The organism is Paenibacillus sp. FSL R5-0473 (assembly GCF_038004565.1).
Lineage (GTDB): Bacteria > Bacillota > Bacilli > Paenibacillales > Paenibacillaceae > Paenibacillus > Paenibacillus amylolyticus.
Map to the genome: position 1 here is coordinate 6632211 of NZ_JBBORL010000001.1, position 57671 is coordinate 6689881.

The 57671-nt window shown below is 46.4% G+C and carries 48 protein-coding genes (2 of these 48 cut by a window edge); 44 read left to right on the forward strand and 4 right to left on the reverse strand.

Annotation, left to right across the window (positions count from 1 at the left end; genetic code table 11):
* The 27 genes from MKY28_RS29035 to MKY28_RS29165 all read left to right on the forward strand — a co-directional run.
* A protein-coding gene (locus tag MKY28_RS29035; RefSeq protein WP_340937702.1) for an S-layer homology domain-containing protein crosses the window boundary here: on the forward strand, positions 1 to 49 show its final stretch. 3773 nt of this gene lie to the left of the window's left edge; 49 of the gene's 3822 nt are visible here — the last part of the coding sequence; its start codon lies off the left edge, out of view; its stop codon occupies positions 47 to 49.
* Between the two features lie 104 nt (positions 50 to 153).
* On the forward strand, positions 154 to 864 hold the full coding sequence (locus MKY28_RS29040; RefSeq protein ID WP_076254041.1) for a hypothetical protein: 711 nt from the start codon (positions 154 to 156) through the stop codon (positions 862 to 864).
* A gap of 272 nt (positions 865 to 1136) precedes the next feature.
* On the forward strand, positions 1137 to 3860 hold the full coding sequence (locus tag MKY28_RS29045) for a stalk domain-containing protein (protein ID WP_340937703.1): 2724 nt from the start codon (positions 1137 to 1139) through the stop codon (positions 3858 to 3860).
* A 47-nt stretch (positions 3861 to 3907) separates the two neighbouring features.
* Positions 3908 to 5068: a sensor histidine kinase gene (locus MKY28_RS29050; RefSeq protein ID WP_307541774.1), complete on the forward strand. Its 1161-nt coding sequence runs from the start codon at positions 3908 to 3910 to the stop codon at positions 5066 to 5068.
* Between the two features lie 7 nt (positions 5069 to 5075).
* Complete coding sequence (locus MKY28_RS29055) at positions 5076 to 5798, forward strand: response regulator transcription factor (protein ID WP_026081439.1); 723 nt, start codon at positions 5076 to 5078, stop codon at positions 5796 to 5798.
* A gap of 330 nt (positions 5799 to 6128) precedes the next feature.
* Positions 6129 to 6533, forward strand: a complete 405-nt coding sequence (locus MKY28_RS29060) for a hypothetical protein (protein ID WP_340937706.1) — start codon at positions 6129 to 6131, stop codon at positions 6531 to 6533.
* A gap of 454 nt (positions 6534 to 6987) precedes the next feature.
* Positions 6988 to 8871: a helicase-related protein gene (locus tag MKY28_RS29065; RefSeq protein WP_445670914.1), complete on the forward strand. Its 1884-nt coding sequence runs from the start codon at positions 6988 to 6990 to the stop codon at positions 8869 to 8871.
* Positions 8872 to 9176: 305 nt separating this feature from the next.
* Complete coding sequence (locus tag MKY28_RS29070; protein ID WP_340937708.1) at positions 9177 to 9839, forward strand: ComF family protein; 663 nt, start codon at positions 9177 to 9179, stop codon at positions 9837 to 9839.
* 168 nt (positions 9840 to 10007) lie between these two features.
* Positions 10008 to 15068: a fibronectin type III domain-containing protein gene (locus MKY28_RS29075; protein ID WP_340937709.1), complete on the forward strand. Its 5061-nt coding sequence runs from the start codon at positions 10008 to 10010 to the stop codon at positions 15066 to 15068.
* Between the two features lie 150 nt (positions 15069 to 15218).
* Positions 15219 to 15626 (forward strand): TIGR03826 family flagellar region protein, encoded by a 408-nt coding sequence (locus MKY28_RS29080; protein ID WP_076328744.1) that lies wholly within the window; start codon positions 15219 to 15221, stop codon positions 15624 to 15626.
* A 174-nt stretch (positions 15627 to 15800) separates the two neighbouring features.
* Positions 15801 to 16085 (forward strand): flagellar biosynthesis anti-sigma factor FlgM, encoded by a 285-nt coding sequence (gene flgM, locus MKY28_RS29085; RefSeq protein ID WP_047840678.1) that lies wholly within the window; start codon positions 15801 to 15803, stop codon positions 16083 to 16085.
* An 11-nt stretch (positions 16086 to 16096) separates the two neighbouring features.
* Entirely contained in the window at positions 16097 to 16600 is a 504-nt protein-coding gene (locus tag MKY28_RS29090) for a flagellar protein FlgN (protein ID WP_340937710.1), read from the forward strand.
* Between the two features lie 19 nt (positions 16601 to 16619).
* Positions 16620 to 18173 (forward strand): flagellar hook-associated protein FlgK, encoded by a 1554-nt coding sequence (gene flgK / locus MKY28_RS29095; protein ID WP_338707165.1) that lies wholly within the window; start codon positions 16620 to 16622, stop codon positions 18171 to 18173.
* Positions 18174 to 18196: 23 nt separating this feature from the next.
* Positions 18197 to 19117: a flagellar hook-associated protein FlgL gene (gene flgL / locus MKY28_RS29100; protein ID WP_340028259.1), complete on the forward strand. Its 921-nt coding sequence runs from the start codon at positions 18197 to 18199 to the stop codon at positions 19115 to 19117.
* A gap of 19 nt (positions 19118 to 19136) precedes the next feature.
* On the forward strand, positions 19137 to 19706 hold the full coding sequence (locus MKY28_RS29105) for a DUF6470 family protein (RefSeq protein ID WP_340937711.1): 570 nt from the start codon (positions 19137 to 19139) through the stop codon (positions 19704 to 19706).
* 102 nt (positions 19707 to 19808) lie between these two features.
* The gene (gene fliW, locus MKY28_RS29110; RefSeq protein WP_340937712.1) at positions 19809 to 20240 is read left to right on the forward strand and encodes a flagellar assembly protein FliW; all 432 of its coding nucleotides are present in this window, start codon (positions 19809 to 19811) and stop codon (positions 20238 to 20240) included.
* Position 20241: 1 nt separating this feature from the next.
* Complete coding sequence (gene csrA, locus MKY28_RS29115) at positions 20242 to 20487, forward strand: carbon storage regulator CsrA (RefSeq protein ID WP_340937714.1); 246 nt, start codon at positions 20242 to 20244, stop codon at positions 20485 to 20487.
* A 146-nt stretch (positions 20488 to 20633) separates the two neighbouring features.
* Positions 20634 to 22304: a flagellin N-terminal helical domain-containing protein gene (locus MKY28_RS29120; RefSeq protein WP_340937715.1), complete on the forward strand. Its 1671-nt coding sequence runs from the start codon at positions 20634 to 20636 to the stop codon at positions 22302 to 22304.
* Positions 22305 to 22439: 135 nt separating this feature from the next.
* Positions 22440 to 22826 carry a flagellar protein FlaG gene (locus tag MKY28_RS29125; RefSeq protein ID WP_340028261.1) on the forward strand — a complete coding sequence of 129 codons (387 nt, stop codon included), beginning with the start codon at positions 22440 to 22442 and terminating at the stop codon, positions 22824 to 22826.
* 36 nt (positions 22827 to 22862) lie between these two features.
* The gene (fliD, locus tag MKY28_RS29130) at positions 22863 to 24419 is read left to right on the forward strand and encodes a flagellar filament capping protein FliD (RefSeq protein ID WP_340028262.1); all 1557 of its coding nucleotides are present in this window, start codon (positions 22863 to 22865) and stop codon (positions 24417 to 24419) included.
* Positions 24420 to 24448: 29 nt separating this feature from the next.
* Positions 24449 to 24844, forward strand: a complete 396-nt coding sequence (fliS, locus tag MKY28_RS29135) for a flagellar export chaperone FliS (RefSeq protein ID WP_091036383.1) — start codon at positions 24449 to 24451, stop codon at positions 24842 to 24844.
* The gene (locus MKY28_RS29140) at positions 24837 to 25172 is read left to right on the forward strand and encodes a hypothetical protein (RefSeq protein ID WP_340028263.1); all 336 of its coding nucleotides are present in this window, start codon (positions 24837 to 24839) and stop codon (positions 25170 to 25172) included. Before fliS ends, MKY28_RS29140 begins: the two co-directional genes overlap by 8 nt.
* A 400-nt stretch (positions 25173 to 25572) precedes the next feature.
* Complete coding sequence (locus MKY28_RS29145; protein WP_024631599.1) at positions 25573 to 25770, forward strand: cold shock domain-containing protein; 198 nt, start codon at positions 25573 to 25575, stop codon at positions 25768 to 25770.
* 421 nt (positions 25771 to 26191) lie between these two features.
* Positions 26192 to 26755 (forward strand): ribosome hibernation-promoting factor, HPF/YfiA family, encoded by a 564-nt coding sequence (gene hpf / locus MKY28_RS29150; RefSeq protein WP_036667734.1) that lies wholly within the window; start codon positions 26192 to 26194, stop codon positions 26753 to 26755.
* Positions 26756 to 27778: 1023 nt separating this feature from the next.
* Entirely contained in the window at positions 27779 to 30283 is a 2505-nt protein-coding gene (gene secA, locus MKY28_RS29155) for a preprotein translocase subunit SecA (protein WP_036667733.1), read from the forward strand.
* Positions 30284 to 30526: 243 nt separating this feature from the next.
* A protein-coding gene (gene prfB, locus MKY28_RS29160) for a peptide chain release factor 2 (protein WP_101313559.1) occupies positions 30527 to 31640 on the forward strand; the annotation gives its coding sequence in 2 pieces (ribosomal slippage) (positions 30527 to 30598 and positions 30600 to 31640; 1113 coding nt in all).
* A gap of 132 nt (positions 31641 to 31772) precedes the next feature.
* Positions 31773 to 32681, forward strand: coding sequence for a YitT family protein (locus MKY28_RS29165; protein ID WP_036612451.1), 909 nt, complete (start codon positions 31773 to 31775; stop codon positions 32679 to 32681).
* Positions 32682 to 32815: 134 nt separating this feature from the next.
* Here the strand turns inward: MKY28_RS29165 and cls are convergent, their stop codons facing one another.
* Complete coding sequence (gene cls / locus MKY28_RS29170; RefSeq protein WP_339284418.1) at positions 32816 to 34264, reverse strand: cardiolipin synthase; 1449 nt, start codon at positions 34262 to 34264, stop codon at positions 32816 to 32818.
* A gap of 330 nt (positions 34265 to 34594) precedes the next feature.
* Here cls and argC point away from each other — a divergent pair, with 330 nt between their 5' ends.
* From argC to argH, 8 genes are all read left to right on the forward strand, one after another.
* The gene (argC, locus tag MKY28_RS29175) at positions 34595 to 35644 is read left to right on the forward strand and encodes an N-acetyl-gamma-glutamyl-phosphate reductase (protein WP_340937716.1); all 1050 of its coding nucleotides are present in this window, start codon (positions 34595 to 34597) and stop codon (positions 35642 to 35644) included.
* A gap of 130 nt (positions 35645 to 35774) precedes the next feature.
* Positions 35775 to 37013, forward strand: coding sequence for a bifunctional glutamate N-acetyltransferase/amino-acid acetyltransferase ArgJ (gene argJ, locus MKY28_RS29180; RefSeq protein ID WP_340937717.1), 1239 nt, complete (start codon positions 35775 to 35777; stop codon positions 37011 to 37013).
* Positions 37014 to 37093: 80 nt separating this feature from the next.
* Entirely contained in the window at positions 37094 to 37297 is a 204-nt protein-coding gene (locus MKY28_RS29185; protein WP_340937718.1) for a hypothetical protein, read from the forward strand.
* 52 nt (positions 37298 to 37349) lie between these two features.
* Complete coding sequence (gene argB, locus MKY28_RS29190; RefSeq protein WP_340937719.1) at positions 37350 to 38189, forward strand: acetylglutamate kinase; 840 nt, start codon at positions 37350 to 37352, stop codon at positions 38187 to 38189.
* A 407-nt stretch (positions 38190 to 38596) separates the two neighbouring features.
* Complete coding sequence (locus tag MKY28_RS29195) at positions 38597 to 39850, forward strand: aspartate aminotransferase family protein (RefSeq protein WP_340937720.1); 1254 nt, start codon at positions 38597 to 38599, stop codon at positions 39848 to 39850.
* Positions 39851 to 40049: 199 nt separating this feature from the next.
* Complete coding sequence (gene argF / locus MKY28_RS29200; protein ID WP_340031270.1) at positions 40050 to 41015, forward strand: ornithine carbamoyltransferase; 966 nt, start codon at positions 40050 to 40052, stop codon at positions 41013 to 41015.
* A 287-nt stretch (positions 41016 to 41302) separates the two neighbouring features.
* On the forward strand, positions 41303 to 42538 hold the full coding sequence (locus MKY28_RS29205; RefSeq protein ID WP_017692004.1) for an argininosuccinate synthase: 1236 nt from the start codon (positions 41303 to 41305) through the stop codon (positions 42536 to 42538).
* Positions 42539 to 42645: 107 nt separating this feature from the next.
* On the forward strand, positions 42646 to 44049 hold the full coding sequence (gene argH / locus MKY28_RS29210) for an argininosuccinate lyase (RefSeq protein WP_036612430.1): 1404 nt from the start codon (positions 42646 to 42648) through the stop codon (positions 44047 to 44049).
* Positions 44050 to 44255: 206 nt separating this feature from the next.
* On the opposite strand, the gene MKY28_RS29215 is transcribed toward argH, so the two are convergent.
* On the reverse strand, positions 44256 to 45044 hold the full coding sequence (locus tag MKY28_RS29215; RefSeq protein WP_340937722.1) for an alpha/beta hydrolase: 789 nt from the start codon (positions 45042 to 45044) through the stop codon (positions 44256 to 44258).
* Positions 45045 to 45318: 274 nt separating this feature from the next.
* On the opposite strand from MKY28_RS29215, the gene MKY28_RS29220 reads away from it, so the two are divergent.
* The 4 genes from MKY28_RS29220 to MKY28_RS29235 all read left to right on the forward strand — a co-directional run bounded on the left by MKY28_RS29220 (position 45319) and on the right by MKY28_RS29235 (position 49029).
* Positions 45319 to 45942, forward strand: coding sequence for a YhbD family protein (locus tag MKY28_RS29220; RefSeq protein WP_340937723.1), 624 nt, complete (start codon positions 45319 to 45321; stop codon positions 45940 to 45942).
* Positions 45943 to 45956: 14 nt separating this feature from the next.
* Positions 45957 to 46685, forward strand: coding sequence for a polymer-forming cytoskeletal protein (locus MKY28_RS29225; RefSeq protein ID WP_127551501.1), 729 nt, complete (start codon positions 45957 to 45959; stop codon positions 46683 to 46685).
* Between the two features lie 34 nt (positions 46686 to 46719).
* Positions 46720 to 47403 (forward strand): hypothetical protein, encoded by a 684-nt coding sequence (locus MKY28_RS29230; RefSeq protein WP_340937724.1) that lies wholly within the window; start codon positions 46720 to 46722, stop codon positions 47401 to 47403.
* 72 nt (positions 47404 to 47475) lie between these two features.
* Positions 47476 to 49029, forward strand: coding sequence for an MDR family MFS transporter (locus tag MKY28_RS29235; protein WP_340937725.1), 1554 nt, complete (start codon positions 47476 to 47478; stop codon positions 49027 to 49029).
* Positions 49030 to 49242: 213 nt separating this feature from the next.
* Here the strand turns inward: MKY28_RS29235 and MKY28_RS29240 are convergent, their stop codons facing one another.
* Positions 49243 to 50676 carry a VanW family protein gene (locus MKY28_RS29240; protein WP_340937726.1) on the reverse strand — a complete coding sequence of 478 codons (1434 nt, stop codon included), beginning with the start codon at positions 50674 to 50676 and terminating at the stop codon, positions 49243 to 49245.
* A 254-nt stretch (positions 50677 to 50930) separates the two neighbouring features.
* Here MKY28_RS29240 and ftsE point away from each other — a divergent pair, with 254 nt between their 5' ends.
* The 5 genes from ftsE (at position 50931) to MKY28_RS29265 (ending at position 56993) form a co-directional block, all read left to right on the forward strand.
* Positions 50931 to 51617, forward strand: a complete 687-nt coding sequence (gene ftsE / locus MKY28_RS29245; protein WP_024631580.1) for a cell division ATP-binding protein FtsE — start codon at positions 50931 to 50933, stop codon at positions 51615 to 51617.
* Entirely contained in the window at positions 51607 to 52524 is a 918-nt protein-coding gene (ftsX, locus tag MKY28_RS29250) for a permease-like cell division protein FtsX (RefSeq protein ID WP_036612410.1), read from the forward strand. The genes ftsE and ftsX overlap by 11 nt, the downstream gene beginning before the upstream one ends.
* A 187-nt stretch (positions 52525 to 52711) precedes the next feature.
* Positions 52712 to 53992, forward strand: coding sequence for a murein hydrolase activator EnvC family protein (locus MKY28_RS29255; protein WP_036612408.1), 1281 nt, complete (start codon positions 52712 to 52714; stop codon positions 53990 to 53992).
* A 135-nt stretch (positions 53993 to 54127) separates the two neighbouring features.
* A complete protein-coding gene (locus MKY28_RS29260) occupies positions 54128 to 55600 on the forward strand; it encodes a S41 family peptidase (protein WP_237177463.1) in 1473 nt (490 codons plus the stop codon).
* A gap of 64 nt (positions 55601 to 55664) precedes the next feature.
* Positions 55665 to 56993 carry a PDZ domain-containing protein gene (locus tag MKY28_RS29265; protein ID WP_340937727.1) on the forward strand — a complete coding sequence of 443 codons (1329 nt, stop codon included), beginning with the start codon at positions 55665 to 55667 and terminating at the stop codon, positions 56991 to 56993.
* 95 nt (positions 56994 to 57088) lie between these two features.
* Here the strand turns inward: MKY28_RS29265 and MKY28_RS29270 are convergent, their stop codons facing one another.
* A protein-coding gene (locus MKY28_RS29270) for a response regulator transcription factor (protein WP_340937729.1) crosses the window boundary here: on the reverse strand, positions 57089 to 57671 show its 3' portion. The gene runs 107 nt beyond the window's last position; only the last 583 of its 690 coding nucleotides appear in the window; its start codon lies beyond the right edge, outside the window; its stop codon occupies positions 57089 to 57091.

Consider the following 57671-nt stretch of genomic DNA (forward strand, 5'->3'; position numbering starts at 1 on the left):
GGCAGCAGTCATGTTGAAGCGGGTTTTGGACAAATTAGGATATCTATAATTTAATAGGGACACTTCAAGGAAGCTCATTTCTTGAGGTGTTCTTTTTATATAATTAGATAAAGGACTAAAGAGAGTTGAAGTTTTATAGAAAGGGTGACTTTTTTGAACATTACTAAGATACTCAAAAAAGTATTATATGAACGAATTCGAGAATTATCATTTGTTTATCAAGAATCTTCGTCTAATCCTTGGGTTTTTGTTAGATCTAGAAATGGTTATTCTAAAGAAATTATAGAAATTGATAGAAGTGATTGGGAATCATGTGCCATTCGTTGCACTTTCCAAACGGATTCTAAGTCAATAAGTAGTACAAAGCTTGCTGAAGGAAAGGTTCATGAGTGGTATGTATATCGTAATAATGAAGAACTGCATCAAATTCTTAACTATTTTGGTGAACTCATAGAGAAATACGCTTTGCAATGGTTTGCAGAGCATGCAGTGGCTCTTTCGCCCGCACCACCCAATTACCTAGGCACTGAGTGGATTGACTTTATGCATGATTTCGTCGAGACAAATCATATTAAGTTAGAGGTTCCAAGTTCGATTGTTATATTAGATGAGTTGATAGTACAGGGAATAGATCAAAATGAGATATATTCGGTAGGCTTTTGTTTTGGGGAAATTATTATAAAACGTTTTGGTGCAGAATGGGAGTATACTAAAGAACAAGGTCCGATGATAAAAAATATAGCTGGTAATCCTAAATTTAGACGATCACCGCATGAATTGGTGAAAAATGTATTAGAGAGTCGAAACCAATTATCATTACAGAGGTACTATAATGATATTGAATTTGTGGTAGAAGACTTGTAAGTTAATAGGAAATATATGAATCATAAATGGACTTCTGTTGTGCTTACTCGTGCACAGACGAAGTCTATTTTTTGATTAGTTTAACTACATAGCAGAAACGTGTGGAATTGATTAACCAATATATACCTCAATCTTGGCTGGGGGCGTAACTTTTTTCACAAAAAGTAGTCTATTAATAGAAGAGTATACTAGAGATCTCGCTATCGGCTGCCTACTTGGCAGTGTTCGTGATGTCTAAGATTGATATACAAGATGGGAGAGACGTTTCAGACATGCTGGGGAAACATGAGAAACAGCTGGAAGACGTTAAGGGCAGTAAGGTGAAGAAATGGGCGATTGTGACGCTGGCGGGTGTGATCTGGATTGCACCGGTGATGAGCGCAGGCGGGCAGATGTGGTCAGGCACTTCGTGGCAATCGGTGGCCGCTGCAGCATCTACAAATACAAGCAAGTTGAGTGAAGAAATTCTGACTTCGGGTGCGAAGCTCATGAAATACAGATATACAACAACACGTTCCGGTTCCAAGGTCAACGTACTGGCGGATGTAATCCAGGTGGATTTGCAGAACCCGTATGTGAAGCTGGATGTGATGACAGGCAAGGGCGGTAATCTGAACAGTAAACAGAGCACGGGTGCCATGGCTAAGGAAAATGGTGCAGTAGCTGCTGTGAATGGCGATTACTTCAATGTATCCGGCGAGCTCGCACCAATTGGTGGACAGGTCTCAGATGGCGTACTGGTCTCCACACCTTCCGAACTGTCGGGCATGTATGCCCTCACGGTGACCAAGGATGGCAAACCGATGATCGACGAGTATTCCTTTGACGGAACTGTGAAGGCACAGGATGGTTCAACCTTTGCTTTGCGTGGGATAAATAAAGAGGATTATACGGTAGAGTCGGGCGCGGTGAAATATAGTCATGCCAACTCAATGTATATTTATACACCGGCATGGACCTCCTCCAAACGTCCAAATGATCCTTCCACAACCCCAACAGAGGTTCTCGTGCAGAACGGAGTAATCACCCAAATCTCGGATAAAAAAGCGCTAAACATGACGGTGCCGAAGGATGGGTACATTTTGCGTGCGCATGGAACAGCGGCGACATGGATCATGAGCCATCTATCCGTTGGGCAAACCTTGGATGCGGATTACAAGTTAAAAGCCAAAACAACCGGACAATCGGTTGATCCGAGTAATCTGGAGATGATGATTGGCGGTCATACGATTCTTGTGAACGGTGGAAAGGCAGCATCCTTTTCCCGTGATATCGCATCTTCCGGCATTGGTGGCATTCGTGCAAGAACGGCAGTAGGATACTCCCAGGATGGTCGGTATGTCTATATCATTGCAGCGGAGAAAAACAGTAACAGCAGCGGGATGTCGCTGACGGAACTGCAATCCTTTATGACCAGTGTGGGTGTCTGGAAAGGCATGAACCTGGACGGAGGCGGCTCCACAACCATGGTAACCCGTCCGTTAGGTGAGCAGACCGCCGGTCTGACGTTCAACACAGAGTATGGCACCGAGCAACGTCAGGTTGTAAACACGCTAGGTGTGTTCTCTACGGCTCCTGTAGGTAAACTGAAGGGCTTTGCCGTGAGTGGTAGCCAAACGTTGCTGGTGGGTCAAGAGGGCAAGTACACAGCCAAAGGATATGACACCTACTACAACCCGATCGCAACAGGCGATATCAGCATGTCCTGGAAGTCCAGCAACAACAGCATCGTGAGTGTCAGTAACGGTACAATCAAAGGCGTGAAGCCAGGCACAGCAACGCTGACGGCAACGAGCAATGGAGCTTCATCCTCGATTAAAGTATCGGTATTGGGTGGAAGTGAATTGGCTTCCCTGACAGCAGGATCGGGTCTCGGTTCGCTCCAAGCAGGCACAACGATGTCCATTCCTGTAACGGCAACAACGAAGAGCGGACAAAGTGTGACGGTTCCGGCAGACTCGCTGACATGGGAATTTATCGGGTTCAAAGGTAAAGTCACTGCTGACCAATTAACGGTATCTTCCGTTAATTCTGGTGCACAAGTAGGATATGCGATTGGTCGTTATGATGGTTACAGCACAGTCGTAGTACTCTCGGCTTCTGCAAGTGAAACGATCTGGGAGAACTTCGAAAACGTGAATTATCCGATTAACTTCACCACGAACGCAGCGGGTGTAACTGGTACGGCAACAGTCACAGCAGGAACTGGTGAAAAAGCCGGCTCCAATGTACTGCAACTCGGTTATGATATGACTGCTGGAACAGGCAAAATGTACGCTTATGCACAACTGAATGGCTCTACCGGTAGAGAGGTATCTGCTGCAGCTACATCGATGTCAATGGATGTTATGGGAGATAAAAGCCTGAACTGGTTGCGTGCCGAATTCACGGATGCCAATGGCAAAACGGTATATGCCGATCTCGCCAAAGCGATTGACTGGAACGGGTGGAAGAAGCTGAGCGTGGACCTGAATGGACTGAACATCGCCTATCCGGCGAAGCTGAAGCGGGTCTATGTGGTGAACGTGGAGGAAGGTCAGGATGAGCGTGCGAAATCAGGTACGGTTGCTTTTGACAATATCGCATTCACGATGCCTTCCAAGTCCAGTGAAGTCGGATTGCCTACGGGTACAGCTTCGCTTGTGCTTGGACAGAAATCGATGACGGTGAACGGAACGAAAAAAGTGATTGATGCAGCACCGGTCCTGAAAAATGGTACAACGTATGTGCCAATCAAACATGTTTTGGACGCTTTTGGTGGTCAGGCAAGCTGGGATAGCAAAAATCAGCGGATCACGGTATTACGTGGTGGCAAGCTGATTGATCTGGTTGTAGGGCAGAAAGAATTCATTCTGAATGGTAAAAGACAGAGCGCAACTGTTGCACCATACGTAACGGGTGGTAGGACTTTAGTCCCGCTTAGACTCGTTTCCGAGCAACTTGGTCTGACTGTAAAATGGGAACAGAAAACGAAGACCGTTACCATCTCATCGTGATATGGTATGATATATACCGGAAACGATAGAAATGGAGTCGAACAAACGTGGATTTACAAGCCGATGCCATAGACCGCGTCATTAAAAACGCCATACAAGTCATGGAAAACAGCAAATATCAAATGTTCGAAATCATGGACTCGACTCGCGATGAGCTGAAAACGCTCAACGAGGAGTTGAAGTCGGTGTTGAAGGAGACGGCGGAAACGATCGAGAAAGTAGATCAGTTGGAGCTGAACTACCGCCGTTCCCGGATCCGGCTGACTGAGGTTAGCCGCGACTTTGTCCGTTATTCCGAGCATGATATCAAGCAGGCATATGAGAAAGCAACACAGCTGCAGCTGGATCTGATGATTTATCGTGAGAAGGAAATGTATCTGAAGGCCCGTCGGGATGATCTGCAGAAGCGTGCCAAAAATGTGGAAGCTTCTGTGGAGCGTGCCGAGACCATCGGTTCGCAGATGGGTGTTGTACTCGAGTACCTGTCAGGTGAACTGGGTCAAGTGACCCGGATCATCGAATCTGCCAAAAATCGACAAATGATTGGTTTGAAAATAATTTTGGCCCAGGAAGAAGAGCGGAAACGTATTGCTCGTGAGATTCATGACGGGCCTGCGCAGATGCTCGCCAATCTAGTGCTTAGGACGGAAATTGTAGAAAGAATGCTCATTAAGCAGGATTTTAAGATGGTCCAGGCCGAAATAGTAGATTTGAAAGGCCAGGTTCGTTCCAGTCTTGAAGAAATGAGAAAAGTTATTTTCAATCTGCGTCCTATGGCACTGGATGATCTGGGACTGATTCCAACGCTTCGGAAGTATGTGCAGGATTTTGAGGTAAAAACGAAAATCCGGTCGCTTTTTGAAACAAGAGGTAAGGAACATCGTTTATCTTCAGCCATGGAGGCTGCAATCTACCGCCTCGTGCAGGAAGGTCTGTCGAATGCTGCAAAGCATGCTTATCCCACTTATGTTGTAGTGGAAATTACATACCAGGCTCAGCTCGTCAAAATTGTCGTTCAGGACAATGGGCTTGGGTTCAAACCGGAGCTTCTTGCGAAGAAAAGCAAGGATCATACCCACTTCGGTCTGATTGGGATGAGAGAACGGGTTGAACTGTTAGAAGGAAGAATAGAGATTGAATCCGGAGAAAATCAAGGAACCAAAATAGTGATTCATATCCCGACAAACGTGGATAAGGGAAAGGAGTAGCAGGATGATGGAAAACCGTGATACTGGTAAAGCATCGATTAAAGTTCTTTTGGCTGATGATCATCAGCTGTTCCGTGAGGGACTGAAACGCATTTTAAATATGGAGGACGACATTGAGGTCATCGGCGAATGCGGCGATGGAATTCAAGTGCTCGAATTCTGCAATCAGGATAAACCTGATATCGTATTGATGGATATCAACATGCCAATCGAAAACGGGGTTGAAGCAACGGAGAAATTGCGTGAGCTGTTCCCTGATGTCAAAGTAATTATCTTGTCCATTCATGATGATGAAAGTTATGTATTTGAGACGCTTCGTAAAGGGGCTAACGGATACTTGCTGAAGGATATGGAGGCCGAGTCTCTGATCAATGCGATTCGTTCCGTGCATGAAGGACATGCGTTCATACACCCGAAAGTAACAGGCAAACTGATCATGCAGCTGCGTCGTATGACGTATCTTAATGAAACAGGGGCAATGAGTGAAGGAGCTTCGAAGGAAGCAGGTGTTAAATTTGTCGCTGGCGACAATAACCCGCTTACACGTCGTGAGGCTGAAGTGCTTCGCTTGATGGCAGAAGGTAAGAGCAACAAAATGATTGGTGAATTCCTGTTCATCAGTGAAAAAACAGTAAAAAACCATGTCAGCAGCATTCTGCAGAAGATGGAAGTGGACGACCGTACTCAAGCTGTTATCAATTCGATCAAATATGGTTGGGTTACGCTCTAATACCTTATGTTTTTTGTAAAGCAGTATTCTTACGGTAAGTCAGTCCATTGGTTGATTCAACCTAGATGAAGTATAGATTGGTGTTCACTCGCGCCCTTTCCAGAATGTTGGATTGGTCTGCGGGTTAATGGACTTTATCACTGCAAATGAGCAAAGTGTAAGGTTGTGCGGAACATATGTTCAAGCTTAGGCGTGAATGAATGACCTGGCCTGTCTTTCTTCGTCCGGTGTCGATCAGCGTGGAATATGAGTGATAGGAAATGCAAGTGTAACCCTTCAGGAAGTACAGCATATACTTGTTGTATACAGGGATGTTCGCCATGGGTGAGCATGACCTTCCGAGGAGGTGCAGTTGCCATGGTTGCTCATCTGACTATGATTCTGCTCATATACTTCCTGGCGGCAATGGCCGTTCATGCCATGCACCAGCGCCATCTTTCCCGTCCGGAATCTGAAGGTTTCGAGCAGATTCTGCTCATCCCTTCCAATCAGGCAGGGCGGATCGAAGGCATTGTAAGAGAACTTTGTCGGGAATTATTATACCGTGGTAAGAGCTTCAGATTAACAGTTGTCGCTGATCGTACAGAAGCGGAAACGATTACGATTATTGAAAAGCTTATGCAAAGGCAAGGCATGGAGACATCCTATCTGCCTGCTGTCCCTGCTGATATTGAACGGGTAGCACAGACCGATCACACGTTTCGACTGATTGATTTGCGTGAGTCAGAGCACTAAATCATCATGTGAACGGAAATGGGATTAACATTTCGCAGATCTACAGTGAAAAGATTACAGCAGAAGCTGTAGTCTTTTTTTGTAATTGTAGCCAAGTCTGCTTTTAAATTAAAAATGGGTTTTTATGCAATCTATGGTTATTGTCTGGGTTAAGGTGAGTTCATGAGCACTAAAATAAACTTTTCGAAGTCAGAACTCTTAATTTAAAAGTATAGACGATACAGATTGGAAAAAGTTTCGCAATTTTAAAGAAAGATTCTGGTTATTAGCAGAATTGTATGATGGAATCATGTTGTGTGACTAACCTTGTGATGTAAAGATTCAATTGGTATAGTGATAAGTAGATTAATCATAAGAAGATGGAATATGGACATGAAGCACATGCTCCGGCGAACAGCCGGGTTGGCATGTGCTTTTTTTGCGTTCGGAAAATTTACGATGGGGAGGAGAGTAAATGAAAGTTGCCTTATATGTGTGTCGTGTAGGGGAAGGGTGGAGTATGATCTTGTCCTTGGATATTCGAGTGGATGTATTTTGGTGGCTAGAGGGAGGAAGTGGGCGACATCTGCTGCGCTGGTTGCTATTAGATAAGGCGATGCCCTTAAGTCAGGCATCCTGGTTGATTGAACATTTTGAGATGGAGCGAGCTATGGATCAGTGGGGCCAGCGCGAATGGCAGAGTTATCTTGCACGGAAGCTGGATGTGTATGAATTGGCCTCTGGGGAAACAGAGGCCAGAAAAGGTATAGCAGGCAAAGCGGGGAGTGCCGCTGCGCGTGGTGCGTTGGTAGGCGGGATGCCAGAGCCGTATCCCGCCGGGCAGTGGGCTCAGCTGGAGCGGGACGCGGCCCTGCTGGCTGAGCGGATCAGCGGCCGCCAATTACTGGCGGCCGAGGCGGAGGCGTTGCTGGCGGATACCGCCCAGCCGCCAAAGGAGTGGCGCGCGGCTGCGCAGCTCGCGCGCTTGCACGGGCGGCTGAGTATCACAGCCGCCCTCGAAGGGCCTGCCACGCGCCGTCGGCACGCGTGGCTTGGACGCGCGCGGAGCGCGCCCCGCTGCCCCCGTTGTGGCAGCGAAGCCCGGCAGCGCGTGCCCTGCGCTGCCTGCGGCCTGGCGGCGTGCGCCTACTGCGAGGCTTGCCTCGCGCTGGGGCGCAGCCGTGCTTGTGCGCTGCTGCTACGCAGTGCAGCGCAAGAGGCCGTGCCACGATGCGGCGAAGCACCGCGTGGCACGGCCTTGGCCCCCACCGGCGGCGGACTCGCCCGGTGGGGGCTTAGTGCAGCGCAGAGCGCGGCAGCAGCCGCGGCGCTTGCGTTTTTGGCCCGCCCACCCGCAGGGGATGGGCCGGGGCGGTTCTTGCTGTGGGCCGTGACCGGGGCCGGCAAGACGGAAATGATATTCCCACTGCTCCAACATACATTGGATCGTGGCGGACGAGCTTTGGTCGCTACACCGCGCAGGGATGTGGTGCTGGAACTGGCTCCGCGTCTAGCTAAAGCTTTTCCGGATACCTCACTCGCTACGCTTTACGGAGGCAGTGACGAACGCTGGAAAGACGCTCAGCTCACGCTTGCGACCACACATCAATTGATGCGTTTTTATCAGGGATTTGATCTCGTCATTATCGACGAACTGGATGCTTTTCCTTATCACAACGATCCCATGCTCGCTCACGCGGCGGCATCCTCCTGTAAACCGGAGGGGAATTTCGTCTATCTGTCTGCTACACCGCCTGCTCGGCTCCAGAGGGAAGCGGCACAGGGGAAACTAACCCATGCCAAAGTTCCAGTACGTTTCCACCGCCATCCTTTGCCCGTGCCAAGATTGATCAAAATGGTTACCGTTGCTGAATGTATTAAGAAACGAAATCTTCCTTCTGCCTTGAGGACTAACATCCAAATTTCATTGAAGCGTGACGCTCAGGTATTTGTCTTTGTAACACGCATTGCCCAGATTGAGGCGTTTGTGAATCTAATGCGTCGTACTTTTCCCGGAATCCATATCGAAGGAACTTCATCTCAGGACCCTGATCGCGCTAGCAAAGTTATAGCCTTTCGTGAACGCAAAATTCGTCTGCTCGTAACCACCACAATTTTGGAGCGTGGCGTTACCATTCCACGTAGCGACGTCTTTATATTGGATGCAGACAATGGTCTCTTTGATGAAGCATCGCTGGTCCAGATGGCGGGTAGAGCAGGGCGTTCCATGGATGACCCAGCGGGTAGAGTGGTTTTTGCATCATCTCGTCGGACACGTTCACAGGTGAAGGCCGTTGCACAAATTCGGAAAATGAACACCATCGCTCGTCGCAAAGGCTACCTGCACCCACCATCCTAAACATAATCGTTATCTGCCCAGTTTGTATCCGCATTTCACAATACATTCCCGAGACTGGAGGTATGCCCCCTATGTTCAACTGGCTCAGCAACGTAACCCATCACGCGCAACACCTGACCCAGCGTCTCCACCACCTGCTCGCCCCACCGGGAGCGACTTGTCTGACATGTGGCACTCGAGCGATTCTGTCCTCAACTTATTCAGGCATATGCCCACGTTGTGTGAAACAGATTCCATGGATTCGTTCCATCCGTTGTCTGCGTTGTGGTCGGGGTGTTGGGTGCCCGGACTGTGCTCGTCCACACATGCAAAACCGTTCTTTTATCCTCAACCGCAGCGCCGTACAATACAACACCTTAATGAAAGAGTGGATCGGCATGTATAAATTCAGAGGCCATGAACGATACGCGCCGCTCTTAACCGCGCTGTTGATTCAAGCCTTTCAAGCGATGAGAGAGGAGCAGAATTCTGCTTTGGCAAAAGAACCCCCAGCTCACGTGGCTCATATCGCCACGCCTGCTCAACAAACGAAGCCGCAATGGCGGCCTGACGCGGTCACCTATGTCCCGGTGAGCAGCGAGCGTCTGGCCGAGCGCGGCTTCAATCAGGCGGAGCGGCTGGCTGCTGGGCTCGCCACCGCCTGCCGCCTACCCATCGTAGATCTGTTGCAGCGCCAGATCAACACCACCAAACAAAGCTTCAAATCACGCGGTGAGCGTATTGAAACGATGAAGAACGCTTTTTCCATCAACCCGGATGGCACGAAGTTAATTGAAGAGCTATACAGGGGGGCTCATCTGCCAACACATATGGGCGTGTCTCATGCCAAACCCATACGGTTACTGCTGATCGATGATATATACACAACAGGTAGCACTTTGGACGCTTGTGGCCGGGTTATTCTAAATTCTGGCTTCCACATGGAGATTCCGGTCGAGATTTACACACTAACACTGGCAAGATCCTAGACAGGAAAATATGTTCCTTTATTAATCATTGGTACGTTAATGCGTGTCTCCATTCCATTTATTCCGTTTGAAATATAGTTGTTTGATGAAATTATAAATGAAAGCGTAATAAGAAATTTTTTACATGTAAAAAAGAGGAATTGGTTTTCTCGCGCAGAATAGATAGTTTTGCCGTTCACCACAGGTGACAGCATAGGGAGTGGCACAACATATCTGTTGAAGGGGAGAACAAAAGTGGTCGCAGGAAAAAGAAAAAATGGATTTTACTTATGGACTGTCCGTCTACTAGTATTCATGCTGGTATTCGGACAGTTTGGCGTGTACGGGGGGAACCGGGCACATGCAGCAGTAGGAAGTGGAGTAATTTCATCAAGCAATGATTATCAATATGTAATGACCAACGACAACGGCCAATTACAGGTGAATCAAAAATCAGTTAATCTGAGTTGGGCGAGATCATACGAGATTTCAACATCAGGATATTCTTTTAGGAGAAGTCAATCGATCAATGGGGCAGTTGGAGACATAACCAAGATTTCATTTGGCTCCTACACATCTACGTATACCGGCAAAGTTACCAATGCTTTTATCGTCGACTTTGCTGAGGTATGGGAGTATTACACGACTATGGAATACAGACAATCCGGAACCAATGTTGGAGTATGGAAAAATTCCACCGTTGATGAGTTTGGAATGACTACGCCAAGATATGTGCAAAGCTACGAGGCAACACAGCTAAGTCTCGTAATTAACGCAGATACAGGAGCGGTAGTCGATTTTGTATCTAACCTGAATCCGTATTACATACGGAAAGCAGAATCATTCAGTTTTGTAAAAGAGCCGGGGACAACACAGCCTATTACTACAAATCCTGCTGTTCCAGCTAATTTGGCGGCTGATGCCAGTGATGTAGCTATTAATCTCAATTGGTCTGCTGCTCCACAAGCTGTTCAATATGAGATTGAAGAGAATGGCGTAGTCAAAGGGCCTTTTTACGGAATCAATTATACAAGTTCTTCACTTACACCCAATACTACATACACCTATAGAGTACGTGGAATTAACAGACTAGGAGCTAGTGAGTGGAGTGAGCCGGTTGCAATAACAACCTTGCTTGAGAAACCTGTTTTGGCCGTAACGCCAGAGGAAGGCAAGAATACGATTCAGTGGATGGCGGTTGAGTCTGCAGATCGCTACCAGTTGCAGATTGATGGTGGTACACCATTTGAATTAGGAAACGTAACTTCCTATGTACATGAAGGGCTTGAATCTAATTCAACGCATACCTATGTGCTAAAAGCCTTCTCGGCTAACAATGAGAGTGCGTGGAGTAAAATGGTGAGTCAGTTAACAGTACCTGATCGTACCAACGGGCTGACGGTTACTGATGCCACATTCAATAAATTAACGGTATCTTGGACTGCGGTAAAGGGTGCTACCGGATATGATTTGGAGATTGATGGCACTAATGTTGCTGTAACAGGCACCACTTATAGTAAAACTGGCCTTACAGCCAATACAGAGTACACTTTTAGAATCAGACCTAAAAATGCTGGTGGTGCAGGAAGCTGGAGTGATGTAACTACAGGAATCACCCAGATGAGTACACCCGTTATTCAGTCCAACCCTTCACAAGAAGAAGTTGTTCTCATCTGGTCACCAGTTGATGGTGCAACGTCATATGAAGTTGAGGCGGATGGCGTTGTCGTTAGATATATATCAGATTCAATCTATACGCACACAGGGCTCAAACCTGGAACGGCCCATAAGTATCGTGTACGAGCTATAAGTGACAATAACATTAGCGCATGGTCGGCAGTGAGATCACAGAATACGTTGCCTGATTCTGTTAATGGATTGGTGGTCAGTGCAGCGACCAATGCAGCTGTAACTCTGAAATGGACAGCAGTAACCGGAGCCACAGGTTATGATCTCGAGATCGATGGAACAGTTGTCCCTGTAACAGGAGTAACCTACACGAAGAATGGTCTCGCAGCAAATACAGATCATACCTTCCGTATTCGCTCGAAAAATGCCGCTGGTGCAGGGGCATGGAGTGATCTGATCAGCGGAATAACGCAGTTGAACACACCTATCTTGAAAGCAACATCAGAAGAAACTGCAATCAATCTGACATGGGCTGATGTAGCAGACGCAACGAAATATGAAATTGAGGCTGACGGAGCAGTGGTTGCAACAGTAGAAGAGCCTAGCTACAGTCACACATCATTGTTACCAGGAACGGCGCACAAGTATCGTATTCGTGCGTTGACGGATACCAATACGAGTGCATGGACAGCAATCCTGACGCAAAGCACCATCCCTGCTTCCGTTACAGGATTAACTGTTAGCTCGGCTACGAATGTAGCCATTGCCTTGAAATGGACAGCTGTAACTGGAGCAACAGGATACGATCTGGAAATCGATGGAATGGTTGTCCCGGTAACGGGAGTAGCCTATACGAAGAGCGGTCTTGCAGCGAACACAGACCATACCTTCCGTGTTCGTTCGAAAAATGCCGCTGGTGTAGGAGTGTGGAGCGAACTCATCAATGGAACGACACTCCTAAATACACCAGTACTAAAAGCATCATCGGAAGAAACTGCAATCAACCTGACGTGGGCTGATGTAGCAGACACAACGAAATATGAGATTGAGGCGGATGGAGCAGTAGTGGCAACAGTAGAAGATCCTAACTACAGCCATGAAGCATTGCTGCCAGGAACGGCGCACAAGTACCGCATTCGTGCGTTGACGGATACTAATATAAGTGCGTGGACAGCAATCCTGACGCAAAGCACCATCCCTGCTTCCGTTACAGGATTAACTGTTAGCTCGGCTACGAATGTAGCCATTGCATTAAAATGGACAGCAGTAACTGGAGCTACAGGATATGATCTGGAAATCGATGGAACCGTTGTCCCTGTAACGGGAGTAGCCTATACGAAGAGCGGTCTTGCAGCGAACACAGACCATACCTTCCGTGTTCGCTCGAAAAATGCAGCTGGTGTAGGAGCGTGGAGTGAACTCATTAATGGAACGACACTCCTAAACACACCGGTATTAAAAGCAACATCAGAAGAAACTGCAATCAATCTGACATGGGCAGCCATTAATGATGCAACGAAGTATGAGATTGAAGCTGATGGAGCAGTAGTAGCAACAGTAGGGGAACCTAGCTTCACCCAAACAACACTGCTTCCAGGAACAGTCCATAAATATCGCATTCGTGCGTTGACGGATACCAACACAAGTGCATGGACAGCAAACCTGACACAGAGCACCATCCCTGCTTCCGTGACAGGCTTAACTGTTAGCTCGGCTACGAATGTAGCCATTGCCTTGAAATGGACAGTTGTGACGGGAGCAACGGGATATGATCTGGAGATCGATGGAACGGTTGTCCCAGTAACGGGAGTAGCCTATACAAAGAGTGGTCTTGGAGCAAACACAGATCATACCTTCCGTGTTCGCTCGAAAAATGCAGCTGGTGTAGGAGCGTGGAGTGAACTCATCAATGGAACGACGCTCCTAAACACACCTGTACTAAAAGCATCATCGGAAGAAACTGCAATTAGCCTGACATGGGTAGCTATTGCGGACGCAACGAAGTATGAGATTGAGGCAGACGGAGCAGTAGTGGCAAAAGTAGAAGAACCTAACTACAGCCATGTAGCATTGCTACCAGGAACGGCGCACAAGTATCGTATTCGAGCGTTGACGGAGACCAATACGAGTGCATGGACAGCAATCCTGACGCAAAGCACCATACCTGCTTCCGTGACAGGCTTAACTGTTAGCTCGGCTACGAATGTAGCCATTGCCTTAAAATGGACAGCTGTGACGGGAGCAACGGGATATGATCTGGAGATTGATGGAACGGTTGTCCCAGTAACGGGAGTAGCCTATACGAAGAGCGCTCTAGTAACCAACACAGACCATACCTTCCGTGTTCGCTCGAAAAATGCCGCTGGTGTAGGGGCATGGAGCGATTTGATTAGTGGAACCACACTTCTAAATACACCGGTATTAAAAGCATCATCAGAAGAAACTGCAGTCAACCTCACGTGGGCTGAGGTAACAGACGCAACCAAGTATGAGATTGAAGCGGACGGAACAGTAGTGGCAACAGTAGAAGAGCCAAACTATAGTCACGCAGGACAGTTGTCAGGAACGGCACATAAGTACCGTATCCGTGCTTTGACAGATACCAACACAAGTGCATGGACGGCAGTACTGACCCAAAGTACCATCCCTGCTGCAGTCAACGGGCTGATGTTAAATACCGCTACACCTGTGGCTATCTCAATGAAGTGGAGCCCAGTTACAGGCGCTACTGCTTACGATTTGGAAATTGACGGTGTTGTAATTTCTGCGAGTGGAGCTGCTCATACGAAAAGTGGTCTTCTGGCAAATACAGATCATACCTTCCGCATTCGTGCCAAAAATGCTGCCGGCATTGGTAGCTGGAGTGAGATTGTAACCGCCTCGACCCAATTAAATGTACCAACAACGCCGAAAGCTGTACCTGAAGAAACGGCAGTTACGCTGACATGGAATGAAGTTGCTGGTGCAACAAAATATGAGATTGAGGCAGATGGTATAGTAGTTGCTACTGTAAGTGATCTCATGTATGTACACAATGGAGTGCTTGGTGGCACCATTCATAAATATCGTATTCGTGCCCTGACCGACACTAATATGAGTGCATGGACAGCAGTATTGTCCCAAACTACGTTACCTGCGAGTGTCTCAGGTTTGAGTATTAACTCTGCAACCACAGCGGCTATCGCGCTGAAATGGAGTGCTGTAACTGGAGCTACCGGGTATGATCTGGAGATTGATGGTACGGTGGTTGCCGTGAGTGGAGTTGCTTATACGAAGAGCGGACTTGCACCAAATACGGAGCATACCTTCCGGATTCGTGCCAAAAATGCTTCTGGTGCGGGAGCTTGGAGTGAGATCATAACAGGAGTGACTCAATTAACTACACCTGTGCTGAAGGGAACTTCGGACAAAACAAACGTTTTTCTGACTTGGGACTCGGTTGGGGGAGCTTCGTCTTACGAAATTGAAGCCGATGGGCAAATTGTGGCGACTGTCAGTGATAAAACGTTTATTCATTCTGACCTGTTACCGTCCAGTTTGCATAAATATCGCATTCGGGCATTCAACGATCAGAACACAAGTGCATGGTCTCCTGTATTAAGTATTAGAACATTGAATTAGGGATATAAAATTTGGGAGCAGGGTTGCGTATATGTGCATCCTGCTCCCTTCTTTTGTTTTGCAAATAGACTATGGCTTCATCAGAGAAAATAAGGTAATCTATAGTTATTATCTATTCGGAAATGGAAGTTTGAGAGGGGCGTTTTAGCGATGAATCTAGGCAATTGTCCTCGCTGTGGTAAATTATATGCGTTGAATTTTCGAGATGTATGCTCGAATTGTATTAAAGAAATGGAACAGGAATATCAGATCTGTGTAGATTATTTGCGCGAAAACAAAGGCACCAATATACAGGAACTATCTGATGCAACAGAAGTTTCGATCAAAACCATTACCAAGTTCATCCGTGAGGGACGGATTTCCATCGAAAATGCCCCGAATATGATGTATCCTTGTGAAGTATGCGGAACATTGATTCGTGAAGGTCATATGTGTGACTCTTGTCGTCATCGCTTGACGAAAGACTTAGCTAGTGCAGCTCGTGATGTAGGTCAGAAGGATAACGGCAATATAGGCGGACGAACCTACAATGCTGTCGACAAACTACGCGATTCATAGGAACGAGGTCTTAAATACAGATCTTGCTATAACAAATGTTTTGAAACGTACCGATAAACTTATTAAAGATTATCGGTTTTTTTTATTATCCTAATCATTTCGATAACATAAAGATAAAGTAAGAAAAACGTATATCAACATAAACTCCTAATCATGGAAGGAAGTGTATTTTGAATGAAAATCAATGAACCGAGTAGAATTGGAGCAATCAATTCATATCAAAGGAACGTTGAATCCAATCAGCAGGCTGATGCCAAGAAGAGCCGCCGTAAGGACGAAGTATCCATTTCTCCGGAGGCGATGAAGATGCTTGAGGAACAAAGTCGTACACAGGATGCAGGACGCATACAACGGATACAGGAACTGAAAGAACAGGTGAGTTCAGGAACGTATCAGGTAGACAGTAGCAAGCTTGCTGACAAGCTGCTGCCGTATTTTAAGTCTTTTGATAAGGAATAGGTGATCACGTAATGGCAGCACTGGACAGATTAATTGCAGTTTTGCAGCAAATGGAACAAAGTCACCGCGATATGCTGGCATTCAGCGAGGTCAAGAGACAGGTCATTGTCAAAAACGATGTGGATGAACTCATTGCCATTCTGAACAAAGAATCCCGTTTCATGAAACAACAGGAGCCATTGGAGATTGAAAGGCAGAGCGCAGTTCACGAATTGCTTCAGGAGCGTGGGATCAAGTCCATGCTGAACCTGAACATTACGGAGATCTCCAAACTGATTTTTGATCCGGCTGACAAACTGCGATTGCTTGAAGTCCAGAAAAAGCTGGCGGAAACACTGCATGAATTAAAGGAAATCAATCAACTGAATCAAAAGTTGATCGAGCAATCGCTGATGTTTATTGACTTATCTATGGACATCTTTGCTTCTCGACCAGAACAGGATGCCACATATCAGCATCCTGCTGATAAGAACGGTAATCCAGGGCGAATCGGTCTGTTTGACACGCGTGCCTGATTAATTAGGGGGAAACCAGGTGACATCTACATTTCATTCAATCGAAACGGCTAAACGCAGTTTGTTCACACAGACGACGGCTCTTAGCACAACAGGTCATAACGTAGCCAATGCCAACACGGAAGGGTACTCACGCCAAAAGGTAAACATGCAGGCCTCCATTCCAATGGAGCCATTTGCATTTCTGCATAGTACAACACCAGGACAGCTCGGTACAGGGGTAGAGTTCGACTCCATTACACGTGTGCGTGAGAAATTTCTGGATGACCAATATCGTAATGAAAACACCAACTTCGGGAGTTGGTCCATTCAACGAGACACGCTTGAGAAACTTGAAGCTATTGTGAATGAACCATCAAACACCGGATTTCGGACCGTTATGGATAACTTCTACAAATCATGGTCAGATCTGAGTAAGAATCCTGAGGATGTTACAGCACGTCGGATCGTGAAAGAAACGACTCTGGCGCTGACAGATGCGATGAACCAGATTAGCCGCCAACTGGGTTCGCTTAGTCAGGATTTGGATAGCAACATCGCGGTCAAAGGTAATGAGATCCAAGGTTACCTGGGTAACATTGCGAACCTTAACAGTGCTATTGTGAAAGTCGAGTCTCTTGGCGACAATGCCAACGATTTACGTGACCAACGTGATCTGATGACGGACAAGCTGTCTAAAATCATGAATGTTACTGTTACGGATTCTCCACAAGGATATCAGATTCAAATGAATGGACAAGCACTTGTTACAGGCGGAGCAGTGCAGGTTGCAGTAGATCCTGCTTTTCTGAATGCCGCGTATACAGCAGGCACGCTCACTAATGGTGAAGTCCACGGCATGATTAAGTCCAGAGACACGTTGGTAAGTGATTACCAGAAACAAATGGATGACTTAGCTAATACGCTTGCCAACGGTGATATTGATATTACTCTTCCTGCGGGTTCTGTCTTGCCGGATAATACTATCCTGGATGGTGTTACATACACGGGTGCAGCACGGACACTAGCTACAGATCTCAAGGTTACGGTCAAAGGTCTGAACGGACTACATCAGCTTGGATACAGCATGGATGGGACAAATACGGGAGGATTACCGTTCTTTACAGCAGCGGATGGCGGGACAGCTATTACAGCTGGCAATATCTCATTAAACGCAGAGATTTTGGCTGATCCAAATAAGATTGCTACTTCGCTCCGCACAACGGATGCTTCTGGCACTGAAACTGTAATAAAAGGTAACAATACACTTGCCATTTTACTTGCGAATCTGAAAGATACGCCGATGAAATCAGCGGACGGTTTACGTAATGCCACGATTGGTGCGCAATTCAGTGCGATTGTGGGACAACTGGGGGTGCAGTCCCAGGAGGCAGCTCGTCAGACATCCAACTCGGAGTTCTTGGTGGAGCAAGTGGATACCCGTCGTCAATCTGTGAGTGGTGTATCACTGGATGAAGAAATGGCGAACATGATCAAGTTTCAACATGCATACAGTGCTTCTGCACGTTTCATGACCACATATGATCAACTTCTCGATAAATTGATTAACTCTACAGGGATGGTAGGCAGATAATAGAAGGGAGTGACCTAACAACCATGAGAATCACGAATAACATGCTTAGTTCACAATTGCTCTTGAACTTGAACCGGAATGCACAGCAGATGAACAATACTCAGACTCAACTGGCAACAGGCCGTAAAATTAACAAACCTTCGGATGATCCGGTAGGGATCACATACTCCCTTCGTTATCGGGCAGAACTTTCATCCAATGAGCAGTATCAGAAAAACGTAGATAGTGCAGTTTCCTGGCTTGAGTTTAACGATACTGTTATGAATCAGGCGGGGAATGTCGTGCAGCGTCTACGTGAGTTGACGGTACAAGCTTCGACAGGAACGAATCCTCAGTCCGCGCTGGACAGTATCAATGAAGAGGTAAAACAGCTTAATGAACAGTTGATTGATATCTCCAATAGTAAGCTTAACGGGAAATATGTTTTCAATGGTGAGACTTATGATGTGAAACCATATGATTTCCCTGCAAATCCAGATGGTACTTTGGATACAACGAATGCTGCTTCTGTTGTTACTGATAAAGGAAAAATTAACTTCATTGTAGGTGAAAGTGTCCAATTGCCTATTAATGTGAGTGGTAATGAAGTATTTGGAACAGAGACGGAAGAAGACAATCTTTTTGTCATCATGAATACGATCATGCAAGCTTTGACGGAAGGTGATCAGAAAGAGCTATCTGATCAGCTGGACAACATCGATAGTCGAATGGGTAAAATGTTGTCGATTCGATCTGAAATCGGCGCAAAGACTAACCGTGTTGACCTGATGATGGGTCGTTTGGAGGATCTCGGTATTAACCTGACTGATCTGCAGTCCAAGGTGGAAGATGCGGATTACGCAGAACTATCCTTGCAATCTAAAATTCAAGAAAATATTTATAATGCTTCTCTTTCAGCAGGTGCCAAAATCATCTCGCCATCTCTGGTGGACTTCCTGAGATAATATAAGGAGGAGTTATGTTATGAACACTCTTCCTGTTGTTCAGATTCGAACTACACCATCTATATTAAACATGGATGCTGACCCCGGACAGTACTCCATTCGTCAGCCTAAGGCAGAGGTTCAACTTCATACCAAACCTGCAAAACTGACTGTACAAAGCCATCCAATTGAGCTGAATGTTGATCAAAGCAGGGCATTCTCTGCATATAATGGTGGTAACATGATTGATATGAACGCTCGTATTTATTCGGGGATCCAACAGAAATTTCTGCAAAACATAGCTTCGCGTGTGGAGCAGGGTAATCAGTTAGCGGCTATTCATAAACCGGGAAATACGATTGCTAATATTGTGGGTACCGATTGGAAGCCGCAACCTTTTCCGGAGACGAGAACCCCTGCTTCTTTTGATAACGTGGATATTCGTATCAACACAAGACCTCCAGATATCAGCTATGATCCCGCGGTCTCTGAGATGAACGTTATCGTGAATAAGCCAGAGATTGAGTATCAGAGAGGTAAGCTGGACATTTATGTGAAACAGTACGCATCAGTACAATACACTCCACCAGCCATAGATATGGAGTTATAAGTTATAATGTGAGCTATAGACGGTCTCGGACGCAGCCCTCTATGGCTCTTTTTGTATAAATTCATCGCCAAGGAGGCGTTTATTATTCATATTCAGACAAGCATGTGGGGAGAAGTAGAGGTTCAGGAGAAAGATATATATCAATTTCCAAAAGGGTTACCTGGATTTGAAGAGGAGACTGAGTTCGCGCTAATCCCATGGGAAGACACGCCTTTTAGTTATTTACAATCTGTTCGAGAAAAGGATTTGTCTTTCTTATTGGTAAGTCCATTTACGTTTGTTACGGATTATAGTTTTGAGTTAAGCGAAGTGGATAAGGAAGAATTGGAGATTGCAGAGCAAGTATCTGTATACTCGCTGGTCACAATTCATTCCCAGACGAATAATTCCACAATGAACCTTCTTGCACCTGTTGTGCTCAATCCGGAAAAGCGTCTAGGCAAGCAAGTTATACTCCATCAGTCGATCTATGAAACGCGCCATCTAATCTGGTCAGAAGACGAAGAAGCTAAATCCGTGAAGGGTGGGGTGTGACATGTTGGTATTATCTCGAAAAAAAGGCGAGTCTATAGTTATTCAGGATCACATCGAAGTAACTGTTCTTGCAGTCGAAGGAGATACCGTACGCATCGGGATATCTGCACCCAAGCATATTGATATCTATCGCCAAGAGATTTTTGCATCTATTCAAGAAGCAAATAGAGAGTCGGCAACACCGCTTGCAGCCAATGTTGAGGCCTTTATGGAGCGTCTTAGAAATAACGAAATAAAAAAAGATTAAAAAATATTCCAATTTGCTATAAACAGTTGTTCACCTTCCGTCGATATATAATTTAGACGCTGCTTCGGCAGGGCGGCCGACCTTAATGTCGCGGCGTTTACCACATGGATGTGGAATTAATTTATTTTCAGGGAGGAAACACTCTAATGATTATCAACCATAATATCGCGGCATTGAACACACACCGTCAATTGTCTGCAAACACTGCTAACACTAACAAAAATATCGAAAAATTGTCTTCCGGTCTTCGCATCAACCGTGCTGGTGACGATGCTGCAGGTCTGGCAATTTCCGAAAAAATGCGCGGCCAAATCCGTGGTTTGGACCAAGCTTCCCGTAACGCTCAAGACGGTATCTCTTTGATCCAAACAGCTGAGGGTGCTTTGAATGAAACTCACTCCATCCTGCAACGTCAACGCGAAATTGCTAACCAATCTGCTAACGGAACGAACACTGATTCTGATCGTCAAGCTCTGCAAGACGAAATGAACCAACTGACTTCCGAGATCAACCGTATCGGTAACACAACGGAGTTCAATACTCAAAAATTGCTTAATGGCGGTATCGGTTCAGGCGAAAGCGGTAAATTGACTCAAGCAACTAGTGCAACAGTTGAATTGGGAGCAGTCACTGGAGCTGCTGTTGCAGCGGGTACTTTTATCAAAGTTGATGGACAAACGTTTAACCTTGAAGGTGTTGTAACTACAGGTAATAATGCAGATTCAGCAACACTCTTGGGTAATGTTACTTCCGGTGGTACGAAATTGTCCGACTTGGTAGACATTAAAGTAGGAGCAACTGGACTTGAGTTTACTGCTAAATCGGAAGGTAAAAACAGTAAAATTGAATTTAGCCAGGCTGCAGATGCAGCCATTGGTTTGGGAGCAGCTCAGGCTGCAACTGTTGGAACTCCGAGTACTGTAGAACGCGCAGGACTTGAAGCTTCTACTGCTTTGAGTACAGCTGCTGGCGGTAATGCTGCAATTACATTGGCAGCAAATAGTTCGTTCAAAGTCACTGTTGGATCTGATAGTGCTGTTGAAGTTAGCCTAGGAGATACTGCAAAAACTTACGATACTGATAACGTTGACAAGAACGTTGCAAAAGCAGCTAAAGACGATCTGGTTAAAGACCTTAATGCTGCTCTTCAAAAAGCAGGTCTGGATAGCAAAGTAACGGCATCAATTTCCGCTGATGATCAAATTCAATTTATCTCTGAGTCCGGAAAAGACCTGCAGCTTTCTGCTGGAACTGGTACTCCGTTGACAACTCTTGGTTTTGCTGCTGGTGATCTTGCTGCTGTGAAAAATGTTGAGCAAGTTGTAGGCGCTGGAGCACAAGGCGTAGGCTTCTCCACGAAGTTCCAAATCGGTGCTAACACTGGTCAATCTATGTCTTTGACAATCAACGATGTTCGTTCTGCTGCCCTGGGTATTACAGGTAACGCTGGACAAGCTGGTTTCACGAAAGAGAACTCCGTTACTAACGGAACAAACGATATCAAGGCTGAAGCAGCTCTGAATATCTCCACTCGTGAAGATGCTTCCAAAGCAATCGATGTTCTGGACAAAGCAACTTCCCTGGTTTCAAGCGAGCGCGCTAAGCTGGGTGCTGTTCAAAACCGTTTGGAGCACACAATCAACAACTTGGGAACAGCTTCTGAGAACCTGACAGCTGCTGAATCCCGTATCCGTGACGTTGACATGGCTAAAGAAATGATGCAACAAACGAAAAACAACATCTTGGCTCAAGCAGCTCAAGCTATGTTGGCTCAAGCTAACCAACAACCACAAGGTGTTCTGCAATTGCTTCGTTAATTTCACCTTGCTTCATCTTAAACCTTGGATCTCTGATCCAAGGTTTTTTTATTGAATTTTACATATTTCCTAAAGCTGGACAGGCGAAACGCCGATATATAATATAAATGCGAAATATTTGGAGGTCGTTCAAGGGTGAACATTCAATTTTCCTTATCTGCTGCCTCATCTGCAAGTAATCCTGCTATCGAGGTACAGCACCCGGCAGGCGCTTCTCAAGCGGGAACCGACACAGTAAACATCAGGACAGCGAAAGAAGCCTATAGCAAAGAAAAGCAGGGTTTAAATCTATCCATGGGAGAAGAACTACTGATCCGTAATATTGATAGAGCAGTGAAAGCACTACAAGGTCCAGAGACAACGCTGGATATCAGCATTCACGAGAAGACTCATGATATCATGGTCAAAGTGCTGAACAAGGAAACGGGAGAAGTGCTTCGCGAGATTCCTGCTGAGAAGACATTGGATCTGGTAGCCAAGATGATGGAAATAGCGGGCATCCTGATCGACGAGAAAGTATAAAGGTACAAAGTAACTTAATGAGCGAGGAGTGAATTTATGCGTATTAACGGATTTTCCGGTATGGACATCGATAGTATGGTTAAGGAACTCATGACAGCCAAAAGGGCTCCGCTGGATAAATTGAATCAAAAAAAGACGACACTGGAATGGCAACGTGACAGTTATCGTGAATTGAATAGTAAGATGTATGAGTTCCGTAATACCAAGCTACAACAGACATATAGACAATCAACAGCGCTTAATACACAAAAGGCCGTTGTAACAGGTAATACGGATGCGGTTAAAGCTGAAGCAGGTGCAGCAGCTAATGGTATTAAAATGGAGGTTTCGGTTGCGCAGCTTGCTACTGCGAAAGCTCAAGAAACCGATGGGAAGGGCCAAGGTTATAGTTCGAGGCAGTCGTTAGCTGAATTAGCAAACGGCATAAAATTTGGAGAGCCAACTACAAGTTTAGGCGCAAGCGATAATACAAAAGAATACAAGATTAAGATTAATGATGTAGAAATGACTTTTACAGGGCAGGATACAGTCTCTTCTATTATTGCAAAAATCAATAGTAAGACGGAATTAAACGTAAAAGCTAGTTTTGATGAACTGACAGGAAAGTTTACCATTGCTTCTAAAGATCTAGGCTCTAAAGGCACACTTAAGGTTGAGGCACCAGGCGCTGGGAATAATTCGCTAATGGATTTATTTGGGCAAAACTCTACTGCAGTAATCAATGAGGTTGTAGCGAAGGATGCTATTGTTTTAATCAATGGTGTGAAGTTAGATCCTCCACCTTCAAGTAATGTGATTACTTACAATGGGGTGCAAATGAATTTGCTTTCAACGACTGCAAGTTCATTTACGGAGAATAATGGTGCAATTACATTGAATGGTGATAAACCCTTTACAATCAATACGCAAAATGATCCTGATAAGGCTCTTTCAACGGTTAAGTCCTTTATAGAAGATTATAATAAAATGCTAGAATTGTTAAATACCAAGGTTAGTGAAGAGAAGTATCGTAGCTTCCAACCGTTAACTACAGAACAACGTAGCGTTATGTCAGAAAGTGACATTAAGTTGTGGGAAGAAAAGGCCAAGAGTGGTCTTCTTAAAAACGATGATATCCTTACGAACTTAGCTTCAACGATGAGAAACATCATGGGCGAGAAAATGGGAGAACTAAGTAGTATTGGAATCACAGGTGGTAAGTATTACGAAAATGGGAAAATATACTTGGATGAGGATAAGTTTAAAAAAGCCATCCTTGATAATCCTCAGCAGGTCTCTGATTTACTACAAGGTACGGGTGCCGGTGCAGATAGCTCTATTTTTGGCAAGATGTATAAAGAGATGGATACAGCAATGAGCAAAGTTGCAGAACGTGCCGGTACGACTAAATTTAGCGGTGATGTTAACAGTCTATTCAAGGAAGAGAGCGTCATGGGTAAAACGCTCAAAGGCTATAATACTCAGATTACAGCCTTGGAAAAACGCCTGAGTGCTCTTGAAAATCGTTACTACAAACAATTCACGGCTATGGAAACGGCTATGAGCAAGTATCAAAGTCAGGCTTCAAGCTTATCCAGTTTCTTCTCCAGCTAAGTTAACTTAAAGATTGAAAGGGTGTAAATATGATTAAGTCTCCATATGATCAATATCGTCAGTCGTCCGTTCAGACCTCTTCACCAGGTCAGTTGTTGATAATGTTATATGATGGGGCTATTCGTTTTGTACGGACAGCGATTGATGGATTGGGTGCCAAGGATTATCAGAAGGTTAGTTTGAATCTTGGAAAAGCACAAACCATTGTTAGCGAGTTATCAGTTACATTGGATCGCTCTTCTGATATTGCAGAGAATCTTAATGCTTTGTATGAATATATTAATTTCCTTCTTATTGATGCTAATACGAAAAAAACTGCTGAGCCAGCTGAGGAAGCTTTGGGTTATTTGAAAGAGTTGAAAGAGACCTGGGTTCAGGCAAGCAAAATGGTATCCTCATCTGAACTTGGAGCCGTTCATGGATGATTTGATTAAAGAGCTAGAGCGGCTAACGCAAGATATCATGCTTCAGATTGATGAGGTGAGTTCAGATGAATTGGAACTATTTGTGGACAAGCGTCAGAACATTATTGATTCTATGTTAAAGCAGGATCAGCGCGAAGCTTCAGTGCCTCAACAAGCACGGCTTAAGAAGATTATGGATAATGATCATGCCATTCTGATGCGCATGAACAGCTTGAAAATAGAAGCAAAAGACTGGCTCATTCAACGCAAGCAGGCTAAAGTACAAAAGAATGCATATGAGATGTCTTACGCAGTGGACAGTATTATTGTAGACACAAAAAGATATTAAATAAGAATTCAGAAGGATGTAAGATACCTGTAAGGGATATTTTGCGTCCTTTTTCTGTTGTGTTATCTTGTGTTATCTTGTTTTAATTTTCTTAATATTTGGAATTATGAAATGTTTACCTACGCAAGGTGTATCTATTTCTCGTTATCTGAACAGTAAACTCTCATCCAATCGTCTATCATTAATACATCAAAAATAGACTTACCAACCCTCCAATTACCTGATATATTCAAGATATCCCACCTTTCAACACAAACCCCAATTAATCTACAAAAAATTCCAAGAAAACATTTACGTTTCCAATTGACAATGGATAACTTTGGATGGTATTATCTGAATTGTGGGCAGAGGTTAAGGCCGAAAGCTTCACTTCATTTGATGACGAAGGGAATGTTAGTGCATGCAAGGTAAAGTAAAATGGTTCAACGCAGAAAAAGGTTACGGTTTCATTGAGACTGAAGATGGCGGCGACGTATTCGTACATTTCTCCGCAATTCAATCCGAAGGATTCAAAACTTTGGAAGAAGGTCAATCCGTAGAATTCGACATCGTCGAAGGCGCACGTGGACCGCAAGCAGCTAACGTAATCAAATTATAATCATCCGGACAATCCGACCTACATATATGGTTAGATGGTTACCAAATTGAATTATCGCTAGCATCAGACTCCGGTACTTTCCGGGGTCTTTTTTTGTTTCAATAGATTAGAGATTTGAGGATCATCCGAGGAACATTATTCTCTTGAATTTAATAGATTCAAGAGATAGATTGAAGTTCATTTTACATATTAGATTGAGCAAGCTCAAAATGGGTTAATTACATCATCAAGCGCCTAATAATTCATACCAAGTAAATATTCGATTATGGCTGAATATGATGAAATATCGCGAAATATGGCGTTATGCCTACGTTGGCAGATGTGGCTTGAACAGATGTCATTATTCGGTCACCGGGAGTTTTTACATGGCGCTTACATTCGTGTTATAATGAAGTGGCAAAGGAAAAAGGAGGAGTGCCCTATGAATTTAAGTATTCGAGGTCAACAAATCGAGGTTACTGATGCTTTGAAGGATTATGTCGACAAAAAGTTGAGTAGACTCGAGAAGTATTTCGATGCACCCCTTAACTCTGACGGTGCTGTTACATTGAGCACGACGAGAGGTTTGCATACGGTAGAGGTGACGATCCCATTGAAAGGCATTGTGCTCCGCGCTGAGGATGAGAGCGATGATATGTATGCATCGATTGACTCCGTGGTGGACAAGCTGGAACGTCAGATCCGCAAACACAAAACAAAAATTAACCGTAAGTTCCGCCAGGAAGGTAGCCTGAAAACACTCTTCGTTGAAGATCCAACAGGTACTGTAGCTACAGCTGAACTGGATACGGACACGGATGACGATGATTTTGAAGTCGTACGGACGAAACGCTTTATGTTGAAACCAATGGACGTGGAAGAGGCCATCCTCCAAATGAACATGGTTGGTCACAATTTCTTCGTATTCTCCAACATTGACAGTGAAGAAGTTAGCGTTGTTTACAAACGGAACGATGGTAAGTACGGATTGATCGAACAAGGTTAATCTTAACGTACAGGATCATCGGAACGGACATGCGTATGAATATCTAATAATAATGAAGACAGGGACTGTAGTTTCCTGGATTGGACTTAACAAGAGCTTCTATCCCTTAGGGGATGGGGCTCTTTTGTGCGTAGAGAAGCTGGGAAATCACCTTTGGAAATAAAATGGTGAAACTATTCCCTATGCTGCTGCGTCTAATAGATAGTAAGAATAATCATAATTGGTACAAGTTTATCACCAGATTCCGATGCTTACGAAAATATTCGTATACCTACATTCGAGAACTGGATATTGAGATTTCCATCCAAATTTACCATCAAAATTCGTTGACAGAGCTGTCTATCCTGCAAAACGAAACATGACAATCGGACGCTTCCGCTAACGACTATGATTTTTTGCACTTAAACTCGGTTTGATATGTCTCAGAAGTTCAAAGAAGTGTGCCGTGGCGTGTTGCGGCGGCCCTTACAAACTGTTACAATTTATGCAAAGAGAATCATTGTCCTGATGAGGAATTGTCAACGAATGATCGCTAATCATAATCAATGACAGGCACAGCACCATGAACATGATTCGCAAGGCTCGGGCTTCGGCTAGTTTTTAATAACCGAATCCGTTTGAATACCGAATCAGCTTCATGAGGAACCCTTGGCAAGCCTGGAGTTGATTCATCATATTACTTATTAGCATATGATTTGAATTTGATTTTTACACGGATGACGAAGAGGGCGGAAATGATCTGTAGAAGCGAAGCGTTCGCCTGAAAGCTTTCTGAAAGAAAGCTACATCGGAAGCATACGCCTTTATCCCTGGATTTCCCCCTCTGAGAAGAGAGTTTAAAAGAAATCAGGGGATAACAGCGATCGAAAGGACATTCTGGCAACTGAGTTGACGAAGTGTAACCTTCATTAAGCTCAAATCATATTGTTTGTCACCCCCGGGCAAGTGGATGCAACATCCATCCGATGGTGTCGCATGGCGGCAACAGGGGGTCTATTCTGTTTTGCACGAAAGGGGTATACCATGCTAGGACTTGTCAAAAAGATCTTCGGCGACATGAATGAACGTGATGTTAAACGTCTGATGAAGACGGTCGATGTGATCAATAAACTGGAACCACAATTTCAGGCGTTGTCTGATGAACAACTGAAAGGTAAAACGGACGAATACCGTGCTCGTATTGAAAAGGGAGAAACAACAGATGAGCTTCTTCCAGAGGCATTTGCAACCGTACGTGAGGCATCACGTCGTGTACTGGGCAAACGTCACTACGATGTACAGATGCTGGGCGGTATCGCGCTGCATGAAGGCCGTATTTCCGAGATGAAAACGGGTGAAGGTAAAACGCTGGTAGGAACACTTCCGGTATATCTGAACGCGTTAATGTCCAAAGGTGTACACGTGGTCACGGTCAATGACTACTTGGCACAACGGGATAGCCAGGAAATGGGACAAATCTATGAGTTCATGGGCATGACGGTTGGGGTTAACCTCAGCGGTATGGACCATGCGTTGAAACAACATGCATATGCATGTGATATTACGTACGGAACGAACAATGAGTTTGGTTTTGACTATCTGCGTGACAACATGGTGCTGTACAAAGAGCAAATGGTACAACGTCCATTGTTCTTCTGTATCATTGATGAAGTAGACTCCATCCTGGTCGATGAGGCGCGTACGCCACTCATTATCTCTGGACAAGCTCAGAAGTCGACGGATATGTACTATGCAGCAGATCGTTTTGTGAAGCGTTTGGTGCCGGAAGAAGACTTTACGGTAGACATTAAGGTGAAATCCGTAGCGTTGACTGAGGCGGGCGTGGCAAAAGCAGAGAAAGCATTTGGTATCGAGAACTTGTATGATCATGCCAATGTAACTCTCAACCATCACATTGTACAGGGCTTGAAAGCTAATGCAATCATGCGTCGTGACGTGGATTATGTTGTCAGTGATGAGGAAGTCATGATCGTCGATGAATTCACAGGTCGTCTGATGTCTGGACGTCGTTACAGTGATGGATTGCACCAAGCGATTGAAGCCAAAGAAGGCATTGAAGTACAAAATGAGAGCATGACGCTTGCTACGATTACCTTCCAGAACTATTTCCGGATGTACCGTAAACTTGCGGGTATGACGGGTACAGCGAAAACCGAGGAAGAAGAGTTTAAAAAAATCTACGGTCTCGAAGTACTGCAAATTCCAACCAACCGCCCAAACAAGCGGGATGACATGGCAGATGTCGTGTACAAGAGCATCGATGGCAAATTCAATGCCGTTGTAGAAGAGATCGTGGCACGCCACAGTAAGAATCAACCGATTCTGGTAGGTACAGTGTCCATTGAGAACTCTGAACGCCTGTCTGACATGCTTAAACGCCGTGGTGTCAAACACCAGGTACTGAACGCCAAGTACCACGCGGAAGAAGCAGAGATCATCTCAGGAGCTGGTCAAGCGGGTGCAGTAACGATTGCAACCAACATGGCAGGACGGGGTACAGATATTATCTTGGGTGATGGTGTAGCTGAAGTAGGCGGCCTTCATATCATCGGTACAGAGCGTCACGAATCACGCCGGATTGATAATCAGCTACGTGGTCGTGCGGGACGTCAAGGTGACCCGGGTTCAACACAATTCTACCTGTCACTGGGTGATGAATTGATGAGACGTTTCGGTGCAGACAATGTATTGAACATGATGGAGCGTCTTGGTTTTGAAGAAGACCAACCGATCGAGAGCCGGATGATTACCCGTGCAGTAGAATCAGCGCAGAAGCGTGTTGAAGGTAACAACTTTGACGTGCGTAAAGTCGTTCTCCAATATGATGATGTAATGAACCAACAACGTGAAATTATATATAAACAGCGCCGCGAGGTACTGGAGTCCGAAAATATCAAACAAATCGTTATGGATATGATCAAGCCTTCCATTGAACGTATCGTTGAAGCACATTGTAGTGACGATATCCCGGAAAACTGGGAGCTTCAGGAAGTTGCTGATTACATGAACAGCAAATTGCTGGACGATGGTTCCATAACTAAAGATGATCTGTGGGGTAAGGAAGCAGAAGAGATCATCGAGTTCCTGTTCACGAAAGTTCAGAACAAGTACAATGCACGTGAAGAGCGAATTGGCGAAGAGATGGTTCGTGAGTTCGAGAAAGTGGTTGTGCTCCGTGCAGTAGACAGTAAGTGGATGGATCATATCGATGCAATGGATCAATTGCGTCAAGGTATCCACCTTCGCGCCTACGGTGGTACAGATCCACTGCGTGAATACCAGTTCGAAGGCTTCGAGATGTTCCATCAGATGATCGCTTCAATTCAAGAAGAAGTAGCGACTTATGTGATGAGAGCACAGATCGAGAGCAATCAGGAGCGTCAAGCGGTTGTTGAGGAAAGTCAAATCTCGACAAGTGGTGAACCTGCTGAGAAACGTCCAGTGAAGGTTTCTGACCAAATCGGACGTAACGATCCATGCCCATGCGGTAGTGGTAAGAAGTTCAAACACTGCCACGGTCAAGAGTAGTTAAAGGGTTCATTTATACACGAATGACATGAATGGCTCCTTGCAGCCGGGTATTCCATAGGATGAAGTGAAGGATGCAAAACCGATTAATGGTGCATAGTTATAATAATATGACCATGATCAGGGGGAAGAGATATACTGTTTACAACAGTAGTCTCAACACCAGGGTGGCGCATCAATTACTTGATCTGAAGGAATGCCCTGGATGCGGGGAGCTTATCTTAATGAAAAGAGGAATTGCACATGATCGATCCAAACGTGAAGCATGACCTGCGTGAAATAGGCAAGAAACTAACCAACCTTAGGGGGTCTCTTTGACTTAGATCTGAAGCAAGAGATGATCGGCAACTTCGAAGTGAAGATGTCTGCTCCGGATTTCTGGGATGATAGTGACAAGGCGCAATCCGTAATCGCTGAGCTAAATGCGGTGAAGGGATCTGTGGATCAATACACCAAACTCCAACAGGACTATGATGATGCGGTGATGATGGTAGAACTGGCTGACGAGGAAGGCGACGAAGACCTCGCTGCAGAGATCGGTAGAAGCGTCACAGCGATTGTGAGCAAGGTGGCAGAGTTCGAACTTCAGCTGCTCCTGAACCAGCCGTATGATAAGATGGATGCCATTCTAGAGCTTCATCCGGGGGCAGGTGGTACCGAGTCACAGGACTGGGGACAAATGTTACTCCGGATGTACACACGTTGGTCCGAGAAGCGTGGCTTCAAGGTTGAGGTGCTGGATTATCTGCCAGGAGATGAGGCGGGGATCAAGAGCGTCACGCTATCGATCAAGGGGCACAATGCTTATGGTTATCTGAAAGCCGAGAAGGGTGTACACCGACTGGTGCGGATCTCTCCTTTTGACTCATCGGGCCGTAGACATACGTCCTTCGTATCATGTGATGTGGTTCCTGAGATTGATGATACGATTGAATTGGACATTCGAACAGAGGATCTCAAGATTGATACCTACCGTGCGAGTGGCGCGGGTGGACAGCATATCAATACCACCGACTCAGCCGTGCGGATTACCCACCTTCCGACAGGTGTAGTTGTAACGTGTCAGAATGAACGTTCACAGATCAAGAACCGTGAGCGGGCGATGAAGATGCTTCGTTCGAAATTGTATGAGCGTAAAATTGAAGAGCAAAAACAACAGCTGGATGAAATCCGAGGAGATCAGTCGGATATTTCATGGGGTAGCCAGATTCGCTCCTATGTGTTCCATCCCTATAGTATGGTAAAGGATCACCGTACAAGCGTGGAGACTGGAAATACAGGGGCAGTAATGGACGGCGACCTCGATGCATTCATCGATGGTTATTTGCGTAGCCAGATTAAAGTAGAAACCGATTAATATAAGTTCCTGTATGGACCCATACGTGTAGGCGTATGCTGGTGTATACGGGAGCTTTTTTTTGAATAATTTTATAGGATAGAAAAAATGAGCGAACAACTGATCAGTCACATAAAAGGAGAGCACGAGAACATGCAACAACGATCACAACTTCACAATAATCGCAAAAAGAGGATAACTAGCCTCATTCCACTCAATGGTCCATGGAGAAACGTCGTGGATACGGTATCTATCATTGTAGGTTCGTTTTTAATTGCAGTGGCCTTTAATTTATTTTTATTACCAAATCAGATCGCTTCGGGTGGGGTGTCCGGGTTATCAATTCTGGGCAAGGAATGGCTTAATTGGGAGCCGGCATATACCCAATGGGCAATTAATATCCCACTTTTGATTGCGGGTTTCCTGCTCATTGGCAAGCAGTATGGTGTTCGCTCGGTATTGGGCAGTATTGTCCTGCCACTGTTAGTTTATCTCACGAAGGATTGGGCCATTCCAACAACGAATCCGCTACTTGGTTCACTGTATGGTGGGATTGGTGTTGGTTTAGGGATTGGAATTGTATACCGAGGTAGAGGATCAACAGGTGGCATGAGCATTCTTGCCAGGATTGTGCAGAAGTACAGTGGACTGAGTTACTCCCTCTGTGTCGTTATTATGGATGCTACGGTTATTATTATGGCTGCTTTTGTATTGTCATTGGAACAGTCTCTCTATGCACTAATTGGGTTGTATGTTACTGGTAAAGTGATCGATGCCGTTGAGATGGGCTTAGGCTTTTCCAAGGTGGCTTATATTATCTCCAACCAGACCGAAGCGATTAGCAAAGTGATTCTGGATGACCTGGATCGCGGATTAACGAAGCTGGAGGCCAAAGGCGGTTACACCGATGATCAACGAACGGTACTGATGGTCGTGGTTGGACAGAATGAGGTACCAAGACTCAAAGCGTTGATCCGGTCTGTGGACCCGGGAGCTTTTGTCATTATCAGTAACGCGCACGAAGTGCTTGGTGAAGGTTTTAAGCGGGGAGAACATGTGTGAACGGTGTGAAAAATAGCAAGTGAGCCGTGTAGGGCTCATACGTTTGGATGTTCAAGACAAGAAAAAAACAGGCACATCCTTCTCCAAAATGACGGGAGAGGATGTGCCTGTTTTTTTACTATAAATATTGACCGCTACAAAATCGGAGATAGCAGACGGGAAATGGCTTCTTTGAAGCGGATAATGAGACTACGTTTTTGGTATTCATCGAGCGTCATTTCTCGCGATACATGCAGGTCGTGCTCAAAGGTTTGTACAAGTGCTGTCGCAATCGCTTCATCGTACATAAAAGCATTAACCTCAAAGTTCAACCGGAAACTGCGGTAGTCAATATTGGCGGTTCCCACGGATGCAACCAAACTGTCGATGATAAGTGTTTTGGCATGAATGAAGCCATTATCATATATAAATACTTTGGCGCCCACCTTCAACAACTCACCAATATAAGATAACGTAGCCCAATATACAAAAGCGTGGTCTGGTTTATTTGGAATCATGATGCGAACATCTATACCGGACAGACACGCGAGACGAATAGCTTCGAATACACTGGCATCCGGGATAAAATAAGGCGTTTGAATCAGAATCGAATGTTTGGCCCCATTAATCATCTTAAGATAACTGTTCTTGATATGCTCGGTCTCTGCATCAGGTCCACTGGAGACAATCTGCATGGCAATCTTTCCTGTGCCCTCAATATGAGGGAAATGCGCCGGAACATAAGGTGTGTCGTGTTGCTTGGACGCTTCATTCCAATCTAGGAGAAAACGGGTCTGCAGCGCATGAACGGCATTCCCTTGAATACGCAGATGTGTGTCACGCCAGTAACCGAATTTGGAGTTCAAGCCAAGATACTCATCTCCAACGTTAAACCCGCCTGTGTACCCCAGGTTACCATCAATGATGACAATCTTACGGTGGTTCCGGTAGTTCATACGCAAGTTGATCAGACTGAATTTGGAGGGGAAAAAGACTTCAACCAAACCGCCTGCTTCGCGCAATTCTTTGAAAAAACGTTTTGATACCCGCCGTGATCCGAGCGCGTCATACAGCAAACGAACTTTGATGCCTTCCCGCGCTTTGCGGATGAGTGCATCTCGAATTCTTTTGCCCAGACGATCGCCTCTATAAATGTAGTATTGTACGTGCACGTGATCCTTGGCCGCTTCGATGTCATCCAAGAGCCGTTGGAACTTGTCTGTTCCGTCCGTAATGATCTCAACCGCATTATCTTCCGTCACCAGAGCTCCGTTCTGCTTCAGGTTCATATAGATCATGTCCTGGCTAGTCTCGGTTGCTTGGTTGCGGAAAGGGGTGCGGTTATCGTGCAACTGCGTGAGCTGGGCTTCAATACGTTCCTCTAGCCCGAGCTTCTTACGTTCTTTCCACTGGAAAAGCCGGTATCGGGTCAGGTTCTGACCGGTTAAAAGATAAAGTACAAACCCAAACACCGGAATAAAGTTCAAGACGAGCAGCCAAGCCCAGGAAGCGCTGGCATCCTTCCGTTCGAAGAAAACGACTGCTGCCGCAAAAATAATATTCAGGCCAAGGAGTACAATAAGTAAAATGGATTCGATATGCACTATAGTCCCCCACGTCTCATAATGACCATCATGAATCTATTCATATGTCCTTGGTAGCAGGTTAGTTATGAATGAGACCCTGATTGTAATGTTTCCTACTAATAGGTATTTTAACAGATGTATACCTATTCGTCCCGGATGAGAAAAAAAGATATGTTCGGATTGGATGGAAATCCATGTGAAATTGATGATAGAGTGTTGTATTTATATAACCAGAGTCGTATAATAATACACAAATATGCATATAAGCGACGGAATTGCTGTGTTCAAGTATCCTTCAGGCAAGGGCATAGCACAAGTAGCGCATACATCGAGATTGGGGGAGCGAGAGTGAATAACAAATTAAAAGTAGCAATCGTCGGTTCCACCGGCTACGGCGGGGTGGAGCTGATTCGTTTTTTCCAGAACCATCCGCTGGTTGAAATCACATCGGTGATCTCATCATCGAGCAGTGGTGAGTCCATCGCAGATGGATTTCCGCATTTGACGGGCGTGATTCACAGGCCACTCGACGGTGTAGATCCGGCTGAAATTGCGAGTCGTGCGGATCTGGTATTCACAGCGACCCCGTCCGGCGTAAGTGCTAAGCTCGTACCAAGCCTGCTGGCAGCAGGACTTAAGGTGATTGACCTGTCTGGCGATTTCAGACTCAAGGATGGAACAGTGTACGAAGAGTGGTACAAACATCCGGCGCCTTCAGCTGATTTGCTGGAACAAGCGGTATACGGCATGGCTGAGGTGTATGGCGAAGAAGTGAAGGGAAAGAATTTTATATCCAACCCAGGCTGTTATCCAACGGCTACACTTCTTGGACTGATCCCTGCTGTAGAGGCAGGCTGGATTGATCCTTCAACTATTATTATTGATGCCAAATCGGGCGTATCCGGTGCAGGACGTGGAACCCATCTGTCGTACCATTATGCAGAGATGAATGAGAATCTCAAAGCCTACAAACTGAATAAACATCAACATATTCCCGAGATCGAACAAGTGCTTGGCAGTATAACGGGAACGCCTGTTACGGTTACTTTCACAACACATCTGGTGCCAATGACACGTGGAATTATGAGTACGATGTATGCAAACCTCGTTGGGGAACACAGCGACCGGGAGATCGTGGATTTGTACCGCAAATATTATGAGAACCGACCTTTCGTACGTGTACGTGAACCGGGCATCTGGCCTTCTACCAAAGAAGTGTACGGATCCAACTATTGTGATATCGGATTTGCGGTGGATTCTCGCACAGGGCGTTTAACGATTATTTCGGTCATCGACAACCTGGTGAAGGGTGCTTCCGGGCAAGCGATTCAAAATATGAACCTGATGATGGGATGGGAGGAGAACCTCGGGCTGAACATGACACCGGTATATCCATAAGGGATTGGAATTTAGGAGGAGCACTGGGACATTCGGTGTAAGAGTGCTCTCTCAGAGTCTTCTAGGGAGAACGGATCAGGTTAAGCAGGCGATCATCAGCATATAGCTGAACGCATACGGGGGATATGATATGGGAACGAATGTGGAGCAACAGACTTTTACCGTGGTTGAGAACGGAACAATTGTAACCCCTGGGGGATTCACTGCTGGTGGACTTCACTGCGGATTGAAAAAGACATCTCGTAATGACATCGGAGCGATCCGCTGTGATGTACCGGCTACAGCTGCTGCTGTATACACGACGAACGTGTTTCAGGCGGCACCACTCAAAGTAACACGCGAAAGCTTGAGCAACGGACGCCTTCAGGCTGTTATCGTTAACAGTGGTAATGCTAATGCATGTACAGGGCAACAAGGGGAAGAAGATGCTCATGCGATGCGTTCGGCGGCTGCGCGTGAGTTGGGTGTGGCAGAAGAAGACGTGGCTGTGGCATCCACAGGTGTCATTGGTGAATTGCTCAAAATGGATGCTGTACATTCAGGCATTACTGGTCTTCCAGCGCATATGGGCAAGGAGTCGAATGAGGCGGAGCAATTTTCACAAGCGATTCTGACAACGGATTTGGTAAAAAAGGAAGCTTGCGTCTCCGTTATAGTTAACGGTAAGACGGTTACGATTGCGGGAGCCGCCAAAGGCTCGGGTATGATTCATCCGAATATGGCGACAATGCTCGCTTTCATGACCTCTGACGCGGTCATTGGTGCAGAAGCGTTGCAGCGCTTGTTGCGCCAGGCAACCAATCATACATTTAACATGATTACCGTTGATGGGGATACAAGTACAAACGACATGCTGGTAGCTATGTCCAGTGGTTATGCAGGCAATGAAGAGCTGACCACAGAGCATCCAGATTGGGACGCTTTTGCAGCCGGCTTCACCTATGTTTGCCAAGTGCTAGCCAAAGCCATTGCTCGCGATGGTGAAGGAGCAACCAAACTGGTTGAGGTAGAAGTTACAGGAGCAGTAAGTGATGAGTCCGCGCAAGCAATCGCGAAAACTGTCATCGGGTCCAGTCTGGTGAAATCCGCCATGTTTGGCGCAGACGCCAACTGGGGACGAATTATTGCAGCCGTAGGGCGTGCAGGACAGCCGGTGAACCCGGATACCGTAGATATCCGTTTGGGAGATATCTCGGTACTTGCGCAGTCCCGCCCAGTCGTGTTTGACGAAGAAGCGGCATTGGCCTATTTGCAGACTGATACAGTTCGCATCGTGGTGGATTTGCACCACGGCGAAGGAACAGCAACAGCCTGGGGCTGCGACCTGACGTATGACTACGTCCGAATTAACGCCGCATACCGCACGTAATAAACTTTTGGGATAAAGGTTTTGCGAAACAGCTGTCTTCTATTGTGAAGCTGTTTCGTGAGATGTTTCAAAAATTATCAATGAAATTTAAACTTGTTGTTTGGTGTTGGACATATAGCGATAGTAATGGAGAAGACGGAGTTGATTCTGCAGAAGCGGAGCGGTCGCCTTTGTCTCCGGGTGTTCCCCTATATAGGGATAATTCAAGATACCTGGAGACAACAGCGATCGAAAGAACAATCCGAATTCGGAATGGACTCCTACCAGGCTTTGTGACCGTATAAAAGTGTTATATTTTTTTGAATATAATTTTTACTATGATAGGAGCTTGCCCTCATGAATTCAACAATGCCAAACGAGAGTACCGCAACGGAAGCGAGCACAGAGAAACAGATGTTTGTCATGAAATGTGGAGGCAGCACGCTGGCAGCATTGCCCGAGTCTTTCTTTGCGGATCTGCGTGATCTGCAGTCTCAGGGCACGCAGCCGGTAATCGTGCATGGCGGAGGTCCTGCGATCTCGGATAACCTGGCGAAGCTTGGTATCGAAACCGAATTCGTTAATGGCCTGCGCAAAACGACTGAACCTGTGCTGGACGTAGTGGAGATGGTGCTTGCGGGCAGTATCAACAAACAGATCGTGCGCCTGATTCAGCGTGTGGGCGGTCGTGCACTAGGCTTGTCCGGCGTGGACGGGGGTCTCATTCAGGCGAAGCCCGTATCGAACCACGCAGAGATCGGTTGGGTAGGCGATGTCACTGGTGTGAACGCAGAGATTATCCAAGGCATCGTGAACATGGGATACATGCCGGTTATCGCACCAGTTGGCGTAGATGCAACTGGACAACGCTATAACATAAATGCAGATACAGCTGCGGGTGCAGTGGCATCTCATCTCGGCGTAAGCCGGATGATTGTCGTGACCGACGTTCCAGGCATCATGAAGAACGTAGGCGGCGAGAAAAAAGTACTGCCATCCGTATCTGTACAAGAGATTGAGGACATGATCCAGACCGGAGAAATCTATGGCGGTATGATTCCCAAAGTACGTGCAGCAATTGCATGTATTCATGGCCAAGTACGTGAGGTCGTCATCGTAGACGGCAGCGAACCCCAAATCCTGAGCCGAGTGCTCAGCGGAGAAATCATCGGAACAAGAATCATGCGTATGCAATAATTTGCTCGATACGCTAGGGTCTTAATAGTCTTATTTAAATAAAAAAATATGTGCACGGCTTTTTTATATAAGAAATCTAATATTACACTCACAATAACGTAGGGTGCAGAACCAATCTGAAGAATAAAAATGCATAACGGAGAGGACAGAAATAACCTGAAGAAGCGGAGCTAAAAGCTTTCTGAAAGAAAGCTACTTCGTAAGCATCATCTCGCCTTTATCACAGGATTTTCCCCATTGAAGGGGAATAAAAAAAATCCAGGGATAACAGCGATCGGAAGGTTGTTCTGTCATCGAAGTGGAGTATGCATACGTTCGGAAGATGGTTCCGCAATCGGAGTGATCTAGTGTAAATAAGAGCTCTTATATAATTGCCGTTGCACCAACCAATAAGGAGTGATAGGGTCATGGCAAAAGGCAACGAACAGCCAGGTTCTGGCACAGCGGTAGCGGGCGCAACAGCAACAGGTGCAGCGGCACAGACGGAAAGCTCGCTTTTCCAAACGTATGCACGTTATCCAATCAGTCTGGTCAAAGGTAAAGGCAGCTGGTTATGGGACGATCAGGGGAACCGCTATCTCGATTTCATGTGCGGACTCGCTGTAACTAGCCTGGGCCATGCACCGGAGAAAGTGGGAGCCAAGCTGAAAGCTCAGATTGATGAGCTGTGGCATGTATCCAACCTGTTCCAGATTCCAGGCCAGGAGAAAGCAGCAGCATTGCTGACAGCCAATACATGTGCTGACGCAGTGTTTTTCTGTAACAGTGGTGCCGAAGCGAACGAAGCAGCTATTAAAGTAGCACGTCGTTATCACCAAAAGGTGAAGGGTACAGATCGCTATGAAGTGATCACATTTGCCCAGTCCTTCCATGGACGGACACTCGCAACGCTGACAGCAACCGGACAGGATAAGGTGAAAGAAGGATTTTTGCCATTGCCAGCCGGATTTGTAACTGTACCTTTGCATGATATCCCTGCACTTGAAGCGGCAATTGGACCCAACACAGCAGCTATTATGCTGGAAATGGTTCAGGCCGAGGGTGGTGTATATCCGGTTGAACCGGAATTCGTCAAACATGTACGGAAATTGTGTGACGAGAATGGATTGTTGCTCATTGTTGATGAAGTTCAAACGGGAATGGGACGTACGGGTAAATTGTTTGCGCACGAATATTATGGCATTGAGCCAGACGTGTTCACCGTTGCCAAAGGTATCGGCAGTGGTTTCCCTGTAGGCGCGATGTTGGGTAAAGGTTTCCTGCGGGATGCGTTCACGCCAGGTAGCCATGCGACGACATTTGGCGGAACACCACTTGCTTCATCCGTTGTGATAGCAACAATCGAAACCATGCTGGAAGATCGCTTGCCAGAGCGTGCAGCGGAGATGGGTGAATACCTGATGAGCTCCCTGCGGAATCGTTTGGCGGGTAATTCCTTTGTGAAGGAAGTTCGTGGCTTGGGATTGTTAGTCGGTATTGAATGTGCTGAGCCGGTAGGTGATATTGTACTTGCTGGGCAAAAACGCGGTATCTTGTTTGTCTCTGCAGGACCCAATGTGATCCGTTTGCTTCCGAACCTGTATGTGAGCAAAGAAGAGATCGACGAGGCGGTATCGCTGGTAGCCACATTGATCGAAGAGTACGTAGCGGCGAAAGCCTAACATAAAAATGAGAACCTTTCTGTCTCGGGGCCATTACCGGCCTCGAAGCAGAACGAGATGATGAATCCCTGTAGCCGCGCGGTGAACTTGCAGAAGGCGGAAAAGAATAAACATGAGAAGCACCAAGACAAAGTGTCAATGTTGCTCTCTCTTCTGCCCATGCGGGTGCAGGGAACCGGAAATAAGGAGGACATTATACATGACAGCACAACAGACGGAAAAGATTCAGAAAATTGATCTGAGAGGCCGGGATTTTATCGAATTCACGGACTACACAGCAGAGGAGATTCGTTATCTGCTTGATCTCGCAATTGAGATTAAAGGCAAACAAAAAAGCGGTGTACCTTTTCAACCATTGAAAGGCAAAACGATCGGACTTATTTTTGAAAAATCATCTACACGTACGCGTGTATCCTTTGAAGTGGGTATGTTCCAATTGGGCGGACACGCGCTCTTCCTGAGCAAAAATGATATCCAGCTGGGTCGCGGGGAAACAACACATGATACAGCCAAAGTATTGTCCCGTTACCTGGACGGCATCATGATCCGTACCTTTGGACACCATAATGTAACTGAACTGGCAGAGCATGCGGATGTTCCGGTCATTAACGGCCTGAGCGATGCAGCGCATCCTTGTCAGGTACTGGCAGACTTCCAAACGGTGCTGGAGCACAAAGGCAAGCTGGCAGGTCTGAAAATGGCCTACATCGGAGATGGCAACAACATGGCACACTCCCTGATGCTCGGTGCAGCGAAGATGGGTATGCATGTTGCTGTAGCAACGCCAGAAGGTTATGAGCCGGATAGTGCAGTTGTGGAGCAGGCGCGCATTATCGCACAGGAGAGCGGTTCTGAAGTGATTGTAACCTACAGTGCACAAGAAGCAGCCAAAGATGCAGATATCGTGTATACGGATGTATGGGCGAGCATGGGCTTTGAGGAAGAGCAAAAGATTCGTGAGCAGGCATTTGCGGCATATCAAGTGGACGAGGAACTGATGAAAGGCGCGAAGCCAGACTACATGTTCTTGCATTGTCTGCCAGCACACCGCGGCGAAGAAGTGAGTGCCGGTGTAATTGACGGACCGAACTCCCTGATCTTTGATCAGGCGGAGAATCGCTTGCATGCACAGAAAGCATTAATGGCTGCATTAATGAGCGAATAGATGCTATTTGCCTTTATGGGTTGATTTTAGGCGCAGATTTCGCGATGATAGATTCATCTATAATGTACTTTAAAAAGTTAATTAAATAAGAAGCATACACAAACACGGAGAGACAGAAAAAGCCTGAAGAAGCGAAGCGTTCACCTTTATCCCCGGATTTTACCCTTTGTCATAAAGGGATGAAAAAAATCTGGGGATAACAGTGATCGGAAGGATTTTCTGGCTCGTAGGATTCAGTGTATGAAGGCTCTGTTTAACTTAACTGATCTTGGGGAGGACCATTGAACATGGCTAAGGAAAAAATTGTACTCGCGTATTCAGGCGGGTTGGACACATCTGTAATTTTGAAATGGTTGAAAGAAACGTATGATGCAGAGATTATCGCATTCACAGCGGATATTGGACAAAAGGATGAATTAGACGGTTTGGAGGAAAAAGCACTGGCAACAGGCGCTTCCAAAGTATACATTGACGATCTGCGCGATGAATTCGCAAAAGATTTTATCTATCCAATGTTCCAAGCTGGTGCCCTTTATGAAGGACAATACCTGCTTGGTACAAGTATCGCTCGTCCACTGATCGCTAAACGCATGGTGGATATCGCTCGTGCAGAAGGTGCTACAGCCATCGCTCACGGCGCTACAGGTAAAGGTAATGACCAAGTTCGCTTTGAGCTGAACGCGGCTGCGCTGACACCAGATATTAACGTAATTGCACCTTGGCGTCTGGAAGAATTCCGTAACCAATTCCCGGGACGTGCCGAGATGATCGCGTACGCTGAGAAACATGGCATTCCGGTAACCGCTTCTGCGGCTAAACCATACTCCACAGACCGTAACTTGCTGCATATCAGCTATGAGAGCGGTGTGCTAGAAGATCCTTGGTTCGATCCAAGCGCGGACGAGAACAAAGACATGTTCCTGCTGAGCAGTGCACCTGAAGATGCACCAGATCAAGCGGAATATGTTGAACTGGAATTCGAACAAGGTGACTGTGTTGCACTGAACGGTGAGCGTCTGAGCCCACTGCAAGTGATGGAGCAACTGAACGAGCTGGGTGGCAAACATGGTATTGGCCGTGTAGATATGGTTGAGAACCGTTTTGTTGGTATGAAGAGCCGTGGCGTATACGAAACACCAGGTGGAACAATCTTGTTCACCGCACATCGCAAAATGGAGTCCATCACGATGGACCGTGAAGTGATGAACCTGCGTGATAGCCTGATCACACGTTACAGCACACTCGTTTACAACGGCTTCTGGTTCGCACCGGAACGTCTGGCGCTGCAAGCACTGGTGACTGAAAGCCAGAAGAACGTTACAGGTACAGTTCGTGTGAAACTGTACAAAGGCAACATCATCGGCGCAGGCGTGAAAAGTCCTGTCAGCCTCTACAATCCGGACATCGCAACGATGGAAGCTGATCCAACGCAAGCCTACGATCAAGGTGATGCAACAGGCTTTATCCGCCTGAATGCACTGCGTTTGAAAGTAAACTCCGGCGTGGAGCAAAACAAAAACTAATTTCAACCTGCATCTATAGAGCTATATCAATATAAATGACAAGACAGGCCGTTCTTGCACTTCTGGCAGGAGCGGCTTTGTCCATGAGCGAAAGGGGAGTACTCACCGTGAGCAAGCTGTGGGGAGGACGTTTTACAAAACAAACCAATCATTTGGTTGAGGAATATACGGCATCGATCAATTTTGACAAGGCTTTGGCTGAGGAAGATATTCAAGGAAGTCTGGCTCATGTAACGATGCTGGGCAAATGCGGTATTCTTCCGGCGGAAGATGTGGAGACCATCAAAGAAGGTCTGATCACTGTTCTGCACAAAATCCGTGCAGGCGAAGTAGAATTCTCCGTATCGGACGAAGACATCCACATGAACATTGAGAAAAACCTGATCGAGACGATTGGCCCTGTAGGCGGTAAATTACATACAGGCCGTAGCCGGAACGATCAAGTTGCAACGGATATGCACTTGTACCTGCGCGAGCGCGTGGTTGGATTTGTGGGCATGCTGCATTCCTTGCAGGAAGCACTGATTGGACAAGCGAAAGATAACCTCGATACCATCGTACCGGGTTATACGCATCTTCAACGGGCACAGCCGATTCTGTTCGCTCATCACCTGATGGCGTATGTATCCATGTTCCAACGGGATGCAGAGCGTCTGATGGACAGTTACAAACGCATTAACATCCTGCCACTGGGCGCAGGTGCGCTTGCAGGCACAACATTCCCAATTGACCGTCATTTTGTCGCGGAACAACTGGGCTTTGATGGGGTTTACGAGAACAGTCTGGACGCAGTAAGCGACCGTGACTTTATCGTTGAGTTCTTGGCGGCGGCTTCGCTGATCATGACTCACTTGTCCCGTCTGAGTGAAGAGCTGGTATTGTGGAGCAGCACGGAGTTTGGTTTTGTGGAATTGGACGACGCATTCTGCACAGGCAGCAGCATTATGCCACAGAAGAAAAACCCAGATGTTCCTGAACTCGTGCGTGGTAAAACAGGACGTGTGTACGGCAACCTGATCGGTTTGCTGACGGTACTGAAATCTCTTCCACTGGCATACAACAAAGACATGCAGGAAGACAAAGAAGGTATGTTTGACACAGTAGCGACGCTGGAGGGTGCGCTGCAACTGTTTGCTCCAATGATCGCGACAATGACAGTGAACAAGGATCGGATGCGTCAAGCGGTCAACCAGGATTTCTCCAACGCTACGGATATTGCCGACTTCCTCGTGGGAGAAGGCTTGCCTTTCCGTCAGGCGCATGAAGTGATTGGTAAAACGGTACTGTACTGCATCCAGAACAGCAAGTATTTGCTGGATCTGACGATTGATGAATTCCGTCAGTTCTCACCACTGTTTGATGACCGGATCTATGATGTGTTGCAACCGGAAGCGGTAGTGAACGCTCGTAATGTTTACGGCGGGACAGCTTCGGGTCAAGTCGCTGAAGCGATTGGACGCAGTGAGAAGGTACTGGAGATCACCGAGCAATGGATTACGAACCGCGGTTAATACCACCGCTACTATAAGGTACCCTTACAGATACAACAGTACAACAAAGAAGCAGGCCAGAGAACTTTGTTCTCAACGGCCTGCTTCTTTGTGTTGTACAGCGATGTGCTCTAGATATATTGAACTCAACCGCGAACGGAAGGTAGGTTGTTCTACTATCGGAGTACCAGTTTAGTTACTCCTGGTAGCTCCATTGCAATTCTCCACTAATCGCGCTTTTGTAAAGGCAACCATTTCAATACATCCTGAATCTTGGCATCCCAGTAGCCCCACTCATGTTCACCAGGCCCTTCATCGTATGTCAGTTCGAAGTTCGTCTGTTCACAGGCTTGACGGAAGGTTTGATTATCCTCATACAGGAAATCTTCCGTTCCGCAGCATTGGTAGAGCAAAGGTCGAGGACTTTCGCTAGATTGATTTTCTTTTAACAGATGGATCAGATCATTCTCGGTGCCTGCCACCTCTGGTCCGAAAATACGTTGTAACTCCGTCTGTTGCAATGCTGAGGATGCGTTTCTATCCATATGTGCAGACATATCGAGTGCTCCAGACAAACTTGCAGCTGCAGCATATTGATCTGGTTTACGAAGGGCCAGCTTGAACGCCCCATAGCCACCCATGGATAATCCGGCAACGAAATTGTCCTCCCGTTGGTCTGAGAGTGGGAAGAAAGAACGAGCAAGTGCCGGGAGTTCTTCACTGATAAAGCTCCAATAACGTCCGCCTTCTACCATATCTGTATAGAAGCTGCGGTGAACCTGTGGCATAACAACGGCGATCCCGAGGTTGGCCACATAACGTTCGATGGAAGTCCGACGCAGCCAGATGGAATCATCATCAGACAGGCCGTGCAGCAGGTACAGGGTTGGGTGCAGTCCTTTGCCAGTCACATTCTCCATACCGATCTGATTGTGGGTTTGTTGCGGAAGAATGACATGCATGCTGGTGCTAAGCCCGAGCGTATCCGAGTAAAAATCACATTTAATAAGTGCCATGAGTATAAGAAACCCCTTTCATAAGTTCGTTAACCACGTGTTCTGACATGAGACGATGGGATGGAAATCGGATGCCTAGGCCTCCAAAGTGTTTATATGTAACAGGTTATACGCATTACGCTTCCATTGCAATAACAAGATCTACAGTAGAAAACAAAGAATTTCACACCAGTGGTTAAAGTGGAAATCTGTAATCTGATCATCGATTTTTCAATCTGGTTTACAACGTAACAATGTTATGTTACACTCATTTCAATAAAAAGGGGGACCATATATGACGGATGATTTGATCTCCAAGAAAGAATTGTTGGACCTGACAGGAATCTCATACGGCCAGTTATACCGTTGGAAGCGGAAAAATCTCATTCCGGAAGAATGGTTCATTCGGAAGTCGTCCTACACCGGACAAGAGACTTTTTTTCCCAAACAACAGATTTTACTGCGCATTGACAAGATTCTCAATATGAAAGACGGATTATCGCTGGATGAGCTGGCAGACGTATTCTCACCTACGTTGGGTGAAGTAGAGATGTCTGCACAGCAACTATTAGAGCGAAACATTGTTTCACAAATCTCGCTGGAGCTGTTAAAAGAAGCAGGTCGAGAACAACCGCTGTATGCTTTGGAGCAGATTATGATGCTCTACGTCCTTGATAAGCTGTTAATGAGCGGAGATATTACTCGGCAAGAGGGTGCGTTGCTGATCGAAGTGATGTCCGAACATTATTATCGTTTTACAGGCAAACCCAGCGAACTCGTGCTTATTCGTAAGATGGGTGTTCCTTCATTCATGCTGGTAACAGCAGGAACGGAGTTTTATTTTGACAATGGTGTGAAAGTGGTTCTTAGGCAGCCGATGGGAACATTTATGGAAGAATTAAAACTCAAATTGGGATAAGGAGAGGATCATCTATGGAAGAGCGGAATAAGCGGAATGATCTGAATGTGGCGGGCATAAGTCAAACGGCAGGCGGGAATTTTCACCGTGTATCTATTGATGGCATGGCTAAGGTGAACGGCAACCTGGACTGCACCTCTATGGAAGTGAATGGAACATTGAAGATGCACGGCGCTTTGACCTCCGAGAGTGTAGCGATTAACGGCATGTGTACGTTGAATGGACCTCTGACCAGTTCTCGTGTTCGGGTGGATGGCATGACGACGATTAACGGAGATCTCCATAGCCCTGAACTTGAAGTGAACGGAAAGTGTACCGTACGTGGAAGAGTAGATGGGGAACGAATTGATATTGGCGGTGTGATCGATATTGAAGGGGATGTCCAATGTGAGTCCCTGAATGTACGGGGCAATATTAAGATCAGCGGCTTACTGAATGCGGGAACAGTGGAGATCAGGCTGCATACATCTTCTTCGGCTAAAGAGATTGGCGGAGAGCGTATCGATATTCGTCGCAAGGAACAACAGAATGGCTTTTGGAAAAGTATTGGTCTGGGCGGGACCCCTTCATTTAAGACATCCTTAATTGAGGGTGATGAGATTGTGCTGGAAGATACCGAAGCTGACATTGTTCGGGGGAGTAACATTCTTATCGGTCGCGGCTGTAACATCAGACTGGTTGAGTATTCAGGTGAACTTGAGGTAGATCAGGATGCCAAGGTGGGCAGCAGTCAGCGAATTTAAAGTTTGGATATGGAGAGAAAGGGATGGGATCGACATGAATAACAATCCTGGGCGTTCATTGGACAAAAAAATGGATATCAGCATCGTTGGTGATGGCAGTTCTTCTGGTGGCGTGTACGGCAAGATCAAGGTCGTAGGGGACGCGTCCTTTAACGACAATCTATCTTGTGATCGATTCAAATGTACGGGTACATCGGTCATATACGGATCGCTTGAATCCACAGATATTAAAATTACCGGAACCCTGACTCTAACAGAGCGAGAGACCAGCAACGATGGTGAGGATGGAATCCAGGCATCTGGCCTGCATGCCAAAGCTGAGCATATAAAAGTGGTAGGTGAACTTCATCTGTCAGGGGATTGTCAGGCGGAAAATATCAAGCTGAACGGCCGTTTGACGATAGCTGGGATGCTCAGCGCTGAACATATGACACTCAAAATCATGGGTCCATCAGTGGTCAAGGAAATGGGTGGTTCCATCATCTCGGTGAAGAGTGGCCGGTTGAATGACTTGTTTACGGGGAATAAGTCAATTCTCAAAGCACAGATTATCGAAGGTGATGATATTGAATTAGAGAATACGGATGCCGAGATTGTCCGTGGCGATAAAATAAAAATCGGTCCTGGCTGCCGGATTGGTACAGTGGAATACCGTTCATCTCTGCAAATTCATCCGCAATCGGAAGTTTTGCTGCAAAGCAATCGGTCCTTGGACTGATTAACGCAGACTTCTTTTCGGATATACTAATGCAGTCATATGAATAGAGCGTGAATGGAGAGATTGAGTACAATGGTTGCACGTAAAAACAGTATTGGATTGGTGCTGGCAGGGTTACTGCTCAGCATATTAATGGCTTCGATGGATAATACCATCGTGGCAACAGCTATGGGGGATATTGTCGGGAAGCTAGGTGGGCTCGACAAGTTCGTCTGGGTTACCTCCGCGTACATGGTGGCTGAGATGGCAGGGATGCCGATATTCGGTAAGCTATCCGATATGTATGGACGGAAGAAGTTTTTTGTATTTGGTATTATTGTGTTTATGCTTGGCTCAGCGCTGTGCGGAACGGCAACGTCTATTGTGGAATTGACGATGTACAGAGCGATTCAAGGTATTGGTGCGGGGGCCCTGGTGCCGATTGCCTTTACGATCATGTTTGATGTCGTTGCACCAGAATCTCGTGGTAAATTGGGTGGATTGTTTGGAGCCGTCTTTGGCCTCTCCAGCGTATTCGGACCTCTGCTCGGTGCTTACATTACCCAGTATGCGACATGGGAATGGGTATTCTATATCAACCTGCCGCTAGGCTTGATTGCATTTGTGTTTATTGCGTTCTTCTATAAAGAATCCCATCAGCATCAATCCCAACAGATCGACTGGCTGGGTGCTGTAACACTGATCGGTGCTGTTGTGTGCCTGATCTTTGGTCTGGAACTGGGTGGCAAAACATTTGCCTGGGGTTCGTGGCAGATTCTTGGCTTGTTTCCCGGATTTGTAGCATTAGCGCTACTCTTCCTTTTTGCAGAAACCAAAGCCAAAGAACCAATCATCTCCTTCAGCATGTTCCGCAACCGGGTCTACTGGTCCAGTAACGTTATTGGTATGTTCAGTGGTGCGGCGTTCATTACAGCATCCGTGTACATTCCGATCTTCATACAGGGGGTACTTGGTGGTAAAGCGACCAACTCCGGTCTTGTGCTGCTGCCCATGATGCTTGGGTCGGTTGTGACGGCGTCCTTGGGCGGGGTGTTGATGACCAAAATCAAGTATCGCAATATCATGATCCCTACGTTAGCTTTACTTGTCATTGGACTTGGATTGCTGACCACACTGGATGAGAATTCTTCCCTTTGGACGATACGTATCTACATGGTGATGGTTGGTCTTGGTGTCGGTGCTTCGTTCTCCGTACTTAGCAATGCAGCCATGAATGCGTTTGAACCGCAAAGACGCGGAGCCGCAAGCTCCACACTTAACTTTTTGCGGTCCCTCGGTATGACGATGGGCATTACGATCTTTGGTATCGTACAGAGCCAGGTATTTACGCGTAAAATGAACGATGCTCTCGCTGGTTCAGCTGCGGAAGCAGGTGGTGCTTCGGCAGGTGGCGTGCCGCAGGGAGTGGATCTGACCGATCCACATGCGTTGCTCTCACCAGAACTCAGACAGGCGATTCCGCCTCAGGTGCTGGATACCATCACACATGCCCTGTCCTCTTCCATCGTACAGTTATTTGCCTGGGCTGTCATTCCGGCTGCACTCGCGTTGGTCGCTTCCTTCTTCATGGGAAAAGAGAAGATGGTCATAGGCGAAGAGCAAGGCGAATACACTGGCGGTCACTAAACCGTAATGCAGTAAACTAACTATAAGTTAAGGTAGTACAGCTGATCGTAGCTTGGTAAAACTCGAATAACATATCTTAAACCATAAAAAGACACACTTCTCGCGTATCCTTAAAAGGGACGGGAAGTGTGTCTTTTTGTTTTCGTAGGATCAGTTTATCCTAGAATGCATGAATTACGGATTGAACTCTTTTGGCTGCTTTAGAAATAGAGCCTAAGGCTGTTTCGTATCGCTAATTCCGTCCTCGACCACAGAAGGCCCTTGCGGGTCAGGCAGGCTGCTATGACCGGAGCGGGCAATCAGGCGATTCTGAGCTTTGTACGTGTCCCGTGTAATCGTTTTGGATTCGACCACTTTGCCGTCCAGCCTCTTGGTTCTTACCGTCTCCACAATATATCCAGGCTGTCCGTCTTGCAGCACCTGCTGTGCACCATCAGGCAGTACAGTACTGGACACATATTTTACCGGAACACTTAATGTTTCAATGGTGCGAGATTCAAGTGCATAGCTGACATTCTTCGGGAATGTGCCGAAAAATTTCACCATCAATTGGTGGTTCTTTACCTCTGCATGAATGAGTAAGGATTTTCCGGTATTATTCTTGAAGCGAAAATTGATGGCTCCCGAGGCAAAGGTGGCATCCAGTCCTTTCGGCAAATATTTGACCGGCAGGGAGTGGTTACGACGCTCAATAATTTCAAGACCCGTCAATAGTGCTGCGTTATACACCGTACTGGATACCTGGCAGATTCCCCCACCAATTCCGGGGGTGAGTCTTCCATTAACAATGACCGGGGCCTCACGAAACCCATACTCCTTTTCAGCTTGACGGACGACCTTCTCATAATCGAATGTGGCATCTGGTGGCAAAATCATGCCGTTAATCGCTTCCGCTGCTGCGCTGACATTATGTATCCGGCCATCACTACTATTGCCCAGACCCGTGGAGAACTGGATGATCTTTCGGTCAATGCCTTCCTGGCGCAGCGAATCAAGGGTTACTTCAGGTTTCAGCGTATACAGTGGTACCTGGATCAGCAGTGGGGCGGGTTTCTCATCCGGGTTCAGTACACTGAAATCTCGGTGCAGCTTCGTCTGAATGAGACTTGTGAGTGTGTCCCAGTCAATCCGGCGGACGCCCTTTTCCGGGATATACTGGACTTTGTCACTTGTGGTAATGCGGCGAACAGCGTCCGCAGGTGTACCGAAGGTTTCTTTTTCCCAGGCAGGGCTGAGATGTTCTTGGAGTGGTCTTGAGTTATAGGTCATATCGAGAGAGAACTCTTTCGGAAAATGATAACGTGCATAAGCGCGTTCCCACAGGTTACCTTCCTCCAGTTGCTGTATAGCGGACTCCAAGCTGTTAACGTTGTAACTCACCCCCACCTGAGCTGCGGTATACGACATCGTCTGGGGGTTGGGTTCAGTCACTTCAAAGGTGACAGGCCAGTCCTCCAGCTTTTGGATCTGTTCATCCAATTCATGCAATACGTTCTTACGATTCTTCCCCTCCACCAGCATCTCGCCAACATGAACGTTTTTGGGCAGGGCAGGCTGATTCACGTACATATACAACAATCCATAGGACGCGGAGCCGATCAAGAGGATGGAGAATAGAACAATGACCGTCAAATGTATTTTTTTCATAACCGTACGCTCCTTTATACTTCAGTTGTTCCCGACTTTGTAACACTTTCTATATATATGATCCAATGCAGGAAAACTTTCGGGTACTCAATAGGTAACAAATTTGTTACAATAAACTTCATATGCATCCATGCTTCACCATTGAAACAGGAACGAAGTGGATTTTTCCCTGATGAAATTCAGGTCTTTTTAAAGGAAATGCCGGGATTGTGTCGAAATGATAATGGCTAACTATGCGAGCAGGAAGTGATGATGTGATAGAAATGCAGGACGTGTGGAAGACCTACGCCAATGGGACCCACGCATTACAAGGGGTGTCGGTGAAGATCGACCGCAATGAATTTGTTTATATCGTCGGTCCGTCCGGAGCAGGTAAATCGACATTTATGAAATTGATGTACAGAGAAGAAGTTCCGACCAAAGGACAAATATCCATTAACGGATTTAATATTGGTAAGTTGAAGCCAAGAAAGATTCCTTATGTGCGTCGTAACATCGGCGTTGTGTTCCAGGATTTTCGTCTGCTGCCACGGATGACAGCATTTGAGAATGTGGCATTTGCCATGGAAGTTATTGAAGCACCGAAGCGTCATATCAAAAAACGAGTGATGGAAGTGCTCGACTTGGTGGGACTGCGGAGCAAGGCAAATCGCGAACCTTCACAGCTCTCGGGTGGAGAACAGCAGCGTATTGCCATTGCACGGGCTATCGTCAATAACCCATCGGTTATTATCGCGGATGAGCCTACAGGTAACCTCGATCCGGAGACGTCGTGGGGCATTATGCAACTATTGGATGAGATTAATTTCCGGGGAACAACCATTGTTATGGCAACCCATAACAAAGATATCGTGAATACGATGCGTAAGCGGGTAATTGCGATTGAACGTGGACAGATTGTACGGGATCAGATGAGAGGGGAATACGGTTATGAATTTTAGTACTCTCTTGCGCCATCTGCGGGAGGGATTCAAAAACGTATTCCGCAACGGCTGGATGTCTGTGGCCTCCATCATGTCCATCATTGTGTCGCTATTGATTCTTGGTGTGTTTATGCTACTGGTCCTCAATGTGAACTCCATGGCGAATCAAGTTGATAGCCAGGTGGAGATCAGCACGTTCCTCGAACTGAATGTGGACGAGAACCTGCGTAACACACTGGAGCAAGAAATCAGTGCGATGCCTGAAGTAAGTGAGATTCGTTTTGTTTCCAAGGAAGAAGGACTCAAGGAGTTCCGTGAGCGTCTTGGAGAGAGTGCAGATAACGTGCTTAGCGGTTTCGATGTGGACAACAACCCACTGCCGGAGACCATTGAAGTTGAGGTCATTGAACCGGAAACCGTCACTTTTGTGGCGCAAAAAATCGAAGCTTTGAACGAAAAACACCCGGAGAAGCCAATCATGAAAGTGAACTACGGCAAGGAAACGGTGGAAGTGTTGTTCAAATTTACGAAACTTGTTCGTAACATCGGATTTATTTTTGTTGGGGGACTGGGTCTGATGTCCATGTTCCTGATCTCGAATACGATTCGCGTAACGATTTTGGCACGTCGCCGGGAGATCGGTATTATGAAGCTGGTTGGTGCAACCAATACCTTTATTCGCTGGCCTTTCTTTATTGAGGGTGCACTCATTGGATTTATAGGCTCGGTCATTACGGTTGGTGTGCTGTTTGTTGGGTACAGCCAGTTGATGAAGACGATTGGTCAGGATGTTTTCATGCAGATGCTTAACTTAATCCCGCTCGGCGAAATCTGGGGGCTGTTTGGAACACTGTTGATCGGACTCGGTGTGCTGGTAGGTATTTTGGGAAGTACACTGTCCATTCGGAAATCACTCAACGTTTAATTTTGTTTTCAACGATCAAATTGCAGAATATGTCGAAAAGAATGGTAAAGCAGGTTCATTAATGGACGCTGTTTGACGATATGTAGGAAAGACGGAGTCTTTTAAGATTGAAGAAAGCAAAGAACATGCTGTTCACCACCTGTGCAGGTTGCTTTCTTGTGAAATCATAGGATGGGGGATCATCATTTTGAAAAAAACCGCTTCGCTGCTGGCCTTTACGTTATTGGCCAGTTTGACGCTTCAACCTTCTGACGGATATGCCAAGAGTAGCATCAGCGATATTGACCAACAGATTCAGCAACTGGAGAGCAAGGCCGCTTCTGCCAAGCAGGAGCAAAAAAAAGCGGCTTCCAACAAAAAGGAAGCACAGCATTACAAGAACAAAACCAACGCTTATCTGAAGGTTGTTATGGAACAGATCAATGTCGTTAGTGATGAACTGGCGAGTGTATCCTTGCAGATCGAGAACACGGAGGAAGATCTTCGTACAACGAAAAAAGATCTGCAAGCGGCAGAAGAACGCATTGTTGCAAGGGAAAAATTGTTGGAGTCACGCGTGCGCCTGATGTATACGGACGGTGCTGTATCCTATCTGGATGTATTGTTGTCCTCTACTAGCTTCACTGACTTCCTGACCCGTGCGGATTCACTCAAAACGATTGTGGATCAGGATCAGCATCTGCTGGATGAGCACAAAGCGGACAAGCAACTTGTCGTCGACAAAAAGGCAGAACTGGATGTGCAATATGCGGAAGCCAAGAGCCTGTATGCACAGAAGAAACAGCGCAAGTCCCAATTGAATGAAAAAGAAGCGGAAAAGCAAGTGCTTCTCGCTTCATATGATGCTAAAATTGAAGAGTCAGAAGAGCTGACACAAGAGCAGGAAGATGTACTAATGCAGATTGCCAGCAAACGTTCGGCACTTCTTCAAGAGAAAAATAAATTGCGTGAACAGCAGGCAGCTGCCGCAGCCAAAGCAAAAGCCGCAGCAGCGGCTCGGGCGAAAGCTGCAGCCAAGGCGCCTACTAGAGTGAGTTCGGATAGTAGCAGTGAGGTCACGTATTCATCCGGTAATGGTATCTTCTCAAGACCGGTATCTGGAGGACGTATTTCTTCTGGATTCGGCCCCCGTACCCATCCAATTACGGGCGTAGTGGGTAAAATGCATGCCGGTGTCGATTTTGCTGTTCCACAGGGAACTTCGGTTCACGCTGCTTCTGGCGGAATCGTGATCATGGCTGAATGGTATAGCGGTTATGGTTATACGGTTATTGTGGACCACGGCGGTGGACTATGGACGTTATATGGTCACTTGCGCGAAGGTGGATTCAAAGTCAGCAAGGGAGACACAGTGAGCAAAGGGGATACCATTGCGGAGTCAGGAAATACAGGGAACTCTACTGGACCTCACTTGCACTTTGAAGTGAGAGACAACGGTACCGCTGTAAATCCGATGAACTATTTGTAATTATTGCTCCATCGTTCGAATGGAAAAAACATATTCCGTACAAGCTAGACATATAATAAGCTGGCATGTTCAGGGAATGGATTCTGGCAACAATGGAATCGGACACGCTTCAAAACTAAAGGCGGTGACAAACGGATGATGAAGAAAAGATCGGCGCTACTGCTTGTCATTGTGGGTCTCCTGGGTGGTAGTTTGCTAACCCTGGTACTAATGACTTACCCGGGAATAGCAAACCAAACCACAGCGGGCGAAGGTTTGCTGGCTAGTGTAACCGGCAATACACAGCAGAAGAACGATTTGAAAAAGATTGAAACTGCGATGGATTTGATCTCAAGCAACTATTATAAAGACGTGGATCAGACCAAATTGATTGACGGTGCGATCAACGGCATGATGGAATCGCTTGGTGATCCGTACTCCAACTATATGGGGCAGGAAACGGCTGCTCAGTTTGAAGAGTCGATCGAAGGTTCATTTACCGGTATTGGCGCAGAGGTATCCTCACAGGATGGAAACGTTGTTGTTGTTTCCCCAATCAAAGGATCTCCTGCCGAGAAAGCGGGTATTCGTGCAAAAGACATGATTATGTCGGTCAACGGCGAATCCTTGCAAGGTTTGGAACTGAACAAGGCTGTTAACAAAATCAGAGGTCCCAAGGGCAGTGAAGCGAAGGTACAAGTTAAACGTGCTGGATCTTCCGAGCTGATTGAATTTGTGATTGTACGTGATGATATTGATCTGGAGACCGTATATGCTCACATGGAGGATGGCGGAATTGGCGTTATTGCCATTACTCAATTCTCTTTGAATACAGGCGATCGCTTTAAGGAAGAGTTGGCGAAGCTTGAGAAGCAGAACATGAAAGGTCTGGTCATCGACGTACGGAATGACCCAGGCGGTGTATTGCAAGTTGTTATTGATATTGCTGAACAGTTTGTTCCTAAAGGCAAGGTTATTGTGCAGGTTGAAGACAAGAACGGCAAAAAGGAACAAAGCAAGTCCAATGGATCAGCCAAAGCTTACCCAGTCACAGTCCTGATGAACAAAGGCAGTGCGAGTGCGTCGGAGATTTTGGCCGGTGCATTACAACAGTCAGCAGGTGCTAAGTTGATTGGTGAAAACTCCTTTGGTAAAGGAACCGTCCAGACGAGTTATGACAAGCAGATGGGTGATGGCAGCTTGCTGAAGATCACTATTGCCAAGTGGCTCACTCCGAACGGAGACTGGATTCATGAAAAAGGAATCAAACCGGATATTGCGGTAGACCAGCCGGATTATTTCTCGGTGGCACCGATTAACAAAGAGAAGTTACCACTGAAATATGACAGTAATAGCTCGGATGTGAAAAGTGCGCAGACGATGCTGAGAGGACTCGATTTCAAACCGGATCGTGTGGATGGATACTACGACCAGAAGACGGAAGAAGCGGTCAAGGCATTCCAGAAGCAAAAAGGCATTCAGGCTACAGGGCAGATTGACGAGAAAACCGCTGAATCACTGGAAGCGGCTCTGATTGAACGTATTGCCAATCCTCAATATGATGCACAGCTGAAACGCGCGATCGAAAATGTCTCGAAGGATATTTCGTCCGCTGTGTCGAAGCCATAAAGAAGGCTGATTTTCAGCCTTCTTTTTTTCTGAACCGGCTGAAAGAGAGGGGTGACCGACCACAATGGAATGGGTATGGCCGTGGTTAACTACATTAGGGGAAGCTTTGTTGCAGTTGTTTATTCAGCCGTTTTATTATATTGCGGTGATCCTGATTGCGCTGATCTATCATCGTCAGTTACTACAGGAGCGTAAATTGTTTCATGTCCGTTTGCAAAGCTCGATAACACAGACGATTCGGGCGGTGCTCGGAGGCATACTCATTGGTACCATCGCATCGATTGTGTCCCTATTCCTCGGTGCACATCTTACACTGGGAAGCCTGATATGCATATGGGCTGCAACATTAATTCTATCCTTGTTCCGTATCCGGTATCTGTGCTTTGCTTATGCGGCCGGGTTACTGGGTGTGTTGCAATTTGGTTTGAATCTGGCTTCAGGCTGGCAACCATTGGGTTGGATGGGCACTATCACGGAAACGCTACGTACCCTGGATATGCCTGCACTGCTTGTCCTGGCAGCCCTTCTACATATGGGTGAAGCCTTGTTGGTACGCATGCAGGGGGTATCGATGGCATCACCACTTCTCTTCGAGGGAAAACGCGGGAAACTGGTTGGTGGATATCAACTGCAGCAGTTCTGGGCTATTCCTCTACTGATTCTTGTTCCAGTCACAGGAGGTGGCGCGGAGCTGGCATGGAATCCACTGATGAATGCAGGTCATAGTTACATGCTGGTTGCGTTGCCGATTATGCTCGGATTTGGTGAGATAACGCAGAGTATGCTTCCGGGACAAAAGGTACAGATCTCATCCAAGCGGTTGATGATATACGGGGCAACTTTGCTCGTGTTCAGTTTGCTTGCTGCATGGTGGTCTCCACTTATGGTGGTTGCTGCGCTGATCGCATTTATTGGACATGAATTTCTGGTATGGTACAGCGCGTTTGAAGAGCAAAACCGCAGTCCGGTATTTGTCCATCCGCAGCATGGGTTGAAGGTATTGGCTGTTATTCCGGAGAGCCCTGCTGCAGATTTGGGGATTGAAGCAGGAGAGACATTGTACAAGGTGAATGGTAAGTTGGTTCATTCACCGGAAGAGTTACATCGTGCCCTGCGGATGAACCCGGCTTTTTGCAAACTAGAGGTTCGCAATCACCAGGGTGAAAGCAAGTTCATGCAACGAGCGATCTATGAAGGGGAGCATCATCAGCTTGGGGTCATTATGGCACCGGACAATCACGAGGTTTGGGCGATTCGGTTACGTCCACTGACGTTGTTCCATATCATCAACCTCAAATTGTTTGCCCGTCTGAAAAAACCACAAAGGGACGAAGCTCCCTTGGCGTTACCGCCAGCCCCTGTGGGCAGTGATAAAGGGTCCATAGAGATGTAACAACTAAGCATACGTGATGAAGTATGTTGCATAAATCAAGCAATGAAAAAGGTATTTCCGAGCGCCGTCACAGGCAAGGGAAATACCTTTTTTTGTTATTGTTTTAACATAAAGATGGCGATTTGGGTCCGATCACGCAAGCTCAACTTACCGAGAATATCCGTGACATAGTTTTTGACGGTGCCTTCACTGAGGAACAGTTTGGCGGCAATTTCCTTATTGGACAACCCCTCCGATATGGCCTCGGCAACCGCCAGCTCCATACGAGTCAGTCCATAGGCTTCGATTGGATTCTGTGTCAGGGGAATTGCAGCGGGACGAAGAAGGCCTGCCAATTTGCGGGCAATATCCGGATGGATTAACATATCACCGTTATGTACGGTCTTGATGCCTTGAATTATCCGTTCGGGGGGGACGTTTTTGAGCAAATAACCGCTTGCTCCATTCTGTAATGCCTGAATAATATACTCATCGTCGTCAAACGTCGTCAGCATGAGCACTTGGATTTCAGGAAAACGTGCCTTGATGCGTTTGGTACCTTCAACTCCGTCACATTCCGGCATCCGAATATCCATTAACACCACGTCCGCAGACGTCCCTGATTCAAGCAATTCCAACGCTTCCTGCCCATTTGAGGCCGTGCCTGTAACGAAAATGCCAGAGTCGAGTCCAAGCAAC

Bases quoted from the DNA above. Each gene is read 5' to 3' on its own strand.
- MKY28_RS29045 (WP_340937703.1), top strand. From the start codon at position 1,137: ATGCTGGGGAAACATGAGAAACAGCTGGAAGACGTTAAGGGCAGTAAG.
- MKY28_RS29055 (WP_026081439.1), top strand. From the start codon at position 5,076: ATGGAAAACCGTGATACTGGTAAAGCATCGATTAAAGTTCTTTTGGCT.
- MKY28_RS29060 (WP_340937706.1), top strand. From the start codon at position 6,129: ATGACCTTCCGAGGAGGTGCAGTTGCCATGGTTGCTCATCTGACTATG.
- MKY28_RS29065 (WP_445670914.1), top strand. From the start codon at position 6,988: ATGAAAGTTGCCTTATATGTGTGTCGTGTAGGGGAAGGGTGGAGTATG.
- MKY28_RS29070 (WP_340937708.1), top strand. From the start codon at position 9,177: ATGCAAAACCGTTCTTTTATCCTCAACCGCAGCGCCGTACAATACAAC.
- MKY28_RS29080 (WP_076328744.1), top strand. From the start codon at position 15,219: ATGAATCTAGGCAATTGTCCTCGCTGTGGTAAATTATATGCGTTGAAT.
- flgM (WP_047840678.1), top strand. From the start codon at position 15,801: ATGAAAATCAATGAACCGAGTAGAATTGGAGCAATCAATTCATATCAA.
- MKY28_RS29090 (WP_340937710.1), top strand. From the start codon at position 16,097: ATGGCAGCACTGGACAGATTAATTGCAGTTTTGCAGCAAATGGAACAA.
- flgL (WP_340028259.1), top strand. From the start codon at position 18,197: ATGAGAATCACGAATAACATGCTTAGTTCACAATTGCTCTTGAACTTG.
- MKY28_RS29105 (WP_340937711.1), top strand. From the start codon at position 19,137: ATGAACACTCTTCCTGTTGTTCAGATTCGAACTACACCATCTATATTA.
- fliW (WP_340937712.1), top strand. From the start codon at position 19,809: ATGTGGGGAGAAGTAGAGGTTCAGGAGAAAGATATATATCAATTTCCA.
- csrA (WP_340937714.1), top strand. From the start codon at position 20,242: ATGTTGGTATTATCTCGAAAAAAAGGCGAGTCTATAGTTATTCAGGAT.
- MKY28_RS29120 (WP_340937715.1), top strand. From the start codon at position 20,634: ATGATTATCAACCATAATATCGCGGCATTGAACACACACCGTCAATTG.
- fliD (WP_340028262.1), top strand. From the start codon at position 22,863: ATGCGTATTAACGGATTTTCCGGTATGGACATCGATAGTATGGTTAAG.
- fliS (WP_091036383.1), top strand. From the start codon at position 24,449: ATGATTAAGTCTCCATATGATCAATATCGTCAGTCGTCCGTTCAGACC.
- MKY28_RS29140 (WP_340028263.1), top strand. From the start codon at position 24,837: ATGGATGATTTGATTAAAGAGCTAGAGCGGCTAACGCAAGATATCATG.
- MKY28_RS29145 (WP_024631599.1), top strand. From the start codon at position 25,573: ATGCAAGGTAAAGTAAAATGGTTCAACGCAGAAAAAGGTTACGGTTTC.
- hpf (WP_036667734.1), top strand. From the start codon at position 26,192: ATGAATTTAAGTATTCGAGGTCAACAAATCGAGGTTACTGATGCTTTG.
- secA (WP_036667733.1), top strand. From the start codon at position 27,779: ATGCTAGGACTTGTCAAAAAGATCTTCGGCGACATGAATGAACGTGAT.
- MKY28_RS29165 (WP_036612451.1), top strand. From the start codon at position 31,773: ATGCAACAACGATCACAACTTCACAATAATCGCAAAAAGAGGATAACT.
- argJ (WP_340937717.1), top strand. From the start codon at position 35,775: ATGGGAACGAATGTGGAGCAACAGACTTTTACCGTGGTTGAGAACGGA.
- MKY28_RS29185 (WP_340937718.1), top strand. From the start codon at position 37,094: ATGAAATTTAAACTTGTTGTTTGGTGTTGGACATATAGCGATAGTAAT.
- argB (WP_340937719.1), top strand. From the start codon at position 37,350: ATGAATTCAACAATGCCAAACGAGAGTACCGCAACGGAAGCGAGCACA.
- MKY28_RS29195 (WP_340937720.1), top strand. From the start codon at position 38,597: ATGGCAAAAGGCAACGAACAGCCAGGTTCTGGCACAGCGGTAGCGGGC.
- argF (WP_340031270.1), top strand. From the start codon at position 40,050: ATGACAGCACAACAGACGGAAAAGATTCAGAAAATTGATCTGAGAGGC.
- MKY28_RS29205 (WP_017692004.1), top strand. From the start codon at position 41,303: ATGGCTAAGGAAAAAATTGTACTCGCGTATTCAGGCGGGTTGGACACA.
- MKY28_RS29215 (WP_340937722.1), bottom strand. From the start codon at position 45,044: ATGGCACTTATTAAATGTGATTTTTACTCGGATACGCTCGGGCTTAGC.
- MKY28_RS29220 (WP_340937723.1), top strand. From the start codon at position 45,319: ATGACGGATGATTTGATCTCCAAGAAAGAATTGTTGGACCTGACAGGA.
- MKY28_RS29225 (WP_127551501.1), top strand. From the start codon at position 45,957: ATGGAAGAGCGGAATAAGCGGAATGATCTGAATGTGGCGGGCATAAGT.
- MKY28_RS29230 (WP_340937724.1), top strand. From the start codon at position 46,720: ATGAATAACAATCCTGGGCGTTCATTGGACAAAAAAATGGATATCAGC.
- MKY28_RS29235 (WP_340937725.1), top strand. From the start codon at position 47,476: ATGGTTGCACGTAAAAACAGTATTGGATTGGTGCTGGCAGGGTTACTG.
- MKY28_RS29240 (WP_340937726.1), bottom strand. From the start codon at position 50,676: ATGAAAAAAATACATTTGACGGTCATTGTTCTATTCTCCATCCTCTTG.
- ftsX (WP_036612410.1), top strand. From the start codon at position 51,607: ATGAATTTTAGTACTCTCTTGCGCCATCTGCGGGAGGGATTCAAAAAC.
- MKY28_RS29260 (WP_237177463.1), top strand. From the start codon at position 54,128: ATGATGAAGAAAAGATCGGCGCTACTGCTTGTCATTGTGGGTCTCCTG.
- MKY28_RS29265 (WP_340937727.1), top strand. From the start codon at position 55,665: ATGGAATGGGTATGGCCGTGGTTAACTACATTAGGGGAAGCTTTGTTG.